Raw genomic sequence first — 57671 nt, 5'->3', positions numbered from 1 at the left:
CGATGATGATCGATTTTGGAAGAGCTTCAAGTGAAAGCGCTTCATCTGAGGATAATACGTATTCTCCATCAATATCAAGTCCCGGTAATGAACGAGGTCTGGAACCTGTAGCAACGATCACATTCTTAGGGATCAACATAGCATTATCTTCCCCATTGTTCATTTCAACCGAAATCGTCCCAGGCATCGGGGAGAAAATAGAAGGTCCTAAAATACGTCCAAGGCCTTCAAAGACATCGATCTTGCCTTGTTTCATCAAGTGTTGAACTCCTTTGTGAAGCTGTTCAACGATCCCGTCTTTTCTAGATTGAACTTTTGTGAAATCTAACTCCACTCCATTGATTTTCACACCAAAGTCTTCACTGTGTTTAGCTGTAGCATATACTTCAGCACTGCGAAGAAGGGCTTTACTGGGTATACATCCTTTGTGTAAGCATGTTCCCCCCAGTTTTCCCTTTTCAACGATTGCTGTTTTTAATCCAAGTTGAGAAGCACGAATGGCGGCTACATAGCCACCTGTGCCTCCCCCTAGAATGACTAAATCATATTCTTCTGCCAATCTTGAGTCCTCCTTGCTCTTATACTCTTGCTTCTTCTTTTACATTTCCAGGGTACACCTTATAGTCTTCTTCACTTCGCAAGACCCTCAATGCCCCTTCCGCAAGAGCTTGCAGTTCATTTTCTCCTGGTTGAATCACGACATCTGCTATCCAATTGATTCGATTGCTTATCGCTTTAACAAACTCTTTACCGTAAGCAAGGCCACCCGTTAACACTATGGCGTCTACTTTCCCATTAAGGACGGCACTTGCTGACCCGATCTCTTTTGCAATTTGATACGCCATCGCATCGTACACTGCTTTGGCATTTTCATCGCCATTTTCAATCATCTTCTCTACTTTTACTGCATCGTTAGTTCCAAGATAACCGACTAAGCCCCCTTGACCCACGAGTTTCTTCATGATTTCATCACGGTAATAATCACCTGAAAAGCATAGGTCAACTAAATCACCCGCTGGAACAGTACCTGCTCTTTCAGGACTGAATGGGCCATCGCCATGCAGACCATTATTCACATCCACCACTTTCCCATTGCGGTGGGCACCGACGGTAATTCCACCGCCCATATGAGTGATGATCAGGTTTAGGTCCTCATATTTCTTTCCGAGTTCCTTTGCGACTCTTCTTGCTACCGCTTTCTGATTTAACGCATGGAAAATACTCTTTCTTTCAATGAGTGAAAAACCTGAAACCCGGGCAAGTGATTGTAGCTCGTCCACTACGACAGGGTCGACAATATATGACGGAATGTTTAATCCAGAGGCAATTTCAAATGCTAAAATCCCACCAAGGTTTGAAGCATGCTGACCTGAGAATCCTTCTCTAAGGTCCTTCAGCATGTCATCATTCACTAAGTAGGTGCCGCCTTCTATCGGTCTAAGAAGGCCCCCACGGCCACAAACAGCACTTAGTTTTGAAATGTTGATCCCTTCTTCATCTAACGTTTGAAGAATGGTATCCTTTCTGAATTCATACTGATCAATAATAGTTGGGAATTCATTGATCTTTTCTGTATCATGACGAATCGTCTTTTCAAAGATAGATCGATCATCATCGAAAACACCAATTTTGGTTGATGTCGATCCAGGGTTAATGACTAATATTCGATGTTTGTTTTCTTGCACTGTTGTTACCTCCATTTGGGTAGCTATTATTGTAATGTTTGTACGTTGAATTTTTCCCCTATGATAGATAACCCCTTAATCTGTTCGATGTTCGCATTTACAGGGAAGAAACGCTCTACTCTTTATAGAAGTAAAGCGTTTTTTCTTCTAATTATCCACGTCTGCTTAAAATATGTTGACCGTTTTGTAAGAACTGGCTTCTTGAACGGCGCATTTTCTCGATTCTTTCTTCCGCCATACGATCAGCAGCTACGTAAGTTGGAACATTATCACGTTTAGCGATTTCAATAACCCGCTCAACGTTGTTGTACACTTGCTCCACTTTTTTCATCGCTCTTTCACTATTGTAGCCGTATAATTCATCCGCTACGTTGATAACTCCACCAGCATTGATGACATAGTCAGGTGCATAAACGATACCCATCTCATGAATTGCGTCACCATGACGAGTTTCTTTTAATTGGTTATTCGCAGCCCCTGCAATGACTTTTGCTTTTAGCTGAGGAATGGTTTCGTCATTGATGATCGCTCCTAGAGCACATGGTGCAAAGATGTCACAGTCAACTCCATAAATTTCGTTGATATCAACCGCTTTTGCCCCGAATTCATCAACAGCACGCTGAACAGCTTCTTTATTGATGTCTGTAACGATCAGATTTGCTCCTTCTTCGTGAAGATGGCGGCACATATTGTACGCAACGTTACCGATTCCTTGAACGGCAATTGTTTTTCCTTCCAGTGAATCTGTTCCAAAGGCTTCTTTCGCTGCAGCTTTAATTCCACGGTATACTCCATAAGCCGTAACAGGAGATGGGTTACCAGAAGAACCAAAGGCTGGTGAAATACCTGTAACATAGTCTGTTTCTTCATGAATCAAGTCCATATCAGCAACTGTAGTACCAACATCTTCAGCTGTAATATAACGACCGTTTAATCCCTGGATGTATCGACCAAACGCACGGAACATTTCTTCATTCTTATCTTTGCGAGGGTCACCGATGATAACCGTTTTCCCTCCACCTAAGTTAAGTCCGGCAGCTGCATTTTTGTACGTCATACCTTTTGCAAGACGCAGAGCATCTTCAATCGCTGCTTCTTCAGATTCGTATGTCCACATACGAGTTCCTCCAAGTGCAGGTCCAAGAGTTGTATCATGAATCGCGATGATCGCTTTCAACCCTGATGCTTCATCTTGACAGAATACCAATTGCTCATAATCATATTGTTCCATATAGCTGAAAATTTTCATTTTTATTTCCCCCTAAAGTCTAATTATGTTTGATGTATCTTTATTTATTTGAAGCAGAGCATATGGCCAGTGCCAATGAATATAATTTACTTTCTGCACTGTCTGCTCTGGATGTTAACACGATTGGTGCTTTTGCTCCCGCAATCACTGCCCCGACTTTCGCTTTCGCAAAATAAATCAGGGACTTGTAAAGGGCATTACCCGTTTCGATATTCGGAACGAGCAGGATATCTGCTTGTCCTGCGACGTCACTTTCAATCCCTTTATGTTCGGCAGCGTGATGAGAAACTGCATTATCAAGGGCTAATGGTCCATCGACGGCACAATGACGAATCTGACCTCTTTGATTCATCATTGTAAGGGAAGCGGCATCCACTGTTGCCTGCATGGCCGGATTCACTACTTCAACCGCGGCTATCGGGGCAACTTTCGGATGGTTGACACCGATTGATCGGGCAATTCCAACGGCATTTTCAATAATTTGCGCTTTTTGCTGCAGATCAGGTGCAATGTTCATCGCTGCATCCGTAATAAATGTCAATCTATCGAACCCAGCCACCTCAAAAGCTGCGACATGTGATAATACATTTCCTGTACGGAGTCCCCACTCTTTATTTAACACTGCCTTTAATATGACAGCAGTAGGAACATTCCCTTTCATTAAAGCACTTGCTTCATTTTCCTTTACAGCCTTCACAGCAAGTTCCGCAGCTTTCTGTGGAGAAAAAGCATGCTTGATTTTAATGTTGCCGTGTGATCGAAGCTGCGGCGCAACCTCTTCTAAAAGAGAGAGAATTTCTTCTTTATCACCAAATAATAAAAATTTGGCCATGTTTTTTTCAACTGCCATCGCGACAGCCCCAAGGACTTCTTTATCTTCTGCAGCTGCAACCGCTACAGTGGAATTTTCTATCTGGGTTGCTTTTTCCACCAAAGATTGTAGATTCATGTATGTCGTTTCAACCCCTTTTTTCTGTTATTATGTTCCCATTAATCTATATGCAAGAACCGTGCCAACTTTTAAAGTGTTGAAAACGCTTCATTTCCACATATTCAACCATGCAATTTTTTTCATACCACGCAAATTATTTCATGCTAGTTATTTCAATGTTATATTTTTCAATTTTATAATACAAATTTCGCACTGAAACACTTAACGCTTTGGCTGCTGCCGTTTTGTTACCATTATTCTGCTCCAAAACCTTCTGGATTATATTTTTTTCATATTGTTCTACTTGAGTGGCCAAATCCTTGATGTTTCCCGAGGCAACAGCAGCAACCTCTTTAACGTGGCTCTTAGATGTATTCTCCAGTTGAGGTAAATGGTTGCTATCTATCTTCACTTCGTTGTAGTTCATAAAGATAATCGCTCTTCCCAATACATTCTCTAGCTCTCTAACATTCCCCGGCCAATGGTAATTCATTAACTTGTTCATAGCTTCCTCTGTAACCCCTTCAACATTTCTACCGTAATCCTGGTTGATCTTGGTAATCAAGGTTTCAGAAATGAGCGGAATATCTGATTTACGATGTCTCAGAGGAGGTATTTGAATCGGCATTCGGTTGAGCCGGTAGTAAAGATCTTCTCTGAAAGAACCGTCGGCTATTCCTTTTTCCAAATTCACATTCGTCGCCGCGATGACCCGGACATTAATCTGGATGGATTTTGTCCCCCCTACCCGGACAATTTCGTTCTCCTGCAGGACCCTTAGTAACTTGGCTTGAGTGTTGGCGCTTAACTCTCCAATTTCATCCAGGAATATGCTGCCATTATTTGCTTCTTCAAATAATCCTCGTTTACCTCCTCGCTTTGCTCCGGAAAAGGCACCTTCTTCATATCCAAATAATTCACTTTCCAATAGATTCTCCGATAATGCAGCACAATTGACCCTCAGGAATTTGTTGAACTTTCGATCACTTGCATTATGTATCGCGTGTGCAAATAATTCTTTACCCGTACCGGATTCACCCCGCAGAAGAACAGTGGCAGGCGTTTTCGCCCCTAATTTAGCTTGTTCTACAGCAATCATCATTTCCTCTGAGTCCCCGATGATATCTTCAAACATATACTTTGCTTCAAGGGTCCGAATGATTCTTCTCGCGCGATCTAACTCCTGGGTGAGTGACTGAATCTCAGACATATCATGGATGACACCGACACTGCCCTTGAGCTTATTATTTACTATGATAGGAGCTACGTTAACGATTACTTCTTTACGTTTCGGGCCAACACGCATTCTTGTTCCCCTGATGGCTCTTCTTGTTTGCAGGACTTTCAAGTGAATACTCTCACCTTCGGAAATATCTGCTGTTGCCGGTTTTCCGATTACTTCTTCTTGGGTCAGTCCTGTGATTCGTGTATAGGCAGGGTTAATTAATATCCCTTTCCCCTCTTCGTCGACTACAGAAATTGCATCATCGCTGGAATGGATGATAGCTTCGAGCATGGTCTGAATTTCTTTGAGGTTCGTTATCTCCTCTGCAAGATTCACGACCTCCGTTATGTCTTTAAACACAGAAAAAGCACCAATGATTTCATCATTGTCGGTGATCATCGGAATACGATTGGAGATGATCTTCAGCCCATTATCTAACACCACTTCTTGATTGGTTTCAGTACGCCGTGTTTCCATCGTGGTGGTTAATTTACTTTCAGGTATCACTTCGGAGATATGCATCCCGATAACGTCATCCTGCTGCTTCCCGATCATCCGCTCTGCGCTTTTATTATAGAGCATCACACTTCCTTGATCATCAATACCGACCATACCATCATCAGTCGAGTTAAAGATAAGATCTCTTTTAAACGACTCACTTGTTAATTGATGGATGAGATCTTCCTTTTCTTCCAGAAGCTTTGAGATAAGGAAGGCAACACTGCCTGGAATAATGACTGTATTCTTCCCTCGTTTATCCCTTATATCTTCAAACACTTTTTGTTCACCGGTCACTTCAATGACGATATCAACAGTATCATTCAGGAATTGTCGCCAATCCGTACCAACTGGTATCCCCAGCTCTTTAGCCAACAAAATACCTGAAGCGTTTTCATTTAGGTCTACAACTGCAATCACTTTCATGACTGAAGCTTCGTGGAGGATCTTTAAGATCGCAGTTCCACCTTTACCCCCACCGACAATTAGAACTTCTTGCAACATTTTTCACCCCGACTATCAATACCTGCAATTTTTTTCACAAACATAATGTTACACTACTTTTCTAAACTTGACAATTTTCTAGTTGGAGTTAAAATTTTAGTATGGAAGCTAAAAAGGAGTTATGCACCTCATGGTCCGACTAATTGCCCTTATTATAATGTTGATTCCTGGCGCACTTGCCGCACTGGGGATTAAATTGATGAGAGATATGTTATTTGGTATTCTGCAGTCACCCATTCCTTTTTTATGGCTGCAATTCATTATCGGGTTGCTATTCTTTATTTGCGGTCTCGGTTTTATTGCGGGATTTGTTCTCCACCGTGACCGAAAAAGGAATAAAGTACAGTCCCGATTCACTAAAAAAAGCTAGCGTAATATTCTACGCTAGCTTTTTTTATGATCTCTTAATTTCAATGCTCTTTCAGGAAAGTCCGTCACGATTCCTGAACAGTCAATACTCAGAAGTCTCTCCATCTGGTCTATCTTATTTACCGTATAGGGTCTGACAGCTATACCGTTTTTCATGGCTTCCACAATGATCTCATCGGGTGCTGCCTTTAAATTGGGATGTATAGCTTTCGCCCTTATGGACCTGGCATAAATCCAGGGCATATATAGACCCGATGAATACAAAGGAGCAATTTCTACTGCTGGCTCCAATCGGTAACAGGCCACGATCGAATAGTGATTAAATGAAGAAATGATGATTCGATCCTCAAACCCAAACTCCCTGATCAACCCGATCACTTTTTCCTCCAAGCCCTGATAGTCCATAATGCTGTTTTTCAATTCAATATTACAAAGCATCTCATTGCCCTTTAACCATTCAAATACCTCTCTCAATGAAGGCACACGATTTTTTTTAAACAGCTTACTTTTAAATTTGAAGTTCGCCTGCAGCTTTTGAATTTCCTTAATCGTATAGTCTTTGACAAACCCTTTCCCATTGGTTGTGCGATCAACCGTTTCATCATGAATCACGACGATTTCGCCATCTTTTGTCAGCTGAACATCTAATTCAATACCGTCGGCCCCTACTCTTTCAGCTTCATAAAATGCGTCCATCGTATTTTCCGGGTGAGTCCCGGCTGAGCCACGGTGTGCAAAGATTAGCGTCATGAGTGCACTCCCTTTTCTTAAGATAATCTATTCCTGTATGTACATTCTATATCGAGCTTTATGAATGTTTGTCTCTCTCCTATTATATACTTATTTAAAATCTTCTCAAAGGATGAAACCTTTATAAAAAAATCCTGAGAATCTCAGGATTTTTTTGTTTCAATGCAACTAATTAAAACCAGCAGCATCTTCTTCTGCGGCGACGGTCTTCAATACCTCTTACATCGTCTCTGTCACAACGGCGTACAGCTCTGCAGAAATCCTCTCCTCTAATAAAAGCTCTCACAGGAACTCTAAAGTCGTCTCTGTCTCTGTCAAAAGCACCAGCAACATCATCTCTATCACGGAAGCATCCCATTGTCTCACCTCCCCTTAGTTGTTTTTGCATTACATTGTATCTTATGTAAGAATGGACAAGCCGTAAGGGCGTACTCCTACTATTGAAAAAAGAGGCGACTGTTACTGAGAAAAAAACCGAAAAATGATTCGACGATCTCACCCACAAACCAAAAAACCCCACGAATCCACCTGGGCTCATAGGGTCTTAAAATCGTACTATTCAGTTGGAAGATGACTGGACTAGTCCTTACCCTTTCATGAAGCCATATGCTCCAAACGAAGCTTATCAGCGACCATTGCGATGAATTCTGAATTTGTCGGCTTTGCCTTTGACATGCTCACTGTGTATCCGAAAAGAGAAGAGATGGAATCGATATTCCCTCTGCTCCATGCCACTTCAATTGCATGACGAATGGCCCGTTCTACTCTTGAAGCTGTAGTGTTGTATTTTTTGGCAATATCAGGATAAAGTACCTTTGTAATTGAACCAAGTAATTCAATATCGTTATAAACCATAGAAATCGCTTCTCTTAAATATAAGTAACCTTTAATATGTGCCGGAACACCAATTTCGTGGATGATGCTTGTAATACTTGCATCTAAATTTCTTGGTTTTTGTTCTGTATGCATTCTGGATGAGGAAGGTTTTTTGATGATTGGGTTTGATTTACCGCTTACTTGCCTAATGTGACTCACTAGATTTTCCATATCAAATGGCTTTAGGATAAAGTAAGAAGCTCCAAGGTCGACGGCTTTTTTCGTAACATCTTCTTGACCGAAAGCCGTCAGCATGATGACATTAGGAATGCTCTTCTTTTCACGAAGTCGTTCGAGCACAGCGAGCCCGTCCAAATGAGGCATGATAATATCCAATACCAGGACATCAGGATCCACTTCTTCTAACAAATCTAAACAATCTTGGCCATTATGAGCAATCCCTACTACTTCCATATCATTTTGTGAAGCAATGTAGTCCTCCAATAATGACGTAAGTTCACGGTTATCATCCACAACACATACTTTAATCGATTTCACTACAGGTTTCCTCCTCAATCCTAATTAATTCATCTCTGTAATTTTATTCTAAATTACTTTTTCGACAATGCAACCTAAATTCCTTTTATTTTTGAAAAAAACTTAAAAAATATTATATTTTCTTTGATTTTCTAAAGATTTCTTTATATTTCGACCCCATTCGATATCCACTCAACGATTTGTCGAATAATCTTTATTTTAACAAGTTTACCTTACTTTTGGCAAACCTTCCTTAATTTTTATACCCTTCTTTCTGAATCATACCTTAGAACGCTTGCAAATGTTAGAATAAAAAAAGAACCCTTATAAGCACCCACGATCGGGACTTTAGTAAGGGTTTACCACTATTAGCTTGCTCGGTCATGATTTTTCTTGTAAATATCGATTCCCGCTTCACTCAGCATCCATTCAATATGAACGCCATAGCCGCTTGTAGGATCATTTACAAACACATGTGTGACAGCTCCGATGACTTTGCCGTTTTGAATAATCGGGCTTCCACTCATGCCTTGGACGATTCCACCGGTTTTATCCAACAGCTTGGGATCTGTTACTTTCAAAACCATTCCTTTTGTTGCCGGATATTTCTGTGGAATGGTGCTGACAATTTCAATATCGTACATTTCTACATCTTTTCCATCCACCACAGTCAATATCTGGGCAGGTCCTTCTTTCACTTGGTGGGAAAGAGCGATGGGCATTGGCTTATCCATGAGATCGTTACCTATGGATTGATTTAATTCACCAAAAATCCCGAATGGACTGTTCCTGGTTATGTTTCCAATTACGTTGCGATCAGAAGAAAAGCGAGCTAATTTTTCACCAGGTTTTCCATCCGTCCCTTTTTGAATGGAGGTTACTTCTGAATGAACAATTTCACCGTTTTCAACGACAATGGGTTTTTTTGTATCCATATCAGAAATGACATGGCCAAGCGCCCCATACTTTTTGGACTTCGGGTCAAAGAACGTCATTGTGCCGATTCCCGCTGCAGAATCACGAATATACAACCCTAATTTATAGTTTTTTTCCCCTTTTTCTTTTAACGGGAGCAATTGAGTTTTTACGGTCTTCTGTTCACGCTTGATCACAACGTCTAAAGATCGGGATTCTTCTCCTGCTTTCTGAACAAAAGGAGCAACATCCGCAAGTTCTTCAATTTTGGTTCCGTTTATTTCTGTAATCATATCCCCTACCTGAATTCCTGCTTTTTCTCCTGGAGACATCTTACCTGCATCTGTTTCAACCAGATGATGACCTACGACTAACACCCCGACAGTATTTAATTTCACCCCGATGGATTGACCACCCGGGATCACCTTGAAATCTTTCAGTACTTCTACATCGACTTTTTTAATGGGTAACCCAGCTAACTCGAATACCACTTCATCCTTGCCTACAGAACTTCCTTGGATTGAGAGCTGACCTTCCTCTTCTTTCAATTGAACATGTTGATTATCAGACGAACCCATCGTCGTAATAGATGCAGCCTTAGGGAGAGCAACTTGATCCCCTTCCATTACCCTTACAGAGTTCGGAGTATCGATAAACTGTTGAACCGGTTTGTAGAAACCAATAAGACAAAGCGAAACAAGGAGAATTCCACCTATACATTTTCTTAACCAATCTAAACTCAATATATTCACTCTCCTCGCTTCTAATCCACACACACTAACTATTGGCTACAGTTTTAATTTTGCCTTTAAAAGCCACATTTATAACTGGTAATCATGAAAAAAAAGCTACCCGAATTGGATAGCTTTTCATGTTTCTTTAATGGAACCTGCTAACTGCAACAATTCCTTTGCATGTTCCAATGTTAAATCTGTAATTTCCACTCCTGAAATCATTCTGGAGATTTCTTTAATCTTTTCCTTCTCTTGAAGGCGTTTAACCATTGTGCTCGTTCTGCCGCCTGAAAGTTTTTTCGAAATAAACAAATGACAATCCGCCATCGCAGCTACTTGCGGCAAGTGAGATATACACATCACCTGGGAATGAATGGCCACTTGGTAAATTTTTTCAGCGATGGCTTGTGCCACTCTACCACTCACTCCCGTATCCACCTCATCAAAAATGATGGAGGTAATTCCCTGGTGCTTGGAAAAGATCGTCTTCATGGCTAACATAATCCGGGAGAGCTCTCCACCTGAAGCCACTTTGGATAGCGGCTTTAAAGGCTCACCTGGATTGGTAGATATGTAAAACTCCACTGTATCCCAGCCATCTTTTTTAAAATGATGGAAGGAAAACGATTCTTTTTCCCCACTTTTCACAAAACGAACTTCAAATTTCGTTTTATCCATGTATAGTTGCTTTAATTGCTCATGAATACTTGCAGTTAATTTTTTCGCCCATTGCTTTCTCGTTTGCGACAGATTTCTCGCCTCTAATGATAAATCTTTCTCAAGTGATTGTAATTTACTTTGTAAATGTTCGACATGAGAATCTTTGTTCATGATGGTTTCGATTTCTTCTTCAATCTTTGAACTGTATGCGAGAATTTCTTCCACAGAGGATCCATACTTTCTCTTTAAACCGTTAATCTCGTTCAGTCTCGTCTCGATGAGATCCAAACGATTCGGTTCAAATTCAAGTTGATCTAACTCCCCTCTTACTTGTTGAGCAGCATCTTCAAGCATATAAAAAGCATTCGAAACAGATTCCAGGGTCTTATCATATTGAGAATCCACCTCTGCAGCTGTCTCGAGATGACTCATGGCAAGGCCTGTCCAGTCCAGCCCTTTCCTCTCGCCTTGTATGCTGTCATAAGAAGTCTGCAGCGCTTCAAAAAGCTTTTCAAAGTTCATAAGCTTCCGCTTCTCTTCCATAAGCTCATCATCTTCGTTTAATTGCAGGTCCGCATCATGAATTTCTTTAAGCTGAAACTGAATGAGATCCAATCGATGCGCCATCTCCTGCTCGTTCTCATTAAGCCTGTTTAGCTGCTTATAAATGGATAGGTACTCTTTGTATACATCTCCGTAACTGGAGAGACCTGAAGCGATTTCTTTTCCACCGAATTGATCCAATAAGGATAGATGCAGGCTTTCGTTCATCAGCTCTTGATGCTCATGCTGTCCATGAATATCAATAAGTGAAGCCCCGATTTCCCTCATGATCGCAATCGTCACTAGCTTACCATTGATCCTGCAAACACTTTTCCCTGTACTCGAGATATCTCTTCGAAGGATGATCATGCCTTCTTCGATCTCTATCCCGAAGCTCGCCGCTTTCAGAAAGCAAGGATGCGTTTCATTATCAAGAATAAATAACCCTTCAATTTCAGCCTTCTTCTCCCCGTGCCGAACGTATTCCGAGGATCCTCTTCCGCCAACCAATAAGTGAATGGCATCAATGATAATCGACTTCCCAGCTCCAGTCTCCCCTGATAGAACGGTCAGACCTTCTTCAAAAGAAAGAGAGAGGGATTCAATTATGGCGAAATTTTTGATTGATAGTTCTTGTAGCAAAACATTCACCTCAAATAAAAAGGAACTTTTCCCTCAAACAATTTAAAAGAAAAGCTTCCTATTGGATTTTGTATGAAAGCTGCAAATACCCAGCCCATTAAATTAGAATTGATCCTACAATTTATAGCATGTCTAAAAAACGTTCTGAAACAATCTTCGTTTCTTCTTCAGTGCGGCATATGATCAAACATGTGTCATCCCCACAAATGGTTCCCAGTATCTCTTCCCAGTCCAGGTTATCAATTAAAGCACCGATAGCATTAGCATTACCAGGTAGAGTCTTCATGACCAGCATATGTCCGGCCTGGTCCACTTTGACAAACGCATCCGTCAGGGTACGCTTAAGTTTTTGCAGAGGATTAAAGCGCTGATCAGCAGGCAAACTATATTTGTATCTGCCATCCATCAACGGCACTTTAACTAAATGCAATTCTTTAATATCCCTCGACACGGTAGCCTGGGTCACATTAAAGCCAGCATTCTTAAGACTTTCCACCAGCTCATCCTGTGTTTCCACATCTCTATTCGTAATGATTTCTCTTATTTTTATATGTCTTTGCCCTTTGTTCATCATAGAACATACACCTCTTACATTTGATTAAAACCTGTATAAATATACCTCTACGCTTATGTTAGCCTATTTTGTATGGAAGTACAATAAAAAAGAAAAGCGGAAGGGGCTTTGCCCAGAGGCGACAAGCATAAGACGAACATGCCTGAAAGGCGCTTTTTGCCTTTTGGGCATGTTTGACTTATGACCTCGAGCCTCTAAGCTCTGTAGCTGGACAATAAGAAAAGCGGAAGGGGCTTGGGTTGGCCCGACAAGCATATGGAGAACTATTAGAAGCTTAGAATACGGAAGTTCAGGATTTATTATCGACTTTCAGTGATTATCGACATTTTAATTTTATTATCGACTTTCCTTTTATCCAATTGTCAACATTCATTTATGGCCCTTCAAAAATGGAAAAAAGCCACCCTTCAAAAAAAGAGCAGCTCACTTCTTATTGCGTATTCGCTTTTAACTGATTATGAGCTTCCTCAATAACCTCATCCGGTGTATTGCTTAAGAAAGATTCGCCACTATCTGAATCCCCGGACCATTTCAGATGGATCAGGAATTCAATATTCCCATCTCCTCCTGTAATAGGGGAATAGGACAAACCGGCAATATGATAGCCTTCTTTAGTAGCCAGGGTCATAATCTTCTCGATTACCATTTTGTGCACGGCTGGATCCCTTACAATTCCTTTTTTTCCGACTTGATTCTTACCTGCTTCGAACTGTGGCTTAATTAAAGCGATACAGTCCCCACCAGGCACCAATAGGGTTTTAAGGACGGGTAATATGAGTGAAAGGGAAATAAAGGACACATCAATGGATGCGAAACTCGGCATTTCACCTTGTAAATCCGCCGGCGTTACGTAGCGGAAGTTGGTTCTTTCCATCACGACGACCCTATCATCCTGTCTAAGCTTCCAGGCAAGCTGATTATACCCTACATCAAGTGCATAGGACATCTTTGCCCCGTTTTGCAGGGCACAATCCGTAAATCCTCCAGTGGAAGCACCAATATCGATCATCACTTTACCGGCCACATCCACATCGAAGACCTGGAGAGCTTTCTCAAGCTTCAAGCCTCCCCGGCTGACATAAGGAATCACTTTCCCTTTCATCGTCAGCGGGATATCTTCACTCACTTTTTCTCCAGGCTTGTCCAATCTCACTTCATTTGAGTAAACAAGTCCTGCCATAACAGCTCGTTTTGCTTTTTCTCTTGTATCGATTAATCCTCGTTCTACCAGGAGTACATCTACGCGTTGTTTTTTTACTTTCATCATTAAGCCCTTTTTTGTTTTTTTGGTGTTATGGTTAAAATACGGTCTACGACATTTTCTTTAGTCATACCGATTTCGTTCAGCAATTCCTTCACGCTTCCATGCTCGATGAAGTAATCAGGAATTCCTATGCGGTCGATCACGGCATTATGGTAACCCTGTTCTTGTGCGAACTCAAGGACACCGCTTCCGAATCCTCCTTGAAGAACCGCCTCTTCTATCGTTAAAATAGGCATTTCTTCTCCTAGGATACTCTTTAACATCGCTTCGTCCATTGGTTTAATGAATCTTGCATTCACGACCCGAACGGAAAGCCCTTGTTTCTCAAGCTCCGCCGCCGCTTCCATCGCCATTGGGATCGTGGTACCAAACGTCAGGATAGCCGCATCTTTCCCCTGCTTTAACACTTCCCATGTTCCGATTGGAATGTTTTTCAGCTCTGAATCCATAGGCACTCCATATCCGTTTCCACGAGGATAACGTAACGCAATTGGACCATCATTATACTGCAGAGCCGTATTGACAAGATGTTGACCTTCATTTTCGTCCTTAGGCATCATGATCACCATATTCGGTAAATGCCTTAAAAAGGCAATATCGAATACACCTTGATGCGTCTCACCATCGGCACCGACTAATCCCGCACGGTCAATCCCGATGAAGACATTTAAGTTTTGTCGGCATATATCGTGAACCACTTGATCGTACGCTCTTTGCAGGAATGTTGAATAAATGGCCAGGAATGGCTTCATATTCTGGGTAGCAAGACCCGCTGCAACAGTAGTTGCATGCTGCTCGGCGATTCCTACATCAAACATTCGATCGGGGAATTCTTCAGCAAATCCAAGCAGTTTGGACCCAACCGGCATGGCTGGAGTGATCGCAACAATTCGTTCATCCTCACGGGCAATCTTTCTGACGGTCTCACTTACAAGCCCACTCCAGGAAGGGGGGGCATTTATTGGTTTAATCAGGTCTCCTGTGTCAATCTTGTATGGACCCGTACCATGCCATGTGCCCTGCTTGTCTGATTCAGCAGGATGAAACCCTTTTCCTTTTTTCGTTATCACGTGTAAAAGGACAGGACCTTTTGTTTTCTTCGCATACTGGATGTTTTCAGATAAATCATTATAATCATGGCCATCGATTGGACCAAGATAGGTAAAACCTAATTCTTCAAAGAACATACCTGAAACGAATAGATATTTTAAACTGTCTTTTACCCGCTCAGCCGTACTTGCTAATTTTCCGCCGACAGCAGGGATTCGTTTAAGAATGTATTCCATTTCATCCTTCACCCAGTTGTACTTCCCAGCAGTGCGCAAACGGCCCAGAACACTGTGAAGGGCTCCAACGTTTGGGGCAATGGACATTTCATTATCATTTAAAACGACGATCATATCTTTCTTTTCATGACCGATGTGGTTAAGTGCCTCGAGTGCCATACCGCCCGTTAAGGCACCATCTCCGATCACAGGGATGATGAAAGAATCTTCTTTTTTGACATCCCTTGCGATTGCCATACCCATGGCTGCGGATAGTGAAGTAGAGCTATGTCCCGTTTCCCATACATCATGCTCGCTTTCATTGCGTTTTGGGAAACCACACAACCCTTTGTATTGTCGCAACGTATCAAACTGACAAGCACGGCCAGTCAAGATCTTATGTACATACGACTGATGACCAACATCCCAAAGGATTTTATCTTTTGGACTTGAGAAATGCTTATGAAGGGCAACGGTTAATTCGACCACCCCTAAGTTTGGACCAATATGACCGCCAGTCTTAGATAGATTCTTTATTAAGAAATGGCGAATCTCTTGACTGAGCTCTTCTAATTGTTCATTTGACATATTTTTAAGAAAAGAAGGCTCCTTTATTGATAATAAATCCATGGGGTCCACTCACTTTCATCACTAAATATTTTGTTTCGCACGCTTGTAACGTTTTTTCTTGTTTTTATCTTTTTTGTCTTTTTTATCTTTAATCACTACGATATGAAATCGATCTTCAAAAAATTGTAGAACTTTACCAACTCTAAATATTATATCCTTAGAATAGGTGATAGCAAACGTTTTTCCAAGCGCTTTGCCTCCAACGGTCAAGGAAGCTATGATACTTGTCAGTGTTACGCTTACAATATATTCCCTTAAAGAGCCGCCTTCAAGCTGAAAAGATACGGCTAATTGGATAATGACAATCGCTGACGCAGTACCACTTATAATCCCTGAAATATCGCCGATTACGTCGTTACAGAAGCTTGCGAACCGGTCTGCGTTCCGGACGATTTTGATTGAATAACGTGCACCGTACACTTTTTTGGCCGCCATGGCATGAAAAGGGGTTTCATCAGCAGCCGTTGCAGCAATCCCCAGCATATCAAAGAAGATTCCGATAAAAACGATGATCAATACAACAACCAGCCCTGTATACCACGCGACTCCATTTAAAACCATATTGGATGTAACTGAAAAAATAGCCGCTAACACAAATGTGATAACGGCAATGCTGACACTCCACTTTATTGAGTTTTTCATTGTTTCATTCATTATCGTTTAAACACACCGTTTCTATTGTGTAAATATTATCAATACTATGTAATTGGATGGTCATATAAAGAGTAAAAATTGCAGCTTAGGTCCAGTAGGTTTTCCCAATCAGATACCGGATGTTGCCATACCGGCGGTTTCCCTTTAAATCCGACTTAGCCGCGTCACCACAAGCTAGACTGGATTACCACTTAGTCCGCACTATAATCCTCTTTATATGTCCGAATATGAACAGTCTAGGAGTTTTCCTCAACAGTCCTTAACGCAATCCTTAGCCTCTTTTGCAAAGAGGATTTCATATGGGCGAAAAAGCACATATCAATGGCCAACTGATGTGTACCTTGTAACCATAATCCCCTCTCTCTTCACTCAAGGCAGGCTACGCTGCTAGTGAATCATCACATCGCAGGTTCATACTTTGTTCTTATTGCATATGCTTATGCCAGCATAAGAAACAAAGCCTCCGCGGCTTGCGGGTCAACGCCCACATGCCATTGTGGATCGCCCTCAAGCCTTACTCCCAGATATGACCCAAGGCTGGGCGCCTCAAGCCAATTCCAGGAACTTCATCGATGTGCCCTTTAGTGGATTTTTAGGCCCACCTTCAGGATTGGTGGACTGACTAGAATACTGCACCACCCAAATTTTCATTCTAGTGATATTATAACATATGTTAAATAATTTGCTCAAACATAGAATGGTTTTAATGATTCCGGGCAACGATTAATTGGGCAATTTCGGTAAGGAGACTGGAATCGATTGTCATTTGATCCAGTGAGGATAACGCTTCGTTCAAGTGGAAGTGAAGCTTTTCCTTAGCTCCTCCTATCGTCAAGAGACTTGGATATGTACTCTTATGTTTCGATTCGTCGCTCCCCACTGGCTTTCCAATAATTTCTTCGGAGCCTTCAATATCAAGGATGTCATCTTGAATTTGAAAGGCAAGGCCAATATGATAAGCAAATTGCTTTAGTAATTCAAGTTGCCCTTCCGACGCATCGGAGATAATTCCGCCTGCCAATACACTAAACGTCAGTAACTTACCTGTTTTATGCTCATGAATGCTTTCGAGTTCTTTTACATTAAGCTTCTTATTTTCCCCTTCAATATCCGCTACTTGTCCACCAACCATGCCTTCCGGTCCTGCACATTTTGCTAAAAGACCGATGAGCCTTACCTTGTGATCACTTGTAAGGCCCTTGTCCTCTGCAATCATTTGAAAACTGTAGGTTAGTAAAGCATCACCGGCTAAAATCGCCATCGCTTCACCAAACATTTTATGATTGGTCGGCTTCCCCCTTCTCAAATCGTCATCATCCATGGAAGGAAGGTCGTCATGTATCAAGGAATAGGTATGAATCATTTCAAGGGCAGACGCAGTATTTAACCCTCGTAACGGGTCTTTATTAAAGGCTTTGATCGTAGCTAAAAGGAGGATGGGACGAATTCTCTTTCCACCTGCTTGCAAAGAATAGATCATAGCTCTCTTCAAGTTAGAGGGCATAGAAAGGCTGTCTACAGTCTGGACCATATGGTTGGTAATCATTTCTCCATGCTTTACTTGAAATTCTTTCAAATCAACGTGAGGATTCACCCTTTATTCCTCCTCATCCAGATCGAAGGCTTTTTCCCCTTCATCTGTCATCATTTTTGTTAATTGGTTTTCTGCTTTTTGCAACGTATCATGACAGTATTTCGAAAGATCCATTCCTTTTTGATAGAACTCTAACGCTTTCTCCAAAGGAACTTCTCCCTCTTCTAATTTCTCAACAATCTCTTCCAGTTGTTCCATAGCTGTTTCAAATGATAATTCTTCTTTAGACTTTGCCATTATTTTCACGCTCCTCAACTGATTCAACTTCGCAATGTATTTTTCCATCCCTGACATTTATCTCTAGACGGTCACCAGCTTTGACTTGCTTGGATGATTTGATCAATGTATCATCATCCTGATAAACCAGGCTGTACCCCCTGTCCATGATTTTCAAAGGACTGAGGGCATGCAAGGTAGACAGGGAAGAACTGAAACGATTGTTCTTTTCTTTCAGTACCTGCTTAAATTGCTTATCTACCCTCGACTTCATAAATAAGACTCTTTCGCGTTGAATGGAAATGAGTTGCGAAGGATGCACACGTTGAAGTCTTGAGTGAAGCCGGGTTAATTGGTCACGGTTTTGTCTCACATGCAAACTTATGTTTTTCTGCAGCTGGTCGGTCAGCCGGTCGACAGTTTCAATTTTTTGTTGATACAGATTACGCGGATTTCTTAAAGCGTAAGACTTAGTTAAACTATTTAAGCGGCTGCGCTCACTTTGAAGCTTAGTCTTGAACGCTTTGATCAGTCGTAATTTTCGATTCATGATCCTTTCCAGTAAATCATCAATGTGGGGAACCGCTAATTCTCCCGCAGCTGTTGGTGTAGGAGCTCTTAAGTCGGCTACAAAGTCAGCGATCGTAAAGTCTGTTTCATGTCCGACAGCAGAAATGACGGGAACTTTTGACTCAACGATGGCTTTTGCCACAATTTCTTCGTTAAACGCCCATAATTCTTCAATCGAACCACCACCACGGCCGATAATCAACACGTCAATATCGCCTAGATCATTTACCTTTTTCATTGCCCCGGCAATCGATCCTGCCGCTTGTTCCCCTTGAACCAAAGCAGGGAAAATGAGGATTTCCCCAATAGGATATCTTCTTTTGATAGTTGTAATAATATCTCTGATTGCAGCACCTGTCGGAGATGTCACAACGGCAATTCGCTTCGGAAACTTAGGAATCACACGTTTTCGGCTTTGATCGAAATAACCTGCTTGCTCGAGCTTCTCTTTCAACTGCTCATAGGCCAAATACAGCTCACCGATTCCGTCAGGCTGCATTTCTTTTACATAGATCTGATATTGCCCGCCTGATTCGTAAACGGAAATATCTCCCCGGATCAACACATTCATTCCATTTTCAGGCCTGAATTTCAGTGATTGATTGTTACTTGAAAACATGACAGACAAGATACGGGCTTTTTCGTCTTTCAAGGTAAAGTACATATGGCCGCTTGAATGTCTTTTGAAATTAGAAATTTCTCCCCGTACGAATAGATTGGATAAATGGGGATCCCTATCGAATTTGCGCTTTATGTATTTTGTCAGAGCTTGTACCGTTAAATAACGTGATTGATCGAGTTCCATGCTCAAGTGACTCCTTTGTTTCTTGCAATTTGTAAAGGCTTTTATATGTAGGAATACGGAAAGGGACCAGCGTTTAGCTGTCCCTTTCCGTTTTATGTTACCTATAGTGTACTATTTTTTAACCGTTTTGGCGATTGGCAAGGGCCCATTCTGCAGATTTCACTGTATTGTACAGTAACATCTTGATGGTCATAGGACCGACACCACCAGGGACCGGTGTGATTTTTCCAGCCTTCTCCTTCACTTCTGAGAAATTCACATCTCCACAGAGCCCGCCGTTTTCATCACGGTTCATTCCGACGTCAATGACGACGGCTCCAGGCTTAATATCTTCTGATCCGATTAAATTCGCCTTTCCTACCGCAGATACGATAATATCAGCTTGCTTTGTGTAGGATGCCATATTCTTTGTCTTCGAATGACAATACGTAACCGTCGCATTTCGATTCAAGAATAAGTGTCCTGCCGGCTTTCCGACAATATTACTTCTTCCTAAAATCACGACGTGTTTACCTTCTACTGAAATGTTTTCATATTCAAGCATCTTCATGATTCCAAGCGGCGTACAGGAATAAAAGGTATCTTGATTAGTGACCATTTTTCCAATCGACACGGGATGAAACCCGTCCACATCTTTAGATGGAGAAATCGTTTCAATCACGGTTATTGGATTAATATGCTCAGGGAGAGGCAGTTGAACCAGAATGCCATGAATATGACTCTGATCATTTAATTCTTCAATTTTATTCAGCAGTTCATCTTGAGTCAAACTGGATTCATATTGATAAAGCTCTGAATGAATCCCCAGGTTACTGCACGCTTTTCTCTTCATTTTGACATATGAATGAGAAGCATGGTTATCTCCTACCAGGATAACAGCCAAGCCGGGAGTTACATCCTTTTCCTTAAGCTTCTCGATCTGACTTTTTAATAGTTCACGATAATGACCTGCAATGAGTTTGCCATCAATTATTGAAGCTGACATTCCACTCGACCCCTAACATTGTTAAGATTGACTTACCTTTGAAAGAACACCATTGATAAACTTGCTTGATTGATCATCTCCAAAGATCTTTGCAATTTCAACTGCTTCGTTTATGACTACCTTATTCGGAACGTCTTCCACAAACAGGAGTTCATATACTCCTAAACGCAAAATGTTACGATCGACTTTTGCCAGGCGGTCAAATGACCATTTCTCAAGGTTTTCACGAATGTGCCCATCGATACGTTCCTGATTATCGATAAACCCGAGAACCAGCTGTTGAAGATACGCATCCATCTTCTCCTCTTCTTCCAGCACATTGGTTAACGCAACTTCCGGCTCAATCCCACTCATATCTATTTGAAATAACGCTTGTAAGGCCTTTTCACGAGCAACTCTTCTCTTCATCTTATATTTACTCCTTTTAATCCATCAATTTTCATACCTTTGATAATAGCACAAACTAAGGGCAATACGCACGTCTATGTAAAAAAATCAATATTCTGAAAGAAAAGCGGAGGGGCTTTGAAAGAGGCGACAAGCATAAGACGAACCTGCCGGAAAGGCGTTCTTTGCCTTTTTGGCAGGTTTGACTTATGACCTCGAGCCTCTAAGCCCCGGAGCTGGACAATCAGAAAAGCGAAGGCGGGTTGGTCAGGCCCGACAAGCATTTCTTGAGAATCCCTGAAGGCGTTCTTTGCCTATGGGGATTCTCAAGAAATGACCTCGAGGGACTACCCGCCGGAGCTGGACAATCAGAAAAGCGGAGGGGCTTTGAAAGAGGCGACAAGCATAAGACGAACCTGCCGGAAAGGCGTTCTTTGCCTTTTTGGCAGGTTTGACTTATGACCTCGAGCCTCTAAGCACCGGAGCTGGACAAGTAGAAAAGCGGAGCCGACTGGGTTGGCCCGACAAGCATAAGATGAATGGACCGGGAAGGCGTTCTTTGCCTTCATGGACCATTTAGCTTATGACCTCGAGGGACAAGGAGGCGGCGCTGGACAAGCAGAAATGCGGAGGCGGGTTGGTCAGGCCCGACAAGCATTTCTTGAGAATCCCTGAAGGCGTTCTTTGCCTTTGGGGATTCTCAAGAAATGACCTCGAGGGACTACCCGCCGGAGCTGGACAATCAGAAAAGCGGAGGGGCTTTGAAAGAGGCGACAAGCATAAGACGAACCTGCCGGAAAGGCGTTCTTTGCCTTCATGGACCATTTAGCTTATGACCTCGAGGGACAAGGAGGCGGCGCTGGACAAGCAGAAATGCGGAGGCGGGTTGGTCAGGCCCGACAAGCATTTCTTGAGAATTGAAAAGCGCTTCTCAAGAGAATCCGGCCGGAATTCCGATAATTCCAGCCGTTTCGATGAAAAATCCAGCCGAAACCTTTAGGAATCCACCGTTCCAGGAAATAATCCGACCAATTCACGCAATAATCCAGACATTTTACAAAAAACACCAATTGTAACACAAACCCACACACAAAAAAAGAACGGCCCCCTAAAGGACCGTCCCTCTCTTACATTTCGTCTTCAATTTCAGCTTCAAATTTCTGATTCTCAAATTGAATGCCTACGATATGAACATTTACTTCATCCGCTTCAAGAGCAGTCATGTTAAGCAGGGCTTGACGAATGTTATCCTGGATTTTTTGAGCCACTGTCGGGATGGCTACACCGAATTTCATGATGCAGTATACATCCACGATGATTCCTTCCTCGGCAAGTTCCACTTTGACACCTTTACCGTGGTTTTTCTTTCCGAGACGCTCGACGACACCTGTTGCGAAGTTACCACGCATTTGTGATACACCTTCTACTTCTGAAGCAGCGATACCTGCAATTACTTCAATCACTTCAGGTGCGATTTCAATCTTCCCAAGGCCGTCTTTACCGTGAGACATTTGTAAAAGGTTTTGATTTTCCGCCATGTAAGGCACCTCCTGAATTAACACTAGGATTTCATTACTTCGTATTTCTCCAAGAACTTCGTATTGAATTCTCCACCAACAAAGGTTTCATGATCTAATAATTTCAAATGGAACGGAATGGTTGTGTGTATACCCTCAACCACAAATTCACTCAAGGCACGTTTCATTCTTGAGATCGCTTCTTCACGTGTCGCTCCATAGGTGATCACTTTGGCAATCATACTATCGTAGTATGGAGGGATCATATAACCAGGATATGCGGCTGAATCGATTCTTACGCCAATGCCGCCTGGTGGAAGATACATTTCTATCCGTCCTGCTGACGGCATGAAATTCTTCTCAGGATTCTCTGCATTAATACGACATTCAATTGCCCAACCAGTGAACGTTACTTCTTCCTGTGTAAGGGAAAGCTTTTCCCCTGATGCCACGAGAATTTGTTCTTTAATCAAATCGACTCCCGTTACCTGTTCTGTTACAGGGTGCTCTACCTGAATACGGGTATTCATTTCCATAAAGTAGAAGGATTGATTAACGTAGTCATATATAAATTCTACCGTGCCGGCACCAGTATAATCAACCGCTTTCGCTGCTTTTACCGCTGCTTCCCCCATTTTAACACGAATTTCTTCTGTTAAAGCGGGAGATGGGGTTTCTTCGATCAACTTTTGAAGGCGGCGCTGAATCGTACAGTCACGTTCCCCAAGATGGATCACATTCCCGAAATTATCAGCCAGCACCTGGATTTCCACATGTCTGAAGTCCTCGATGAACTTTTCAATGTAAACACCAGGGTTACCGAATGCTGTCATGGCTTCTTGCTGAGTGATCGTTACTCCTTTAACAAGCTCTTCCTGGCTTTTCGCAACACGGATCCCTTTTCCTCCACCACCTGCAGTGGCTTTGATGATGACAGGATAACCCATGGATTCTGCAAGCTTAACCGCGTCTTCTGCGTCTTTCACAATGCCTTTTGAACCCGGTACAATCGGAACGCCTGCTTCTCTCATGGTTTCACGAGCCACGTCTTTCGTACCCATCTTCGAGATCGCTTCTGGTGAAGGACCAATGAAGATGATATTGCAATCGCGGCACAGGTCTGCAAAATCTGAGTTCTCGGCTAAAAATCCGTAACCCGGGTGAATGGCATCACAATCTGTCAGTTTTGCCACGCTAATGATGTTAGTGAAATTCAGGTAGCTGTCTTTCGATGCAGTCGGTCCGATGCAATAAGCTTCATCCGCTAATTGAACATGGAGTGCTTCTTTATCTGCTTCAGAATAAACGGCTACACTTTCGATGCCTAAATCTCGGCATGCACGAATAATACGTACCGCAATTTCTCCTCGATTGGCGATTAATACCTTTTTTATCATATCTATTTTCGCTCCTTATTCAGGTTTGACCAAGAATAACGGCTGTCCATATTCAACCAATTGACCGTCTTTTACTAAGATTTCTGTAATTTCACCTTTTACTTCCGCTTCAATCTCATTAAATAGTTTCATCGCTTCTACGATACATACGACAGAGCTTTCATCGACTTTATCTCCAACTTTCACGTATGGACCTGATTCCGGGGAAGAAGATTGATAGAACGTCCCTACCATTGGAGACGTGATTTTATGTAAGTTTGAATCTTCAGCTTTTGCTTGTGGAGCTTCTTTTTCTTCTGTATTTACAGAAGGAGCTGTTTCCTGTACAGGCGCAGGAGCCTGCTGTACTGCTTGAGCTGCAGGTTTTACTTCCTCTACTGCCTGGACGAATTGTGGTTGCCCGGGAACTGTTACACCATTATTCTTTTTAAGTTTTATTTTCGACCCATCATGCTCGTATGTAAACTCATCAACACTAGAATGATCTACGAGTTTGATTATTTCACGAATTTCTTGAATTTTTAACACGGTTGACACCCCTCTTATAGTTTAAAAAAATTATGACTAGCTACTAATATCATACGATAATACCTCGTATAAATTCAATATGCGATTACTACCATTCTGTAAAGCGCATACAACCCTATTCTCTATTCTAGACCTTTTTAGGAAAAAAATAAAATAATAGAAGAATTTTTTTGATTTTTGTTGGGTGGTTTATGTGTGATGAAAGTCCATGCACTTCCTTTTTTAAACAAAAAAATAGCCACCTGAAGGTTCCCCTCCGGTGGCACTGGTTTACACGTTAATTTGTTGGCTGGAACTCTACCGCTACCGGTTTCATCTGCCCAACTTCACTCATCACAAGACGGATGATTTCATTCGCATCGGCTGTTGAGTGCTCCTTGTCGGATTTTACTGTAATACGGATATTTTCACCGTTAGCTCTGACTAACGCATCTTCATAACCCATTGTTTTAATCATTGTTTCCAATACTGATTCTGTCATGGCCAACTCTCTTAAGTTCTCCATCTCCTCATAGGCAGCGCTTTTTTCCTCTGCTGATACATCGGCGTTCGCTACTTTCGCTTCCAGTTCTTCACGAAGCTGTTCGCGTTGATCCAACACTTCAATTCTTAAGGCTTCGAACATTTCATTTCCAGCTGCGTCTGTTACGACTTCCATGTCAGACATGGTTTCCTTCCCATCTTCTTTCGCTTGCTCCTTTCCGTCCTTTTCTTCATATGCCATATCCGTCACTTGCTGTGTTGGAGAAGTAATGTAATAAACTGAAAGCACGATCACAAGACTTAACATCGTTAATAACCAAACTGTTTGTTTTTTAAGTAACATCTATCATTTCCCCCTTATTTTTTGGGCAGAACCGATACCCTGTGACTTGGTACGTCTAATCCTCGAGTAACAGCTTCTATGATCCATTTTTTGATTTGTATATTATCGGCCCCTTTTGCTACAACAAGGACACCGCTGACTTTAGGTTTTTTAGTTTCTTTTACAATGGGAACTTCTTTCTCTCCATCCCTCACGATTACCATTTCTTCATCTCTTGATTTATCCTCGATCGATCGTTTTCCACCTTGCTTATCTTCTTCTGAGGTGGTTTGTGACTGTGAGGATTCATTCTTTTCATATACTTTTGACTCAGTTGCCTCTACATTGACCACAACATGTACTTCGCTGACCCCGACAATTTGATCAAGTGCTTCTTTCAATTGGTTTTCGTATTGATCCTCGTACCCTCTCATGGAGCCATCCGATTCCTTATGTCCGGAGCCGAATGTCGCGACCTCTTCAGGTGCTCCTTCGTCTAATGATTTCGAGACCTCCAGGCTGCTATCACTGCTCCAAAGATCACTGATCAGCATAAAGGCGATACCTACCAACAGCACAATGAGGAAGTATTGAAACTTATTCCCTTTTTTATCCTTTGGCGGTGAATTGGAATTTTCTTTTGACAGCCATTCCTTCAATGCGTTAAGCGGACCTTTATTAAAGTTCATCGGCTTCCCCAGTCCCCCCTTCAACTGTAATGATTATTTTGTCTGGTGTAAGATTCCATTGCTCGGCAAGTAAGGAGGCCATTTGGGACGTACTTTCTTCAGGGGTTTTCTTTCTCGGCTCAGCTCCCGTATCGATCTCCACGCTTTGAACAGTTTCAATCGTAGTGTTTTCTTGCTTGTCTTTTACAACAACTGTCACTTCTGTGATACTATCCGGGACATTCTCCAAATCATCTGCTTTTACTTCAACCTTCTCAATGACCTTACCGTGTTCATCCATCATCTCCTTTTCAGCTTGTTGTTTCATTTGGACAGCCATCTGTTCTAAAATATATGCACGTTGTGAGGCTTGTATTTCTTTTTTCTTCATTTCTATTAAATTTTCTACTGAATTATTCTGAGAATCTCCATTTATATCAATTGATTCCATCACCGTATCAAAATCGGTTGCCATTAATTTAAACAAAGGTGTAAGGATTATGGTGATCAATAATAATCCAGTCACGATTTTCGCATATTTTTGCATATTGGAACTGGGAAGAAGCATGTCAATGACGGTGGCTAAGAGAACAAAGATAATAATATTTGTAATCCAATCGGTGAGAAATGACATGACGGTACTCCTTCCTCTTTATCGCATCATCATCGTGATATTTCCTGCCGCGATGATGACGGTAAGACTCAAAAAGAACATAAAGGACACAATGGCAAGGGCCGCAAAGACATAAATCACACTTTTGGCAATGATATCGAGACATTCTATCACCGGTCCTCCACCGAGGGGTTGCAGGAGAGCGGCTGCCAATTTATAAATAAATGCAATCATGAGGATCTTGATTGCCGGAAAGGCTGCAATGATAAGGACAATGGCCACACCAGCGATGCCCACCGTGTTCTTTAATAGAACGGAAGCGCTGATCACTGTATCCGTCGCATCCGTGAACATCCTTCCGATCACAGGTACAAAATTTCCTGTAACAAATTTCGCTGTTCGAATGGTGATTCCATCCGTGACTGCTGCAGTAGCTCCCTGCACGGATATAACACCAAGAAAAACGGTCATGAAGGCCCCTAACAACCCGATGCTCCATGTGCGCAATAACTGGGCAAGCTGAGTTACTTTATAATGACTGGAAAGGGTACTTACGATACTTAATAGTGCCGCCAGAAACAGCAGGGGCAGCACGACATTTTGGATCAACAAACCGCTTGTGTTCATTAAAAAGATAATCACAGGATGGAAAAATGCTGCGGATACAACTCCCCCCGAAGCGGCAATAAGGGCTAACATCAGAGGAATGAGGGCAATGATGAAGTGAACCATGGTGGAGATGGCATCCCGGGTGTAGTCGATCGCCACGTGAAAACTATTAAGGGCTATGATGATCAACACCATGAACACAATGCTGTATGCAACCTTGCTGACACTCCCTCCTTCAAATGCATTCTGCAGGGATTGAAGGAACATGCTGAAAATCGTTAGCATAATCAGTGTTCCTAATAGCTTCCCATTCATCACAAGCTCCTGGAAGGCGAACTTGAAGATTCCACTAAACCATGCTTTAAAGGAAAACTCTTTTTCTCCTTTGATAAAATCAACCAAACTGCCCTTTTGACTTTCAGGAAGGTAGCCACCGTATTGATCTACGATACTGTTCCAGAATCCTTTTAATTCTTCGATCCCTAATTGATCTAACTGCTGATCGATCATTTGCTGTTGAATTGTCGAATCGGGCGGATTCTGTTCCTCCCCTTCTTCAGCTTGTCCACTGGAGGCTCCTACGAAAATGATTACGAGTGCTATGACGAGTATTCGATATATTGGCAACAATTTTTTCCACCTCTTAACGTTTCGCTTATCCAGTTGGGATCATGTTGATAATCGTTTCGATAATCACTGTCAGAATAGGTACCGCCATTGCTAAAATCAAGATTTTCCCAGCCAGTTCCACTTTTGCCGCAAGCGCTCCCTGTCCGGCATCTTTTGTAATGTGAGAAGCGAATTCCGCTATGTAGGCGATGCCGATAATTTTGAGAATGGTCTCTACGTATACCATATTCACATTTGCATTCGCAGCAAGCTTCTCAATCATATGAATGATGGAGTAAATTTGATCGATCAGAAATAAAAAAATCGAACATCCAACAAACACAACAAGCAAAAAAGCAAAATTCGGTTTCTGTTCTTTCACAATCAAAGCCAGAAAGGTCGCAACAAGTGCTATACCAACAATTTGAATGATTTCAATCGCGGACGCCCCCTCTAACCTTGATATAAGAAGACCGATTTAATCTTTTGGAACAGATCATCGACAATCGAGGCCACCATGAACAGAATATAGATGAACCCAAACAATGTGACCCACTGTGCATATTCTTTCTTCCCGACCTGATCTAAAATCGTATGCAAAAAGGCCACTACAATCCCCACCCCTGCGATCTTGAAAATAATATCCACATCAATTCCCATATTCATTTCCCTCCCTGTTTCTAAAAGCTGTTCTCGCAAGCGATTGGCATGTATAAAAGTATTGACCTTTAATGCATCGTTAAAGTAATAGGATGATCAATAATAAACCTGATAAAAAACCCAAGCTCTTCGTCATCTTTTCATATTTTCTCTGCTTTTCTATTGCCTCTGATTCTTCTCTTTCCAAATGTTTTAACGCTAACTGTATATGCTTCTGCTGTGTCATCATGTCATGTTTGCCCAGGTTTTCTCCAAATTGTTTCAGGATCTCGTATTCACCTGTTTTAAAAGCCGTTAATTTCCAAATATCATTCAGGCTTTCTTCCCACGCTTTCTTCACTGAAATCTCCTGCTCCGTTAATTTCTTTGAGAACGTTTCAAAGAACCATGAAACAGGTTTTTGGAGCTGCTTGGAAATCTTTCTGGTCGCTTCATGCAAAGGGGTATGACTGTAAGTGATTTCTGCTTCCAATGACTGGAGTGCCACCTTCAACAACCGAAGCTGCCTCGGTCTTTCCGTTAAATATTTGGACGCTTCGAAACCAGCCCAGGAAGTTGAAAGCAGGATGAAAACAGCACCGATTAGTTTAATCATTTATGTCACACTCACTTTTTTCAGAAGAGATTGACCGTGTTCATTCCACACTTCATGAACCTTACCAGGCTCATCCCCTCTCCTTAGTTCAACAAACCGCTCAATGGTTTGGAGACTCACAATGTCCTTGATAACCGGTCTCTTCGCAACTTCATCAAATGTAGATCCATGAGTCGTCATCACAAGAGTAATACCGGCATTAACGGCTTCCTGGATGGCTTGACCATCTTCCGCGCGGCCAATCTCATCCACGATTAGGACGTCGGGACTCATGGAGCGGATCAGCATCATCATCCCTTCAGCCTTCGGACATGCATCCAGCACGTCCACTCTCGGTCCAAACAACAGCTGAGGGATTCCGTTTACACAGCCGGCAATTTCGGACCTTTCATCGACAATCCCTACTTTAAACGGGGGGATCTTTTTTTCCGGGATGCCCGTCGAAATCATGCGTGCAAGATCTCTAAGCAATGTCGTCTTTCCTGTTTGAGGCGAGCCGATAATCATCGTATGCTTCCAGCCACTATCATAAACATATGGAAAAATAGATTGTGCTATGCCAAGCTTCTGTCTCGCAATCCTGATGTTAAAGGAAGACAGGTTCCGAATCCCTTTCACCACACCACCCTCTAGAATGACCTTCCCAGCAAGACCGACTCGATGTCCGCCTTCAATCGTGATATATCCTCTCTTCAGTTCTTCTTCCAATGTATAAAATGAATGCCTGGATAGTTTGTTTATGAGCTGTTCGCTATCTTCCTCGGTAACGGTATAAGAGAGAAAATATGGCTTCCCCCTGGCCGTGACCTCCAACACACGGTTGGTACGAACCCTAATCTCTTCAATACGGTCAATAAGATCTTGTGGAAGGTTCAGGACTTTGTCAGAAATAGTGCTGGGGAGTAAGGCTAGAACTTCTTGCATATAGGTACCTCCTAATCTTGTTCCACTTCGGAATATATGAAGACGAAAAATGAACCTTCGTACATGCTTCCCGATAATACAATGTATTCTAGTGGCATGAGATTATGACAGTAGAGTTGGAAGATTTGAGGTAGGATTAAAAGATTTGGTTTGGAGCGAAGGGGATGAAGTTGGACAGGGGATGTCGAGTTTAGACCAATGGCAAATACAATTTGATAACGGCAGATAAAATGAATATACGGAGATAAAGCAATACACAACGCGACAAAGACCCAACTCGCCCTAAATAAAAAAGCCTGAACGGGAATAATCCCGTTCAGGCTTTTCACATTATTTATCCACGTGATACGTAAGATCCGTCCGTTGTATTAATGATCAATGTGTCTCCTTCGTTGACGAAGAACGGTACGTTAACCACTAATCCTGTCTCAACAGTAGCAGGCTTTGAACCACCGGAAGCTGTATCGCCTTTGATGCCCGGTTCCGTTTCAGTTACTTTTAATTCAACTGAGTTAGGAAGCTCTACTCCAAGAGTTTCTCCCCCGTACATCATGATGGACACTTCCATGTTTTCTTTCAGGTATTTCAATTCATATTCGATAGAAGAAGCAGGAAGTTCGATTTGATCGTAGCTCTCATTGTCCATGAATACATGCATGTCACCATTCGCATACAGGTATTGCATTTTACGGTTATCGATTTGGGCTTTTCCTACTTTTTCTCCTGCACGGAATGTTTTTTCCTGGATGGCACCTGTGCGCAGGTTACGAAGTTTGGAGCGGACGAATGCTGCCCCTTTACCCGGTTTAACATGTTGGAAGTCGATTACTCTCCAAATTCCGTTATCGACTTCAATCGTCAAACCTGTACGAAAATCATTTACTGAAATCATATTTATTTCCTCCTATTGTCTAGTAGACCTGTCTTTAGGACTACAATGGTAGAATGATTAGATCTTTTGTAGAATGTGTCAGTGTTTCATTGGAATCTTCTGTTATGAGTGTATCATCTTCAATACGAACACCGCCAACACCTGGAACATAGACGCCCGGTTCAACCGTTACGATCATTCCAGGCTCCAGTACCACATCGGAACGGGAAGACAATCCTGGTCCTTCATGGACTTCAAGGCCGATTCCGTGACCCAATGAATGTCCGAAATACTCTCCATAACCCTTTTCTGTTATGTAATCACGCGCAATAGCATCCGCATCTTTACCTGTCATACCAGGCTTGATTTTTTCCATAGCCAAAAGCTGTGATTGTAGAACGACGTCATAGATCTCTTTCAATTTCTCACTTGGTTCTCCCACAGATAAGGTACGTGTCATATCGGAGCAATATCCTTTATAGTATGCGCCATAATCCAACGTTACAAAATCACCTTTTTCAATGACTTTATCACTGGCAACCCCATGAGGAAGTGCAGAACGATTACCTGAAGCAACGATGATATCAAAAGATGAAGATGTCGCTCCCGCTTTTCTCATGAAGAATTCTAATTCATTGGAAACTTCTAACTCTGTCACACCCGGCTTAATAAAATCTAATATATGCTTAAATGCTGCATCGGCAATATCCGCCGCATCCTTAATTATCTTAAGCTCTTCAGGTGTCTTAATCAAGCGTAACTTTTCTACCAGCCCTGATACCGGTACAAGTTCTGCTTCAAGCACTTCACGATAGCTATCATAAGCACTGAATGTCATGTAGTTCTTCTCGAAGCCTAATTTCATAATCCCAAGGTTTTTCACTTGTTTGGCTACTTCCTCATGGATGGGGCCAGTGTGCTGGACGATTTCAAATCCGGCAGCCTGCTCGGTTGCTTGCTCGATGTATCGGAAATCTGTTATGAATAATGCTTTCTCTTTGGAAATCAGAACTACACCTGATGACCCAGTAAAGTTTGTCATGTACCGGCGATTGTAGGTACTAGTAAGTAAGATCCCGTCAAGTTCGTTTTCTGAAAAAGTCTCTCGTAATCGTTCAATTTTCATCGTTTTCCACTCCCTTAATGTTCTTTATGATCGCTTGTAAAGCCAATTCGTAACCAAACAGTCCAAATCCGACGATCTGGCCAACCGTTTCAGCTGCCACGACAGATTGATGCCTAAACGCTTCACGGGCATGTATATTTGATATATGCACTTCCACTACCGGTACTGATACCGAAGCCACTGCATCTCTTATCGCATAGCTGTAATGTGTGAAAGCACCGGGATTCAGAATGATTCCCCCATACCCTTCATCTTCTGCCCTGTGTATGTAATCAATCAGTTCCCCTTCATGGTTCGATTGAGCTGAAACGAGTTGAAAGCCTTCACCTTCTGCTTGTTTTGAAAGCTTTCCCTCAAGTTGCGGCAAGGTGACATGTCCATATATACCGGGTTCACGTTTCCCCAGCCTATTTAAGTTAGGACCATTTAAAAGCAAGATTTTCATCATATGTAAACCCCTAAAAAAATAGAATGTTCATCATGAACATTCTAACACAAACCTTATACCTATACCTACATAATTGTCTGATAATGAGGATTTGTTAATGTGAAACTTCCCCTGATTTTTCTTTCTCATTCTGATGTCTCAACTCATTTTCTTCATAGGAAATCGAATAGCCAATAAATACTCCATACAAAATATACAGGCAGAAGGTTGTGATCAAAGTGTGATAATCAATGGATGTAAAGGATTCAATGCTCGGGAAGAGCGGGTTGAGCAGTAAAAAGAACGCTAAGTATAACGCTACACCGTAGGCAACCCCTACCCACATAGACTTGAATTTTCGTAATAAACCATAATAAATGAGGGCCACACCTATAGAAATCACCCCGTAAGCCACAATGGAAAGAACGATACCGATCCATTTGTCCACCCAGTCACCAACCGCCCACGGCTCAAATATAATATTTGGCTCGATTTTCGTAAAGGAAAAAAAGTAACAAATATAGGCAATTGCACTCCATAATATCCCACCTATAAATCCCGTTACTACAACCATTGCCATGAAGGATAGTGGTTTTTCTCCCTGATTCTGCTCTAATCGTGGATTTTCCTTACTTTCTTCTGTTCCATCCTGAATCTTTTCATGTTGTCCCTTTTGTTCAGCCATCAGTAACACCTCCATTCGTAGTATGTCCCAATGATTTAAACATTTGCATGGTTTTACTTATTTTTCATCTGTGGATGATAAGGAAATATGGATGATAAAATCCTATCTCTAGTCCTTTGATTCATTTTTTAGTAAAATAGATAATATCTTTCCAGTTTCAGAAAATAACTCCAGCAATATTTTCAGAAATTCGATAACTAATATGGTTAAATAACAAGGAAATTGTCTAGAATAATAGTATAGATATGTATAATGGATTGTATTGCAAGGAGGTGGCTTTGTTGAACGCTCGTAATATCTTTGTTATCACCTTAATATTGTTAGCTATTGTAGGGCTCTTCACTTCCCTATTAGGAAATCCTTTAGGGCTAGTAAAACAAATACTTGTTACAGCAGCTGTGATCGGAATTATCTACTTTATTTACCGAAGATGGTTCAGCGGAAGGCGGGCTGGTAATAGTAATGAACAGAGAGCGTTTCTTAAAGCAGCCAAACAATCAAAGAGGCGGCATAAGAAAAAATCTCCAAGTAAGCCTCAAGTATCAAACGCCTCAAAGAAACGTTCGATACGAAAGAAATCCAATGCCAACCTTACTGTAATTGAAGGAAAAAAGAATAAGAAAAACAATCGAGCCTCATTTTAGGAGCTCGATTGTTTTATTAATACGGCCATTTTTGGAGAAATGCTTCCGCTTTTGATTTTCCGTATTGAAATAGTTCTGCTCTTTTTTCCGGCGTTAATCCGAATTCAGTCGTGAGCACACCTTCAGTTGGAATAAAGATGATGTTTTTTTCAAGTTTTCTGGAAATGTATCTTGAATCATGTGCATCTTTCATCGTAGTAAAGAGGGCTTCATACATATCAATCGCATTTTTGATTTGTTTTTTGGGCTTTCCGACTAAATCGTGACTTAACTTCACCCCGATGACCGGCCTTATCTTTTTCACATTTTCCCGATCGAACAGCCACATAGGAAAGTTACTGAGCACCCCGCCATCCACCATGAAACTTGTTCCTTCTAAAGAACGCAGCTTTACAGGTTCGAAGAAGTAAGGAAGACTCGCACTCATTCGTATCGCCCTGGCAACAGGAAAAGTTTCTTTCGCTATACCGTACTTCTCAAGGTCATCCGGGAGAACCAATAATCTGCCATTCGATAAATCTGAAGCAATGACCCGGAGTGAATGGGGTGGTAAATCGGCAAACGTATAAATCCCCCTTGCTTTCAGCTTCTCTTCCACCCAGCTTTCAAGAGCCGCACCTTTATATAAACCTAAACGATAGTAAACCCGAAACCATTTTATGATAGGGAGAGAGATCATCGCGTTTGAGTCCAGCAATTTATTAAAATCAATATCATCCATGATTTTGAGGAGCTCCCTGCTTGAATAACCGGCAGCAATAAATGCTGCAATCACCGCTCCGGCACTTGTTCCTGCGAGCCTCTTAAATCTGTAGCCCTTCTCCTCTAATGCTTGATATGCCCCAATCAACGCGAGTCCCTTTATGCCTCCGCCTGAAAAAACACCATCGATGTCCATAGGCCCACTCCTTCAATGTCTATTACTACATCTTTAATTCACAATGAAGGGTTTTAGACTAAAAAAATAGGAAGGGAACCAGTCCCCTCCTAACATTCTTCATTTATTATAGACCGCATTTCAGCTGAGCGCCGCAGTTTGTACAAGTATTGCAGCCACCCATATCTTTTACCGTCCCTTTACGGCAGACTGGACACGTATTCCCTACTTCAGAACCAATGGTTACGTCAGTTGAACGTACGTCCTGAATCGTATCAAGTAATACGATCGGCTTTTTCGATGTAGGAATGTCTTTTTGTTCCTGTTCGTCCTCGTCATCAAAGCTGTTTTCTTCTGCTTTGAGGGTAAGAACCTGTGAATCACGGCTTCCGTCAACGTAGACGGTTCCACCTTTTGCTCCACCTTTATACAGTCGCTCATACACTTTTTCTACTTGCTCGACCGTATAACCACGTGGGGCATTAACCGTTTTTGAAATTGAGCTGTCGATCCAATTCTGAATCACACATTGAACATCAGCATGTGCTTGCGGCGCCAGGCTCATGGAAGAAACAAACCATTCTGGAAGATTGTCAGCATCTGCATCTGGATTTCTATTCAAGTAATCCTCTACAATATCCGCTTTAACTTCAATGAACTTACCAAGACGCCCACTTCTGTAATATGTGAATGAGAAGTAAGGTTCAAGTCCGGTAGATACTCCAACCATCGTACCTGTTGAACCTGTTGGGGCAACGGTCAATAAATGAGAGTTTCGAATCCCGAACTGTTGAATGTCGTCACGTACATCCTCCGGCATTTTCTTCATAAAGCCTGTTTCCACAAATGCTTTTCGTAAGGCTTTCGTTTCTTCGTCGGTGCTTCCAGTCAGGAATGGGAAGCTTCCTTTTTCCTTGGATAATTCCACGGATGCACGATAAGCGGTTGTTGCGATGACTTCAAATACTTCATCGACAAGTCTGTTGCCTTCTTCAGAACCGTATTCTTTTTCACAGTAGATCAACAGGTCTGCAAGACCCATCACCCCAAGGCCAACACGGCGCTCACCAAGGGCCTGCTTTTTGTTTTCTTCTAGGAAGTACGGAGTCGCATCGATGACATTGTCCTGCATGCGCACACCCACTTCAACGGTACGCTTCAATTTTTCGAAATCAACGGTTTTCGTCTCTTTATCGGCAAACTGAGCAAGGTTGACAGCTGCCAGGTTACACACGGAATATGGAGCAAGAGGCTGTTCACCACATGGGTTCGTAGCAACTACCTTTTGACCATATGCCTTCGCATTTGTCATATCATTCGCGTTATCAATAAAGAAGATTCCAGGCTCCGCAGAGTAAGTTGCACAAACGTTGATAAGATTCCAAAGCTCTTTCGCTTTGATCTTACGATAAGTACGCACTTTGTAGCCAAGCTTTTCCCATTCACGGACATCACCTACGTTGTGCCATTCTTCATTATAGTATTTCATTTGCTCTTCGTTATAAGTTTCCACATCAGGGAAGCGCAGATCATATTCACGATCGTTTTCAACGGCTTCCATAAAGTCGCTTGTCAGGCAAACGGAAATATTCGCACCTGTCAGGAATTCTGAATTATGGACGCTGTAGGTTCCGCCTGTACGGAGCTTTTCTTCTGCATTCTTAAGAATTTTCGCATCAAATCCACCGTAGCCAGGGATTTGTCTATAATTAAGGATTCCTTGATACATCGCTTCCTCTTGTTCTGTCAGAGGGGTGAATTTCAACTTATCCTGTGCCGCCTTTTTGATGGTTTCATCTTCTGTATTTTCAAGAAGATAACGCAGAATACGCGGGTTTTGCATTTTAGAAATGATAAATTCGATAATATCGGGATGCCAATCTGAAAGCATGATCATTTGTGCTCCACGTCTTGATCCCCCCTGCTCAACCAAATGGGTTAATTTGGCGATGTCATCCAGCCAGGAAACCGACCCGGAAGATTTACCATTCACACCTTTAGCCAGAGTGTTTCGCGGACGAAGAGTCGATCCGTTCGTTCCGACACCCCCGCCCCGGCTCATGATCTCCATCACCTGCTTGCGATGTTCCGAAATCCCTTCACGAGAATCCTGTACGAAAGGCATCACGTAGCAGTTAAAGTACGTGACGTCCGTTCCGGCACCCGCTCCGTAAAGCACCCGGCCAGCAGGGACAAAATGCAAATTCACTAATTCATGATAGAACTTTTCAAACCAATCTTGTCTCTTTTCAGGAGTTTCTTCCACTTCTGCCAAGCCTGTTGCGTTACGCTTCGCAATTTGTTCATAGTAGACTTCCAGTGGCTTTTCGATTACATCGAGTGTTCTTGACACGATTCCGGTTTCCATTTCTTCCGGCTTGTCGATGGCACTTCTGTACTCTTCTTCGATCCAAACATCTGCTTTCTTTGTTTCCCAGTCGATGCTCGAAATGTAACCTAATCCTCTTGCAGGGAATTTAGGATCTTCTTTGATGGTGAGGACCACGAAATCCCCTTCTGAAAGAGTGATCTTTTCCGTGTCTTTGAAAGAATAGCGATCAATCATGACAAGACGGGATACACCCTTATGTGTAGTAGTCATATCCGGGGTTATGGGATGTACTTGAGGAAATAATCCGATATCCTGATTTAATCTTTCGATGTTTAATTTCATTGTGTTTTTCGACGCAACAGTCATAAAGACAACTCCTTCTATCTCAAATCTTTCATTTGTTTGTTGTTCACTTTGATGTGTAATATCAAATAATACGATATCATAGCTCAATTGGAAAAGCAATAAATAAACACAACATATAGTGTGTAAAAAAATATTCAACACACCACATATTGTGTTTCAGGTCAATAGGTCATTTGTTTGTCAAACGGATAATAAGCCAATAAAAATAGAAAACAGGAGGAAATAATAGAAAATCATATAATACTCCGACCTTTTCTATTAATTTAGAACTTGATATTAATCCAAGTCTCGCAACAGTTGGTAAAATAGGAAAAAAGCGACAAGCATCGCTTTTTTTCTACAAAAAAATTTTTATCGTTTAAAATTCCATTCATCTGATTCGTACCGGTTCACGGCAAGGTCCACAACATATTGTGTTTCCTCTTCAGAAAGTTCATATGGGTCCAGGTGGATATTCAATCCTTCTTCAAAACCTTTTTTGAACGCTTCCTTCGCCATTTCCATGGTGACCGTTTCCGAACTGATTTCGTTCATTGCGACGGCCTTGCTTTTAAATGCACGCTGCATTCGCTCTTTTACCCGGTCAGATGGATAGTTAAACAGGCTGAACAGCTTATCCTCATCAAGATCCAATAGAATGGAACCGTGTTGAAGGATGACGCCTTTTTGACGCGTCTGGGCGCTGCCCGCTACTTTCCTTCCTTCTACCACCAGTTCATACCAGCTCGGTGCATCGAAACAGACTGCCGAACGTGGATTTTTTAATCCTTCCCGCTCTTCTGTTGTTTTCGGAACAGCAAAGTAGGCTTCGAGTCCAAGTCCTTGAAATCCTTTTAAGACCCCTTCAGAAATCACTCGATATGCTTCCGTAACGGTCTTAGGCATCTCCGGGTGTTCTTCTGAAACAATGACACTGTACGTCAATTCATGTTCATGCAGAACCCCCCTGCCTCCCGTCGGTCTTCTGACAAAGCCAAGTCCGTGCTCTTTGACTGCATCAAGATTGATTTCCTTTTCAACCTTTTGGAAGTAACCGATCGAGAGAGTAGCTGGATCCCATCCGTAAAATCTGATCGTAGGAGGAATTTTCCCCTCGCTATGCCAATCCAATAGCGCCTCATCAAGTGCCATATTATAAGAAGGGGAACAATTCCCTGAGTCAATGAATCTCCATGTTTCTTTTTTCATGCATCATACCTCATTTGCGTCTTCTCTTTGATATTTTGTTATGTAAAAAATCAACTTCATTTAAGTCCGTTACTAGTCTATCAAATCCAATCGAAAAAACAAAGAAAAACAGATTGGAAAGTGTTTGCTGTAAATTAATAAATTTGTTTTGATTCTCGGAGCTTTCATGAATATAATAGAAGTTAGCGCATTTGTAGAAAGGAGCATGAATGATGGAAGGATTATATATTCTTTTAGTCGTACTTGGTGGAATCATTGTTTATTCACTCTTTACGTTCTTCTATCAAAAGAGAATCGTTAATACTTTGACTGAAGAAGAATTTAGAGCAGGATATCGGAAAGCTCAGTTGATAGATGTTCGTGAAGCGAATGAATTTGATAACGGTCACGTACTTGGCGCACGAAATATCCCCCTCTCTCAAATTAAAATGAGACAAAAGGAAATCCGTGCCGATCAGCCCGTTTACCTTTATTGCCAAAGCGGACTCCGCAGCGGAAGAGCAGCTCAAATGCTTCACCGCAAAGGGTACCGGGATCTTCACCAATTGCAGGGCGGCTTTAAAAAGTGGACAGGGAAAGTAAAACATAAAAAATAATGTGAAAGGATTGCCTTTAGGGCGATCCTTTTTTAATTGGTGGAAATAGCCGGGTGGATTGGCGTTGGTGGTTCTCCCCCCACCTCCTTGAAGGTCCGTCCCTCAAAAAAAACCCCGCAGCAATTGACTGCGGGGTTTTCCAATTTTACAATCTTTAGTTTTCTTTTGTATAACGCAGTACCGGTTTTCTTGCTGCCAGTGTTTCGTCCATACGTTTGACGATGGTTGTGTGTGGAGCTTCCTGGACGATTTCCGGTGTTTCCTCTGCTTCTTTGGCAATCTGGATCATGGCATCAATGAAGGAATCCAGTGTTTCTTTTGATTCTGTTTCCGTTGGCTCGATCATCATGCATTCTTCCACATTTAACGGGAAGTAAATCGTTGGTGGATGATATCCGAAGTCAAGTAATCGCTTCGCAATATCCAATGTACGGACGCCAAGCTTCTTCTGGCGTTTTCCGCTGATGACAAATTCATGCTTACAATGACGATCGAATGGAAGGTCAAAGTGAGGTGCCAGGCGGCGCATCATGTAATTTGCATTCAGGACCGCATTTTCCGTCACGGCTCTCAGCCCGTCTGGTCCCATCGTTCTGATGTACGTATAAGCACGAACGTTGATGCCAAAGTTTCCATAGTAAGGTTTTACACGTCCGATGGAGTCAGGTCTGTTGTAATCGAATTCGAATGTATCGCCATTTTTCACAAGGACCGGTTTTGGAAGATACTTAATCAAATCTCCCTTCACTCCGACAGGACCGCTTCCCGGACCACCGCCTCCATGAGGACCCGTAAAGGTCTTATGAAGATTTAAATGCACGACATCAAATCCCATATCTCCTGGTCTCGCTTTTGATAGTACGGCATTTAAATTGGCACCATCATAATACAGCTTTCCACCTGCTTCATGTATGATTGCAGCCATTTCCAGAATGTTTTCTTCAAATAATCCAAGAGTGTTCGGGTTGGTAAGCATCAGGGCTGCCGTATCATCCCCGACTACACGCTTAAGATCCTCTAAATCAACTAAACCATTTTCGTTTGATTTTACCGTTATCGTCTCGAAACCTGCTACAGTCGCACTGGCCGGGTTCGTTCCATGAGCTGAATCGGGTACGATGACCTTCGTGCGGTGGGTATCACCATTCGCTTCATGGTAAGCACGGATCATCATAAGACCCGTCCACTCCCCATGAGCACCGGCAGCAGGTTGAAGGGTCACTTCATCCATGCCCGTGATCTCTTTCAAATGCTCTTGAAGGTCATACATCAGTTCAAGGGCACCTTGAACGCTTTCCGCTTCTTGAAGAGGATTGATATGAGCAAATCCATTCAAGCGTGCCACGTTTTCATTCACCTTTGGATTGTACTTCATCGTACAAGATCCCAATGGATAGAAGCCGGAATCCACACCATGATTACGTTTTGATAATGCCGTGTAATGGCGCATGATATCCAGTTCAGATACTTCTGGAAGCTCCGGTGCTTCTGTACGGATATAATCGGATGGAATCAGATCAGACAGTTCTACCTGAGGAACATCCATTTCAGGTAAGCTATAGCCTGTGCGGCCTTCTTTAGATAATTCAAAAATAAGAGGTTGATCTTGCTTATTCATGACAATCCCCCAATTCTGCTACGAATGCGTCGATTTCTTCTTTGCTGCGAAGTTCAGTAACAGCCACTAGCATGTGCTGTGATAAGCCGTCATCCAATAATCCTAAATCGTATCCACCAATCATTTCTTTTCCTAAAAGCTTTTGATTGATTTCTTTAACCGGCATATTTACCTTTACGACAAACTCATTGAATGATGGTCCTTCAAATGCAATGGTGAATCCTTTTGCTTTAAAGGCTTCTTTTGCATAATGTGCTTTTTGGATATTTTGAAGTGCCATCTCTTTAACGCCTTGTTTTCCAAGCGCCGTCATGGCAACAGATGCAGCGAGTGCATTTAATGCTTGATTGGAACAAATATTAGACGTGGCTTTATCACGACGAATATGCTGCTCACGTGCTTGAAGTGTCAGTACGAATCCTCTGATTCCATCTTCATCGACGGTTTGACCTACAAGACGCCCTGGCACTTTACGCATAAGCTTCTTGTTCACTGCAAAGTATCCACAGTGAGGTCCACCGAAGGCACTTGGAATACCAAATGGTTGTGCATCACCAATGACGATATCGGCTCCTAATTGACCAGGAGGAGTAAGCGCCCCTAATGCAAGTGGGTTTGAAGAAACCACGAACATCGCTTTTTCAGCATGAGTAACTTCTTCAATGGCTTTTAGTTCTTCCACCCGACCGAAGAAGTTAGGATATTGAACGATTACCGCGGCAATTTCATTAGTCATTAATTTCTTAAGTTCTTCCACATCCGTAACACCATTTTTGTGCGGGATTTCTACTACATCTATATATTGGCCTTTTGCATAAGACCGCAGGACATCACGTGATTCCGGGTGCACAGTGCTTGAAACCAGGACCTTTTTCCGACGGGTCTGCCCCGCACTCAGCATAGCTGCCTCTGCAAGGGCCGTCCCACCATCGTACATGGAAGAATTGGCTACATCCATGCCAGTAAGCTCACAAATCATCGTTTGAAATTCAAAAATGGCTTGAAGTTCTCCTTGCGAAATTTCCGGCTGATAAGGTGTATAGGCTGTATAAAATTCAGAGCGTGATAATACATGATCCACGATGATCGGCATATAGTGATCGTATACCCCAGCCCCTAAAAAGGATGTATGACTTTTCAGGTCAGCATTCTTCGCTGCCATTTTTGTCAGTTCCTTCACCAATTCCGTTTCTGACTTCGCTTCTTTGATTTTGTAATCCCCTTTGAAACGAACCTTCTCGGGAATATCTTCAAATAGATCACTAACGTTGTCTACTCCTATGCTGTCTAACATTTCCCTTTGATCCTGCTCTGTCATCGGTAAATAACGATGCTTCATGACCGTCATTCCTCCCCTATTTCTTTGGTCTTTTATAGAATGGTGTGGCTACTACTTTCGCTTTTAACTTTTTCCCTCTGATTTCAACCAGTACTTCCGTATCTAAAGAAGTAAACTCGTTATGCAGTAATGCTAATCCTACATTTTTCTTTAATGTCGGCGATTGCGTACCGGTTGTGACTTCCCCTATTTCTTCTTCACCGGAAAACACTTTATAGCCATGACGGGGAATTCCGCGATCGATCATCTCAATCCCGACGATTTTTCTTGAATCGCCTTCTTCTTTTTGCTGTTTCAGCACTTCCTGACCGATAAATGGAACCTCTTTATTTACTTTTACGGCAAATCCGATTCCCGCTTCGATCGGTGTAATCGATTGAGATAATTCTTGTCCGTAAAGGGCAAGATTCGCTTCAAAACGCAATGTATCACGTGCACCCAGTCCGCATGGAAGTACTCCAAATTCCTTTCCTGCATCCAGGATGGCTCTCCATATCGCAGCCGCATCACCTGCATCACAATAAATCTCAAATCCGTCTTCCCCTGTGTAACCGGTACGGGAAACAAGTGCGAGTTTACCAGCGATATTCACATCGGTTTGAAATTTAAAAAATCCGATACCGCTTAATGAATGTTCGTTTGTAAGTACTTGTAAAACCTGTTCAGCAAGTGGACCTTGAAGTGCCAATTGTGCCATATGTTCAGAGATGTTGTTGATTTCAACGCCATCTGTCTCATGTTCTTTCAACCATTGAAAATCTTTATCTATATTTGCAGCATTGACAACGAGCAAATAATCATTGTCTTTTATTTTATACACTAATAAGTCATCGACCGTCCCACCATTTTCGTAGCACATAGCCGTATACTGTGCTCCACCATCTTTCACTTTGGAAACATCGTTTGTCATCATTTTTTGCAAGTAATCAAGGGCACCTTCACCCTTTACTTCAATTTCTCCCATATGAGAAACATCGAATAGCCCTGCCCGGGACCGTACCGCTTCATGTTCTTCCTTAATGCTTGAAAACTGCACTGGTAAAGCCCAGCCACCGAAGTCGATGGTCTTTCCTCCATACTCTTTGTACACTTCGTATAAAGGTGTTTGTTTTAACTCTGACATGACTTTTCCCCCTTATCTTCTTTACATGCATTCTTCCTTAACCAAGTTTTATCCCATGAAAAAAAGGACAGAAAAACCCCTTTTCATAAAGAAGTTTCTCTGTCCTTGCACCTGAAAGTTTACCGAAGAACGGCTTTCCCCTTTGGTGGTTTCCTGTAAGGAAACACTCTCCAGAGTTGCGTCCAACAAGAGTCTTTTTGCCTGAGAGATTCACACTTAAATGTGCTTGCTCCTTCGGCGCTGTATGCACAGTCTCTCCCCTTGTTATCATTCGCCAATATTCCTTGAAACATTTGGTCATACTAGAAATATACAGAAGAAATGTTGTAAATGTGAATGTTCGGATTTTCGAGTTTTTCTAACATTTGAAAATCTATTTTCATCCTACCATTAAATACGAGGATTGAGCAATCATTTTTATTAGAATTAAGGAGATGTTTTTCAGATGAATGTTGAGGTTTTATTTGATGAAGAATGGGGCGAGGGTCTCGAGAATTTAATTGATAACGATGGCCCATGGGGAAATTGGGAGCTTTATAAGCTGGCCATCGAATTTGAACATCATCTTGCAATTCCGAACTTTGAAGGCCTGCAAGCCCCAAAACATTTGGCAAATGTCACTCCGCTCCCCCATCAGTTGGAAGCAGCAAAGCAGGTTGTCGAAACGATGAACGGAAAAGCGATCCTTGCAGATGAGGTCGGATTAGGTAAAACCATTGAAGCCGGATTGATATTGAAAGAATACATGATTAGAGGATTGGTGAAGAAAGTATTAATATTGGTTCCCGCTTCCCTTGTCTCTCAATGGGCCTATGAATTAAATAGTAAGTTTTTCATTCCAGCTGTTCCGCAACGAAAAAGTTACGTATGGGATCAGTGCGATATTGTCGTTTCCTCCATGGATACTGCTAAGCGGAGTCCTCATCGGGAAAAAGTGTATGAACAAGACTATGATCTGGTTATTATCGATGAAGCTCACAAACTGAAAAATCATAAAACAAAAAACTATGAATTTGTCCAGAATCTAAAGAAGAAATTCTGCCTACTGCTGACAGCGACACCTATCCAAAATCGCGTCGAAGAGATCTTTCACCTGGTTTCTCTCCTTAAGCCTGGACATCTCGGAAATGAATCCGGTTTTTCTGACAGATATAAAAAAGGTGATCGCACTCTTCAAGAGGATGAACATTTAAAAAGTCTCATTAACAAAGTGATGATTCGTAATAGACGCAGCGATACGGGTATAGAATGGACAAAACGGCACGTAAAGACTGTCTTAATCGATTTTAACGAAGCTGAAAGAGATTTATATAACAGCATCGATTTGCTCAGAGGGAACTATGATGACTGGGCTAATTCAAGCTCCTTCTCTCTATTGACACTTCAAAGAGAAGCATGCAGCTCTCGTGAAGCAGTATTTTATACTCTCAAAAACATGCTTGAGAAGAAGGAAGCTCCGACTGCTGGTTTTGAGAATACCATTGGGACTCTGATGAAAAAAGTAGAAAACGTGACAATGAACTCCAAGGCTCAGAAAGCACTGGAAATCGTCCAATCGATCAATGATAAAGTGATTATATTTACAGAGTACCGGGCGACACAGCTATATCTGCAATGGTTTTTAAAACAGCATGGAATAAGCTCCGTACCTTTCCGAGGTGGATTTAAACGAGGGAAAAAAGATTGGATGCGTGAACTCTTCCAAAAGCATGCACAGGTGCTAATTGCTACTGAGGCCGGAGGGGAAGGAATCAACCTTCAATTCTGCCATCACGTGATCAACTTTGACCTGCCATGGAATCCTATGAGGTTAGAACAGCGAATCGGTCGTGTCCACCGTCTAGGACAGACAGAGGATGTTCATATCTACAATTTTGCTACCAGAAACACGGTCGAAGAACACATATTAAAGCTTCTTTATGAAAAGATCAATCTCTTTGAACGAGTAATCGGACAATTGGATGAAATCCTGACCCGTCTGGATTTCCGTGACTTTGAAGAGCATGTAACCGATATTCTTTCTTCATCCAGGACGGAAGGGGAAATGAAGATTAAAATGGAGAATCTAACGAGTATGATTCAATTTGCCGAACAATTAAAGGAGGAGAAATCAAATGCAGCAGCACGAAATTCATCAATTTCTTGAGAGATACTTTGTGGCTAATGGATGTGACCTGGTGGCGAACGGAGACGGACATATGACCGTCCAGCTCACGATTGATTTAGATAAAGAGCTGATGAACCGCCCATTCTACTGGCACTACCTTGAAAAGACGGGAGGTATTCCAAATCCGATGACATTATCCCTTATTACCAATCCGGATAAAGCACCTGAAGACTTAAAAGGAGAACCTATTCACTTTGGTTCTCCGCGGTTACACCAAATCTTCCATTCAACAAGAAATTTAGCAGGGTACATTCGCTTATACGAAAACCGGCTCACACCGAATGGTCAGCAAACCCCTCTTCATCCATGGCTCGGACTGAATATCAAAATTTCGTATCAATCCAACCGAAAGAAAGACAGTATTAGAAGCATCGGATTAAACCTGATCAATGGCGTCATTCAGGAAAACTTTCACACGTCATTGATGTCCAGAAACCTGACACCTAAGATTCCTGATTTCAGTTTCACATTGACACCGATCATTAAACCGAAAAGCGGAGTGAACCGCATTCAAACGTACCTATATGAAGAAATCAAAAAAGAACCTGTTGAATGGGCTGAGCAGGCACGAAAGACATGGGAAGAAGATTTACAATTATTGAATCACTTTTACGGAGATCAAGAGGAAAAGCCTGAATCTTATTTCCTGGAACAACAAGCATTGAAAGAGCAATATGAACCTAAGATATCCATTGATATCATCAATGGCGGGATTTTTTATTTACAGCATTCCAATTAATCATAACCGGAGTAAGTGGATCTGCCTTACTCCATTTTCCATACATAAAAAAACGACTGCCCATCAGGCAGCCGTTTTTTTATTTATTTTTCTTAAACATGATCATGAAAGCATATGGAATAATCCCGAACCAGCGAAATAGGAATGGTTCTCTTTCATTCTTCCGTTGCTTCTTTATACTTTTACGTTCATGAGGTGATTTTTCATAATGTTGGACAAATGTTTGTGTTATGAATTTAACATAATCATTCACTGACATAAAAGCACCACCTCCTGCTTTTATCAGTATGCCCGGCTATAAGTAATTTATTCAGCTTGCCCATCTAGATGAGGCAGTATTTCTTCAATAACCTCTTCTATGGATTTATTGTCTGTATGAATCGTTATGGAGCTTCCACTCTCATACAGTGGGAAGCGAAGGTTGTACAAACTCGATAAACGTTCCTTGGAGTTGTTTTGTACGAGTGGACGATTTTCATCGCCTTCTAAACGGGACCATAAGGAAGCAAAAGGACAAGTCAGGTGGACTACAAAGTCCTGTTGTCGTAAGATCTCCAGGTTCTCTTCCCTTTCAATCACTCCACCACCCGTAGTGATAATCGCTTGCTTGTTGACTAACTCAAGGAGCACTTTGTTTTCCAGGTCCCTGAAATGTTGTTCTCCCTGCTGATTAAAGATCTCATTAATAGACTTTTTCTCTTTGTTCTCAATGTAACTGTCCATATCAATGACCGGAAGATTCAGTAATTCCCCAAGATGTTTCCCAATCGTCGTTTTTCCTACCCCCATAAATCCAATAAAGAAAATCGGTTTCATATTCTACTCCCAACTTATTATGTGTTTTGTTTCCCTATTATACACAACCGTTGTTGGAAGAAAAAGCTTCTCATCCCGTTTGAATGTCACTTCCAATCTTATTTCATCCGGGTTGACCATTTCGCTGTGGGTCACGATTTCACCATAATCCCCTTTCAATTGTTTGGAAGTAAGCAACCCGCTCTCCATCTCCAACAGGACCGCATGGGACACACTCACGTTTCTTTCATAAATGTATTTTAAATTTGTTAAGTATAGATATTTACTAATAAAAAGATCCTTTGCAGCAAACCCTATAGATAAAACAATCATCAGCAGCAATAAAGTATATGGCAATATAAATCCCTTATTGTTAAGGGATCCCTGCTCCTTGTTCGGTTGAAAAGTAAAAGAATTCCCCCTCCACTTTTTCTCCACCCACAAACTCCAATTCCATATGCACTCCCTGGATAATGGAAGCAAAGCTAAATGAATCCACTGACTGCAGAACGACTTCATGCCCTCGATTATTTACCCTCCTTCGAATGGATTGATTATACTTTTCGTACGAAATGGATTCACCACTCACCAGAAAAGAGATGTTATCTGGCGTGATCACTACACTTTCCCCTCTCCATAGTTCATTTCTCAAACTTTCATTGAATAGATTCCATTCATAATAATGTGGAGGAACCATATCATTTTTAATCGTAGAAAAACCCTTCATGATGAGAGGGATGCATAGGGAAATCATGCAAAATACTGTGAAGCTTAACAGTGCCTCGATTAATGTATATCCTTTGTTATTCAGCCTTTGAGATACAGACTTCACGGGGATCCGCGTCTCTTTTATGATATTGGACACACGCTTCTTCATTGACTCCCCCTTTCCAATCGAGTTCATATCTGACTCCTTTATACATTCTTGAATGATTCACATACTCGTGACTGACGATTGCCTTCTCCACCCCTTCTTCAAGAAATTTCAAAGCCTCCACTTCATGCTGAAGTCGTTGAAGTTGAGATGCATATTGGATGAGAAAAGGTATAAATACACCTGCTATCATAAGGATGCAGCTGAAAGCAATTAGGGTTTCCGGAAGTGAGAAGCCTCTAGTATTCTTGTACATAAAACCTCCCTTGCCCAATTTGAAACATGAGCTGAATCATGGTATCTCCCATTTTTAAGTTCAGCTTGCCGAATCGATTTGTATTTCCATCCGGATAGAATGTAATGTCTGATATGCTGTTTACTGATGTAAACTGAATGGAGGATGATACCTCTCTTGAGACAATCATTTGTCTGGTAGCGGTTTTCGCAACGTATTTATTTGTTGTAGGGTAAAAGGTCAAGGTGATGGGGACTTGATGTCTAATGCTGTAGCTCTGGATCTGATAGAGGTCTGATTGGAGCTGGGAAAGAAATAAGCTCTTTTCATTCATTTCTTTCATAGGTAGGACAGAAAAGCTGACCCAAGACAGAAGGGTCGTGAAAATCAATAAGACGACAAGCATCTCAATAAGGGTATACCCCGCTTCTCCATTTCTCACTTCATTAATTAGAGGTTACCTTCCCTTCGGCATCAATGGTGATGGCACTTCCGTCGGGGCAGGCTTTATAATTCTCATTTAGATACCCATCTGTGACGAGGGTATCTATGGTGACCGGAAGCGCATTCCCATCCATTTTGTATGCCTCAACCTGTCCTTCCACCATATGAACAAATGCTTCGCAGCCTTTGGAATTAATTGAATTGCTTTGGTTGGTGACGTTGGGTATCGTAATAAAAAGCAATACAGATATGACTAATAGAACAATCATCATTTCAATTAGGGTGAAGCCTTTTTCGTTTTTGAGCATGGTGTTCCTCCTTGAGTTTTGTGTATTTGTTACTAATGTGAAGTCGGTGAGCGGGGAAACTCATTTAATGTTCTGCCGTTTAGAGGCATTGCTGGAATTGGCTATTTTTAGATTTTTTCTAAATACCCTGCATCATCTGAAATAACGGCATCATAATGGAGAAGTAAATCGCCATTATGAATAGACCTACGAAAGTAAAAATCATCGGCTGAATATATTTAAGTAATGCATTGGTATTCTCCTCTAATTCTTGAAAACATATCTCACTATAAAGCCCCAGTTCTTCTGCCAATCGTCCATTGGATTGACCGTGATGGACAACGAAGGGTAACTCTTTTTGAAAAAACGGAAGCGATGAGAAACATTCATGAAATGGTTTCCCTTCTTTTAATCCTTTGATCAATTTTTTTGAAACGTATTGTAACGTTGGTCGGAAGGATTGACTTTCGATGATGAGAAGGGACTCTGTGATGGATACTCCGCTTGTGAGAAGGAAGCTAAGTTCTCTCGCAAAAAAGTGTGAGTGACCAAGCCTTAAATAATTTGACAGATAAGGAATTTTGCATAGGGCGACTGAGATTTTAATAGAAGAAATTCTTTTTTTGAACAGGGAGAATACTATTGTGCAGATAATGAGTGATAGTAAAGATATACTGAAAATCATTGGAAACCTTTCGATGAAGTGGAGGAGGTGCAAAAGATTCGCTGAAGGTTCATATCCGATAGAAGTATACAGAGACTGAAATCTTGGAAATAGAACTTTTCGAAGTAAGACCATCATTAAAATCGAAACGATGATGAGCATGAATGGATATTGAATGACTTGTTGTATTTTTTGCTGGTTTTTCCTTCTTTTTATCAGATATTTTCCCGCCTCTGATAAAGTGTGGCCCATTTGACCATGATGCTCGGCGAAATAAATTTGTGCACTGACTTGACTCGGGAAATTTAGCTGATTGTTGATGACTGAAGAGACGGACTCTCCTTTTTGCAGCGAACCCATCATTTTCTTTTTTAATTTGAGCGTACTCTTTTCTTTAGGGAGCAAGAGAAAATCGATGGCTTCTGAAAAACTATAGCCCTTTTGGAGGAGGTCTCCAAGCCTTTTAAGAAACTTACCTTGATCATCGCTTTTCTTCATGAACCCATTTCCTATATTCAAGTTCTGAAACAAATCCTAGTGCCACCCCCTTATTGATCAAGGTTTGGAGTGTATGATACCGATACTGGACCGACTCCCCCTTCGCCTCCTTTATTACTTCTTTCAAAGCACTTCCTGTTACAATTTCATAGACAGAAGCTCTATTAACCTTTTTACCTCGAAGACAATTCCCTCCACACTCCGTTTTGCAAATCGGGCACACTAACTTTAGTAATCTCTGTGCCGATACGGCTAACAGTGTTTGTTGAATATCATGCCATTCGATTCCTAATTCCATTAAACGGTAAATCGCACCTTTTGCATCCCTCGTATGCATGGTCGTTATCACTAAATGACCTGTTAAAGCAGCCCTCACCGCAATTTCAGCTGTTTCCCGATCCCGTATTTCCCCCACCATAATAATATCGGGATCATGCCTCAATATCGCTTTTAATCCAGCGGAATACGTAATCCCCGCTTTTTCATTCACTTGGATTTGCACCATTTCTTCATGTTGCTTCTCAACTGGATCTTCTAGAGTGATCACATTTCGGTTCAGGGCAACAGTGCAGTGATGGACAAGGGAATACAAAGTTGTCGTTTTCCCACTGCCGGTCGGTCCTGTGAATATAATGAGACCATGAGAATACATAAGTAGAGCGAGTAATTTTTTTGCAGATGAAGGATACAGGGACATTTTATCGATTGGTATTTGATACTTTTGGGGGAGTATACGAATGACGAGACTTTCTTTTAAATGAGTAGTTGGTAAGGTAGATATTCTGAGAGATAGAGGTGTATTTCGAACGGTAAGGCTGAAGGAGCCACTTTGCGGCTTTCGTTTTTCTCCAATGTCCATGGAAGCCATGAACTTTAAATGGGCAATTAATCGTTCTGCCTGATTCGAATCAATGGTCTGGAACGGTACTAAAACCCCGAGTTTTCTAAACTGAATCAAGTAATCTTTCGTTCTCGGTATTACATGAACATCTGTCGCCTCACTGCTGAAAGCTTCTCCAATCATTACTTCTGATAGGGATTCTACTGAGTGAAATATACATAGGCACCACCTTTCTGTTTTCCTAACTTAAGATATACGACATTAATTTACAAAATCCTTCTTTTTCTTGAAATTTTTTCCCGCCAAATACATTTGGGAAAATTGAAATCACTTCTTCCATGCTCAACCCCGACCCCAGTCATTCACACATTCAATCCTCGCCCATATACATAAAAAGAATAAAAATCATAAAATCGAAAGTGGTGACAACCTCCCATGAGTAAATACATGGATTACACCTCTCCGGAAGCACAATTCTCTTTTGATGTGAATAAAAGTCCCTTATTTAAAAAAGACAATCAAAATTTAATAAATATCTTAGGTCTAAATCAGTTGAATACGTTGGATAACTCTTCCCTGCTTGATATCTATTTAAGTAAACATAATTTTGTGGAACCACACTACCATCAGAACGCAGCTGAACTGGTCTATTGTATTTCCGGTGAAGCTGTTGTTTCCATGCTCAACCCATATACTAAGGAAGTCTTGAATTTCCGTATCTCACCTGGACAGGTGGCAAACGTTCCACAAGGCTGGTGGCATTATGAGGAAGCAACTAAAGATCAAACCCACCTTTTAGCCATATTTAATGCATCTACCCCGGAAGTGATATTGGGTTCTGATATCTTAAAATTCACGCCTTCAAGCGTCATGGCTTACAATTATTGTATGAATGAATCTGAGTGGATCAAAACGACAGAAAATGTGAAACCAAGTACTTACATCGGTCCTGGCTGCTTAGAATCTCAAAGACATTTATCTCAACGACAGTCCCATTTCGCCTATTCCCCTTACCATTATCAATATCAGCCAAATCCTTGTTATTATCGTCAGTGCATTCCAAAAACCATTTAGAAACCGGGAGGGACTTTTTTTATAAACAAGTGAATAGAATGGCAAAATATAACCATACTATATTTTGTAAAGATGACTCAATGGGCTATAGCCAAGCGGTAAGGCATCGCACTTTGACTGCGACATGCGTTGGTTCGAATCCAGCTAGCCCAGTATTAAAAGCGGAGGCGGCTTGCTCAGCCCCACTACCACATTGAAAACGGCAGGCACTTTCACAAAGTGCCTGCCGTTTTCAATCCAACCTATTATTAATAATTATATTCAGCTGCTTTTCTTCAACGATCTGTCCTTGTTAGCAAGGCTTTGCAATCCCTCTGGGTTGTATCCGACCACCAGTTTTTTACCGTCTGTTAACAAGGGTCTGCGGAGAAGTTTTGGTTCTTTGATAATTAATTTAATCACTTCTGATAGAGGTAAATCGTTCACATCTTTACCTAATTCTTTGAAGGTTTGACTTCTTGTGGCCAATATTTCATCGAGTCCATCGGTGGTAAGGGATAGTAGCTCCATCAGCTCTCTATGGGTAGGCGTCTCTCTGAATAGATGTCTTTCATCAAAATCAACGGAATGGGCAGTTAACCATTTTTTGGCTTTTCGGCAAGAGGTACAGCTCGGATAAGTAAAAAATGTCAGGTTATTCACTTTCATGACCTCCTTAAATTTAAGCTTGCATGTTTAGGATTTGTTAAACATATTGTACATTAGTTGTATAACTTTTGTATAGTAATATCCCTTGGGAATTTGTGAACTTTTTATAAACAATGAATGAATCAAGCTCTAATAGGATTTTCATTCATATCCATTCTTTTACTCGAGGCTTATAATAGAGTTATTAACCACAAAATTGAGGTGTTTCATTAATGGATATGACACTGAAGGTTACAAGCGTACTTTCAGACCCGACCCGTTATTCCATTTACTTGTACATTAGTGAGAGAAAGCGTGAGCTCTCAGTTCAAGACATCGCCGAGAAGTTTCATATTCACCCGAATGTTGCCCGTCTACACCTATCAAAGCTTGAAGAAATACGAGTGTTGCAATCAGAATATGTTAAGACCGGCAAAGGTGGCAGGCCAGGCAAACGATATATTCCATCTGCAGAACTCGTCCAGTTATCATTTCCTCCTCGAGACTTCCGTTTGCTTAGCGACCTCGCCGTTGCCTCATTAGCCAAGCTGGGAGAAGAAGGTTTTAGGGTTCTGGTGGAGACAGGATATGAGTACGGTAAAAGTTTGGTGGACCACTACCTTGAAAGCCGTAACCTATCCTTAGTTGGGTTAACTCATGCTGAAAAGCTGCATGTATTATCAGAAATCGCCAAATCGATCGGCTTTACTTTAGATGAGGCAATCAGTGATTCAGATCAAATCAAGTTCCACTATGATCATTGCCCTTTTTTTGAGAATGCTCAGCTGGAACCGGTGTTCATATGTGGTTTACACAACGCATTATTAAAAGGAATGTTTGAAACTCTATACTCTGTGGAAGAATTTAAACAAGAAGAAAATATGATAAATGACTGTTCCACGTGTAGATATCACGTAATCGTCACAAACTAAAAGCAAACGGATATTTACTTTTATGGTAGTATTCATTTATAATATTGAATGATGGACTTAGGGTGCAAAGGAGGGTTACATATGGATCGTATGTTTAGAGTTCTTGGATTTTGGACTGGTATTTTTGCTGTAATGTTCTATCTTGGTGATATGACCACGACATCATTAATCTTTTTAGGCCAAACAGGATTCTTCATTATGCTTAGCTATTTAAAACTGTCCGAACGTATGTATATTTACATTTTCGGTGCTTACTTAACAGTGTTCTTTGCTGGATTTACTTATTGGACGACCTTTATGATGACTCCGGGTGCAGGAGGACACTAAAAAAATTCCCTTTAGCTTATGGCTAAAGGGAATTTTTTTGTGAATGTTAAAATCCATTTAAAAATGGATTTGAATCCATTTCTCCTTCGATCGATGTTTCCGGACCGTGACCAGGTAGAACCGTCGTGCTCTCAGGCAGCGTTAACAACTTTTCATGAATGCTTGCCAGGAGCTCTTTATGATTTCCTCCAGGTAAATCAGATCTTCCGATACTGCCCATAAATAACGTATCTCCTGCTAATACGATTCCACTTTCTTGTACATAATAAGAAATACTACCAGGTGAATGACCAGGCGTTTCAAATAGTTCTAGCTGAAAATCACCAATGCTCAGGTGTTTTTCATTTGTTAATATGTAATCAGCTGGCTTAAGTCGGATCAGGTCACCCATCATGAATAATTGAGATCCGTTTAAAGCAGGATCCAGTAACCACTTAGCTTCTTTCTCATGGATATATACCGGAATGCTATAGTTGTCACGTACTTGATCAACCGCTCCAATATGATCAAAATGAGCATGAGTAAGGAGAATGGCCAACGGAGTTAACGAATGATTCTCTAACCACTGAATCAGCTTCTCCCCCTCACCACCAGGATCCACTACCAGGCATTCATTTTTTGTGTTCCATAGAATATAGCAGTTGGTTTGTAAGGGACCTAACGGAATTTGTTTCCACTGCAACGTATCCACCTCCAAATGTGATACTATTATTGTAGCAGAACTTATCACATCATAAAAACATGGTGGAAAGAGTGCCATAGAAGTGTCAAATTTTTGACCTCGACAAACAGAGGAAAAAAATATAAAATGTTAATGAGTGCATTTATGTACATATAGTCATCATGTAGTAAAAACGCATTTTAATGAAAGGGGTCATATAAATGGGTCTTGTAATTATTACAGCATTGGTTACATTATTAGCATTGTTTGCGGTAGTAAGCACTTTCAAAAACAAGAACGCTATGGGAATTCTATTCTCCCTGGCAACATTAGGTGTTTTTGGTTGGTTTACAATTATGACTGTCCTTCACTCTGGTTACCCAGGTGGGCATTAATTAAACAAATGAATCATCATAAAAAAGCCATCCGTTTCATAACGGACGGCTTTTTTACTTTGGCTCTATTAGTAAACATTCGGTTTTATAAATAAGATCTGCAAGCGCTCTGTCAAACAGTGTGTGCTAAATGGTGAGGGGAACCGCTCCGCTTTCCGCGGACGTTCGGCCGAGCCTCCTCAGCTTCGCTTCCGGGGTCTCGGCACGCTCGTACTTCCGCAGGAGTCTACGCAGTTCCCCTCACCATTTATAAGTAATCTTCGTGACAGTACAAGAGGAAACCACTAAAAAACTTTCTACAATAGGAGCTTTTTTGTGAATGTCTATCCATCATAATAAAGTTAAAATATAGTAGCTCAGAGTGGATTGTAGCGGAAGGCACTTGACTCCTGCGGGAGATAGAGGAAAGCAAGTGCCTGAAGCGGAAAGGAACGGTCCATGTTTTCACACTACCACTGATGATAAATAAATTATTAGTTATGTAGGCACTAAAAAGTACCCTATAGACCTTTGCAACGGGTACGTTATAATGGAAATATATTTATGTCGACCAGGATAATAGCCTGTGTAGCAGTCTATCCTATATAGAAATGATCGTTCTGGAACGGAGGATTACTAGTGAAAAAATATAATATACCTGTAGAGGCTTCCTTAGAAGTCATCGGGGGCAAGTGGAAAGTTGTGATTCTTTGTCACTTGATTAAAAGCAAGCGGAGAACCAGTGAATTGAAGAAACTAATGCCTGGAATCACTCAGAAAATGCTGACGCAGCAGCTAAGAGAGCTCGAAGCAGATGGAGTCATCAATAGAATTATTTACAATCAAGTTCCCCCAAAAGTAGAATACGAATTAACTGAGTATGGATGGTCGTTAAAAGGACCTTTAGATATGCTATGTGAATGGGGAGAACAGCATATTGAGAAAACCTATCCTGACAAAAGCGAAGTGTTGGTGGATAGTGAGGAAGCATAGTTCATGAAGACAATGGGGTGAGTATCTTTAAGATACTCACCCCTTGTTAGCTGCTTATTGTTCAAGTTGACACTGTACAGAAGATAGCTTTCCTTCCATTGTAGTCTTCTTATCACGGCGATCATCAATCCGAATATTTGTTGCTACCCGTTTAATACCCTGTTGGAAAGGGGATTCATGAATGTCTTGTATGACCTGAAACAAAACTGGAAGATCCCCCTCGATGATTGTATTCATCGGAGTTAATTGAAAGCGGATTTCCCCTTTTTCCTCATACTCTTTAAGTATTCTATGTAAGTCCGCTACATAGGAACTTACACTAGGTGATTCCGTCCCGATTGGAATGACTGTAACATCAACGATTGCCATTATAGATCTGCTCCTTCTTCTTTCAGTAGTTGAATGATGGTTGAGTCTGTCAAATCGATTACTTTCTCAAGTTGATTTCCATATAAACAATAATCCCCATTTGGTGAACACTGAATAGGTTCTAAAGGAAGGTCCTCAAAAAGAACATTTCCTTTTCCAGAAACAGTATCCCATTTTTCTAATGAGAATGTACCGGAGTAAGTATCAAAGGCACCTGGTTCATTTGCCACGAAAGTAATCAACTGACCCTTCCCTTCTATCATATCATAGTGAGGAATTAACCAATCAGAATAACGACTCAACAGATCTACTTTAAATTCAGACTGAATCTCACCATTAGAAGTAATGAATTGATACGTAAACGGACCTACTTCTTCACGAGAAAAGATAGATAAAAGAGAATCGTTAAATTGATTGAAGTGGACGCTTGTATCCACAATCATTTCCTTCCCACCACCCTGAATGTTCTGGGATATGAGTGGAGCTGCAACGCTGATTTCTTCCGGATTCCAATCTTGATAAAGAATGGAGGATTTCGATTGCCATTGCACAAATGGCTGCTCAACTTCAATGGGATCCATTGATTTCGCTTCTACATCAATATGAAAGACTTGAAAGCTCCACTCTTCGCTGAAGCTGGTCATGAGTAAAGCATTGTCATTAAACTTGTTCCAAGAATGAGTCAGTTCATAGGATGGGATGTCTTCTTGAAATAACACCTCTCCTGCTCTGTCTATAATCGTCACCCTGGCTGAATATGATGCTGGTGCAGAATGGATGAGTATTTTTTTCTTATCGGGTGAAATGCTTGCACTCACAAAAGACGAAGAATTACTATAGATCTTCTTATTGCTTCCATCATAGAGATTATATATAAAAAATGAAGATAGACCATCATCATTTTGTACGGACAGAACCTCTGAATCTGAAAGCCAGCCAATGTTTTCTACAAAACTGTCTTGAGCAAGAATTCCTGAAACGACTTCCTTGTTTTCAGTCTTCTCTTTCCCGGGGGGAGAAGTTTGAGTATGTTCAGATTGACAAGCTGATAGCCACAGTATACTTAATAGCAAAAACAGCAAAACACTTACCTTTTTCTTATTCAAAATCCTTCTCCCTCCCTCAATTTATTCCATAATAATTAGTACGTTTTAAATCAGAAAATGTTTCAAAATTATTAAAAAAACATTACAAAAATTCAAAAAAGTGATGACCAGATGTTCACTCACACACCATTTGGGTCACCACGATCGGTTATTCTTTAAATAGGATGATGATTAATTTTACTCCTGATTTTCACTTTCTACAATAGTTATTTATGGAACCTGTCAAAAGATTTTTCGAGTCATTTTTTGTGATAAGTCGAAATTCATATTGTCTTGTCGGGGCTGTTCGAGCCGCCTGCGCTTTTGTTGTCGTCCAGCTCCGCCGGCTAGCCCCTCGAGGTCATAAGCTAAATTGGCCAAGAAGGCAAAGGACGCCTTCCCGGCCAATTCATCTTATGCTTGTCGGGGCTGATCAAGCCGCCTGCGCTTTTGTTGTCGTCCAGCTCCACCGGCTAGCCCCTCGAGGTCATAAGCTAAATTGGCCAAGAAGGCAAAGGACGCCTTCCCGGCCAATTCATCTTATGCTTGTCGGGGCTGATCAAGCC

The 57671-nt window shown here is 41.5% G+C and carries 62 protein-coding genes, 1 tRNA gene and 2 riboswitches (1 of these 65 only partly in view); of the genes, 11 read left to right on the top strand and 52 right to left on the bottom strand.

What is annotated here, in order from left to right; all coding sequences use genetic code 11:
- The 5 genes from lpdA to ACQKFO_RS01725 form a co-directional block, all read right to left on the bottom strand.
- A protein-coding gene (gene lpdA / locus ACQKFO_RS01745) for a dihydrolipoyl dehydrogenase (protein ID WP_427596590.1) crosses the window boundary here: on the bottom strand, window positions 1–559 show its start. Its footprint begins 866 nt before the window's first position; 559 of the gene's 1425 nt are visible here — the first part of the coding sequence; the start codon lies at window positions 557–559; its stop codon lies beyond the left edge, outside the window.
- A gap of 19 nt (window positions 560–578) precedes the next feature.
- The gene (gene buk / locus ACQKFO_RS01740; protein ID WP_427596589.1) at window positions 579–1700 is read right to left on the bottom strand and encodes a butyrate kinase; all 1122 of its coding nucleotides are present in this window, start codon (window positions 1698–1700) and stop codon (window positions 579–581) included.
- A 136-nt stretch (window positions 1701–1836) separates the two neighbouring features.
- A complete protein-coding gene (gene bcd / locus ACQKFO_RS01735; RefSeq protein ID WP_148969571.1) occupies window positions 1837–2934 on the bottom strand; it encodes a branched-chain amino acid dehydrogenase in 1098 nt (365 codons plus the stop codon).
- A 40-nt stretch (window positions 2935–2974) separates the two neighbouring features.
- The gene (gene yqiS / locus ACQKFO_RS01730; RefSeq protein WP_427596588.1) at window positions 2975–3883 is read right to left on the bottom strand and encodes a phosphate butyryltransferase; all 909 of its coding nucleotides are present in this window, start codon (window positions 3881–3883) and stop codon (window positions 2975–2977) included.
- A 136-nt stretch (window positions 3884–4019) separates the two neighbouring features.
- Window positions 4020–6089, bottom strand: coding sequence for a sigma 54-interacting transcriptional regulator (locus ACQKFO_RS01725; RefSeq protein ID WP_427597763.1), 2070 nt, complete (start codon window positions 6087–6089; stop codon window positions 4020–4022).
- A gap of 133 nt (window positions 6090–6222) precedes the next feature.
- On the opposite strand from ACQKFO_RS01725, the gene ACQKFO_RS01720 reads away from it, so the two are divergent.
- The gene (locus tag ACQKFO_RS01720; RefSeq protein ID WP_427596587.1) at window positions 6223–6462 is read left to right on the top strand and encodes a DUF2627 domain-containing protein; all 240 of its coding nucleotides are present in this window, start codon (window positions 6223–6225) and stop codon (window positions 6460–6462) included.
- Between the two features lie 14 nt (window positions 6463–6476).
- Here the strand turns inward: ACQKFO_RS01720 and ACQKFO_RS01715 are convergent, their stop codons facing one another.
- From ACQKFO_RS01715 to ACQKFO_RS01580, 28 genes are all read right to left on the bottom strand, one after another.
- Window positions 6477–7211: a glycerophosphodiester phosphodiesterase gene (locus ACQKFO_RS01715; RefSeq protein ID WP_427596586.1), complete on the bottom strand. Its 735-nt coding sequence runs from the start codon at window positions 7209–7211 to the stop codon at window positions 6477–6479.
- A 594-nt stretch (window positions 7212–7805) separates the two neighbouring features.
- The gene (gene spo0A, locus ACQKFO_RS01710; RefSeq protein WP_044340055.1) at window positions 7806–8585 is read right to left on the bottom strand and encodes a sporulation transcription factor Spo0A; all 780 of its coding nucleotides are present in this window, start codon (window positions 8583–8585) and stop codon (window positions 7806–7808) included.
- A gap of 347 nt (window positions 8586–8932) precedes the next feature.
- Complete coding sequence (gene spoIVB, locus ACQKFO_RS01705; protein ID WP_427596585.1) at window positions 8933–10222, bottom strand: SpoIVB peptidase; 1290 nt, start codon at window positions 10220–10222, stop codon at window positions 8933–8935.
- A 126-nt stretch (window positions 10223–10348) separates the two neighbouring features.
- The gene (gene recN, locus ACQKFO_RS01700) at window positions 10349–12058 is read right to left on the bottom strand and encodes a DNA repair protein RecN (RefSeq protein WP_427596584.1); all 1710 of its coding nucleotides are present in this window, start codon (window positions 12056–12058) and stop codon (window positions 10349–10351) included.
- Between the two features lie 121 nt (window positions 12059–12179).
- On the bottom strand, window positions 12180–12629 hold the full coding sequence (gene ahrC / locus ACQKFO_RS01695; RefSeq protein WP_044340153.1) for a transcriptional regulator AhrC/ArgR: 450 nt from the start codon (window positions 12627–12629) through the stop codon (window positions 12180–12182).
- Window positions 12630–13062: 433 nt separating this feature from the next.
- Window positions 13063–13896, bottom strand: a complete 834-nt coding sequence (locus ACQKFO_RS01690; protein ID WP_427597761.1) for a TlyA family RNA methyltransferase — start codon at window positions 13894–13896, stop codon at window positions 13063–13065.
- Between the two features lie 2 nt (window positions 13897–13898).
- On the bottom strand, window positions 13899–15791 hold the full coding sequence (dxs, locus tag ACQKFO_RS01685) for a 1-deoxy-D-xylulose-5-phosphate synthase (protein ID WP_427596583.1): 1893 nt from the start codon (window positions 15789–15791) through the stop codon (window positions 13899–13901).
- A 21-nt stretch (window positions 15792–15812) separates the two neighbouring features.
- Complete coding sequence (locus tag ACQKFO_RS01680) at window positions 15813–16445, bottom strand: hypothetical protein (RefSeq protein ID WP_113970455.1); 633 nt, start codon at window positions 16443–16445, stop codon at window positions 15813–15815.
- A 703-nt stretch (window positions 16446–17148) separates the two neighbouring features.
- Complete coding sequence (locus ACQKFO_RS01675) at window positions 17149–18021, bottom strand: polyprenyl synthetase family protein (RefSeq protein ID WP_427597760.1); 873 nt, start codon at window positions 18019–18021, stop codon at window positions 17149–17151.
- Between the two features lie 21 nt (window positions 18022–18042).
- Entirely contained in the window at window positions 18043–18276 is a 234-nt protein-coding gene (xseB, locus tag ACQKFO_RS01670; RefSeq protein ID WP_148969580.1) for an exodeoxyribonuclease VII small subunit, read from the bottom strand.
- Window positions 18263–19630, bottom strand: a complete 1368-nt coding sequence (gene xseA, locus ACQKFO_RS01665) for an exodeoxyribonuclease VII large subunit (protein WP_427596582.1) — start codon at window positions 19628–19630, stop codon at window positions 18263–18265. The genes xseB and xseA overlap by 14 nt, the downstream gene beginning before the upstream one ends.
- 118 nt (window positions 19631–19748) lie before the next feature.
- Window positions 19749–20615: a bifunctional methylenetetrahydrofolate dehydrogenase/methenyltetrahydrofolate cyclohydrolase FolD gene (folD, locus tag ACQKFO_RS01660; RefSeq protein ID WP_427596581.1), complete on the bottom strand. Its 867-nt coding sequence runs from the start codon at window positions 20613–20615 to the stop codon at window positions 19749–19751.
- A gap of 21 nt (window positions 20616–20636) precedes the next feature.
- The gene (nusB, locus tag ACQKFO_RS01655) at window positions 20637–21023 is read right to left on the bottom strand and encodes a transcription antitermination factor NusB (protein WP_427596580.1); all 387 of its coding nucleotides are present in this window, start codon (window positions 21021–21023) and stop codon (window positions 20637–20639) included.
- 1106 nt (window positions 21024–22129) lie between these two features.
- On the bottom strand, window positions 22130–22540 hold the full coding sequence (locus ACQKFO_RS01650; RefSeq protein WP_113970461.1) for an Asp23/Gls24 family envelope stress response protein: 411 nt from the start codon (window positions 22538–22540) through the stop codon (window positions 22130–22132).
- A gap of 23 nt (window positions 22541–22563) precedes the next feature.
- Complete coding sequence (gene accC, locus ACQKFO_RS01645) at window positions 22564–23916, bottom strand: acetyl-CoA carboxylase biotin carboxylase subunit (protein WP_427596579.1); 1353 nt, start codon at window positions 23914–23916, stop codon at window positions 22564–22566.
- Window positions 23917–23931: 15 nt separating this feature from the next.
- Window positions 23932–24444 carry an acetyl-CoA carboxylase biotin carboxyl carrier protein gene (accB, locus tag ACQKFO_RS01640; RefSeq protein ID WP_427596578.1) on the bottom strand — a complete coding sequence of 171 codons (513 nt, stop codon included), beginning with the start codon at window positions 24442–24444 and terminating at the stop codon, window positions 23932–23934.
- A gap of 277 nt (window positions 24445–24721) precedes the next feature.
- Entirely contained in the window at window positions 24722–25270 is a 549-nt protein-coding gene (locus tag ACQKFO_RS01635; RefSeq protein WP_044340042.1) for a SpoIIIAH-like family protein, read from the bottom strand.
- Window positions 25271–25284: 14 nt separating this feature from the next.
- On the bottom strand, window positions 25285–25938 hold the full coding sequence (spoIIIAG, locus tag ACQKFO_RS01630) for a stage III sporulation protein AG (RefSeq protein ID WP_427596577.1): 654 nt from the start codon (window positions 25936–25938) through the stop codon (window positions 25285–25287).
- Window positions 25928–26551 carry a stage III sporulation protein AF gene (gene spoIIIAF, locus ACQKFO_RS01625; RefSeq protein WP_427596576.1) on the bottom strand — a complete coding sequence of 208 codons (624 nt, stop codon included), beginning with the start codon at window positions 26549–26551 and terminating at the stop codon, window positions 25928–25930. The genes spoIIIAG and spoIIIAF overlap by 11 nt, the downstream gene beginning before the upstream one ends.
- Before the next feature lie 18 nt (window positions 26552–26569).
- Complete coding sequence (gene spoIIIAE, locus ACQKFO_RS01620) at window positions 26570–27766, bottom strand: stage III sporulation protein AE (RefSeq protein WP_427596575.1); 1197 nt, start codon at window positions 27764–27766, stop codon at window positions 26570–26572.
- 28 nt (window positions 27767–27794) lie between these two features.
- Entirely contained in the window at window positions 27795–28187 is a 393-nt protein-coding gene (spoIIIAD, locus tag ACQKFO_RS01615) for a stage III sporulation protein AD (RefSeq protein WP_427597759.1), read from the bottom strand.
- A 14-nt stretch (window positions 28188–28201) separates the two neighbouring features.
- The gene (gene spoIIIAC / locus ACQKFO_RS01610) at window positions 28202–28408 is read right to left on the bottom strand and encodes a stage III sporulation protein AC (RefSeq protein ID WP_034758004.1); all 207 of its coding nucleotides are present in this window, start codon (window positions 28406–28408) and stop codon (window positions 28202–28204) included.
- 79 nt (window positions 28409–28487) lie between these two features.
- A complete protein-coding gene (gene spoIIIAB, locus ACQKFO_RS01605) occupies window positions 28488–29003 on the bottom strand; it encodes a stage III sporulation protein SpoIIIAB (protein ID WP_148969590.1) in 516 nt (171 codons plus the stop codon).
- Window positions 29004–29927, bottom strand: coding sequence for a stage III sporulation protein AA (spoIIIAA, locus tag ACQKFO_RS01600; protein ID WP_427596574.1), 924 nt, complete (start codon window positions 29925–29927; stop codon window positions 29004–29006).
- A gap of 334 nt (window positions 29928–30261) precedes the next feature.
- Window positions 30262–30819, bottom strand: coding sequence for an elongation factor P (gene efp / locus ACQKFO_RS01595; protein ID WP_034757996.1), 558 nt, complete (start codon window positions 30817–30819; stop codon window positions 30262–30264).
- Window positions 30820–30859: 40 nt separating this feature from the next.
- Window positions 30860–31924, bottom strand: a complete 1065-nt coding sequence (locus ACQKFO_RS01590) for a M24 family metallopeptidase (RefSeq protein WP_427596573.1) — start codon at window positions 31922–31924, stop codon at window positions 30860–30862.
- Window positions 31914–32372, bottom strand: coding sequence for a type II 3-dehydroquinate dehydratase (gene aroQ, locus ACQKFO_RS01585; RefSeq protein WP_427596572.1), 459 nt, complete (start codon window positions 32370–32372; stop codon window positions 31914–31916). The genes ACQKFO_RS01590 and aroQ overlap by 11 nt, the downstream gene beginning before the upstream one ends.
- Before the next feature lie 94 nt (window positions 32373–32466).
- Window positions 32467–33036 carry a YqhR family membrane protein gene (locus ACQKFO_RS01580; RefSeq protein WP_427596571.1) on the bottom strand — a complete coding sequence of 190 codons (570 nt, stop codon included), beginning with the start codon at window positions 33034–33036 and terminating at the stop codon, window positions 32467–32469.
- 281 nt (window positions 33037–33317) lie between these two features.
- On the opposite strand from ACQKFO_RS01580, the gene ACQKFO_RS01575 reads away from it, so the two are divergent.
- The gene (locus tag ACQKFO_RS01575) at window positions 33318–33680 is read left to right on the top strand and encodes an SA1362 family protein (RefSeq protein ID WP_427596570.1); all 363 of its coding nucleotides are present in this window, start codon (window positions 33318–33320) and stop codon (window positions 33678–33680) included.
- Window positions 33681–33696: 16 nt separating this feature from the next.
- Here the strand turns inward: ACQKFO_RS01575 and ACQKFO_RS01570 are convergent, their stop codons facing one another.
- The 3 genes from ACQKFO_RS01570 to ACQKFO_RS01560 all read right to left on the bottom strand — a co-directional run bounded on the left by ACQKFO_RS01570 (window position 33697) and on the right by ACQKFO_RS01560 (window position 38443).
- A complete protein-coding gene (locus tag ACQKFO_RS01570; protein WP_427596569.1) occupies window positions 33697–34578 on the bottom strand; it encodes a patatin-like phospholipase family protein in 882 nt (293 codons plus the stop codon).
- Window positions 34579–34684: 106 nt separating this feature from the next.
- A complete protein-coding gene (locus ACQKFO_RS01565; protein ID WP_427596568.1) occupies window positions 34685–37255 on the bottom strand; it encodes a vitamin B12-dependent ribonucleotide reductase in 2571 nt (856 codons plus the stop codon).
- A gap of 351 nt (window positions 37256–37606) precedes the next feature.
- Window positions 37607–38443, bottom strand: a complete 837-nt coding sequence (locus tag ACQKFO_RS01560) for a lipoate--protein ligase family protein (protein WP_427596567.1) — start codon at window positions 38441–38443, stop codon at window positions 37607–37609.
- A gap of 212 nt (window positions 38444–38655) precedes the next feature.
- On the opposite strand from ACQKFO_RS01560, the gene ACQKFO_RS01555 reads away from it, so the two are divergent.
- The gene (locus ACQKFO_RS01555; RefSeq protein ID WP_113970477.1) at window positions 38656–39039 is read left to right on the top strand and encodes a rhodanese-like domain-containing protein; all 384 of its coding nucleotides are present in this window, start codon (window positions 38656–38658) and stop codon (window positions 39037–39039) included.
- Window positions 39040–39193: 154 nt separating this feature from the next.
- Here ACQKFO_RS01555 and gcvPB read toward each other — a convergent pair whose 3' ends face one another.
- Genes gcvPB through gcvT form a run of 3 tightly spaced genes read right to left on the bottom strand, consistent with a single transcriptional unit; the run spans window position 39194 to window position 43119 of the window.
- Entirely contained in the window at window positions 39194–40657 is a 1464-nt protein-coding gene (gene gcvPB / locus ACQKFO_RS01550; protein WP_427596566.1) for an aminomethyl-transferring glycine dehydrogenase subunit GcvPB, read from the bottom strand.
- Window positions 40650–41996 (bottom strand): aminomethyl-transferring glycine dehydrogenase subunit GcvPA, encoded by a 1347-nt coding sequence (gene gcvPA, locus ACQKFO_RS01545; protein ID WP_427596565.1) that lies wholly within the window; start codon window positions 41994–41996, stop codon window positions 40650–40652. Before gcvPA ends, gcvPB begins: the two co-directional genes overlap by 8 nt.
- Window positions 41997–42012: 16 nt before the next feature.
- Complete coding sequence (gcvT, locus tag ACQKFO_RS01540; RefSeq protein WP_427596564.1) at window positions 42013–43119, bottom strand: glycine cleavage system aminomethyltransferase GcvT; 1107 nt, start codon at window positions 43117–43119, stop codon at window positions 42013–42015.
- Between the two features lie 97 nt (window positions 43120–43216).
- A riboswitch (glycine riboswitch) is annotated at window positions 43217–43295 on the bottom strand.
- Between the two features lie 3 nt (window positions 43296–43298).
- Window positions 43299–43390, bottom strand: a riboswitch (glycine riboswitch).
- Window positions 43391–43564: 174 nt separating this feature from the next.
- Between gcvT and ACQKFO_RS01535 the strand changes: the two genes are divergently transcribed.
- Window positions 43565–45265 carry a DEAD/DEAH box helicase gene (locus tag ACQKFO_RS01535; protein WP_427596563.1) on the top strand — a complete coding sequence of 567 codons (1701 nt, stop codon included), beginning with the start codon at window positions 43565–43567 and terminating at the stop codon, window positions 45263–45265.
- Window positions 45234–46025, top strand: a complete 792-nt coding sequence (locus ACQKFO_RS01530; protein ID WP_427596562.1) for a YqhG family protein — start codon at window positions 45234–45236, stop codon at window positions 46023–46025. Before ACQKFO_RS01535 ends, ACQKFO_RS01530 begins: the two co-directional genes overlap by 32 nt.
- 79 nt (window positions 46026–46104) lie before the next feature.
- On the opposite strand, the gene ACQKFO_RS01525 is transcribed toward ACQKFO_RS01530, so the two are convergent.
- The 9 genes from ACQKFO_RS01525 to comGA form a co-directional block, all read right to left on the bottom strand.
- A complete protein-coding gene (locus tag ACQKFO_RS01525) occupies window positions 46105–46284 on the bottom strand; it encodes a YqzE family protein (protein ID WP_044340022.1) in 180 nt (59 codons plus the stop codon).
- Window positions 46285–46331: 47 nt separating this feature from the next.
- On the bottom strand, window positions 46332–46841 hold the full coding sequence (locus tag ACQKFO_RS01520; RefSeq protein ID WP_427596561.1) for a shikimate kinase: 510 nt from the start codon (window positions 46839–46841) through the stop codon (window positions 46332–46334).
- A 3-nt stretch (window positions 46842–46844) separates the two neighbouring features.
- Window positions 46845–47177, bottom strand: coding sequence for a hypothetical protein (locus ACQKFO_RS01515; RefSeq protein ID WP_427596560.1), 333 nt, complete (start codon window positions 47175–47177; stop codon window positions 46845–46847).
- A 16-nt stretch (window positions 47178–47193) separates the two neighbouring features.
- Window positions 47194–47697 (bottom strand): competence type IV pilus minor pilin ComGF, encoded by a 504-nt coding sequence (gene comGF, locus ACQKFO_RS01510; protein ID WP_427596559.1) that lies wholly within the window; start codon window positions 47695–47697, stop codon window positions 47194–47196.
- The gene (locus tag ACQKFO_RS01505) at window positions 47624–47950 is read right to left on the bottom strand and encodes a hypothetical protein (RefSeq protein ID WP_427596558.1); all 327 of its coding nucleotides are present in this window, start codon (window positions 47948–47950) and stop codon (window positions 47624–47626) included. Before ACQKFO_RS01505 ends, comGF begins: the two co-directional genes overlap by 74 nt.
- On the bottom strand, window positions 47934–48371 hold the full coding sequence (gene comGD / locus ACQKFO_RS01500; RefSeq protein WP_427596557.1) for a competence type IV pilus minor pilin ComGD: 438 nt from the start codon (window positions 48369–48371) through the stop codon (window positions 47934–47936). The genes ACQKFO_RS01505 and comGD overlap by 17 nt, the downstream gene beginning before the upstream one ends.
- 4 nt (window positions 48372–48375) lie before the next feature.
- The gene (gene comGC / locus ACQKFO_RS01495; RefSeq protein WP_148969609.1) at window positions 48376–48681 is read right to left on the bottom strand and encodes a competence type IV pilus major pilin ComGC; all 306 of its coding nucleotides are present in this window, start codon (window positions 48679–48681) and stop codon (window positions 48376–48378) included.
- A gap of 118 nt (window positions 48682–48799) precedes the next feature.
- Window positions 48800–49822: a competence type IV pilus assembly protein ComGB gene (gene comGB / locus ACQKFO_RS01490; RefSeq protein WP_427596556.1), complete on the bottom strand. Its 1023-nt coding sequence runs from the start codon at window positions 49820–49822 to the stop codon at window positions 48800–48802.
- Window positions 49806–50846 (bottom strand): competence type IV pilus ATPase ComGA, encoded by a 1041-nt coding sequence (comGA, locus tag ACQKFO_RS01485; protein WP_427596555.1) that lies wholly within the window; start codon window positions 50844–50846, stop codon window positions 49806–49808. The genes comGB and comGA overlap by 17 nt, the downstream gene beginning before the upstream one ends.
- Window positions 50847–51098: 252 nt before the next feature.
- Between comGA and ACQKFO_RS01480 the strand changes: the two genes are divergently transcribed.
- Together ACQKFO_RS01480 and ACQKFO_RS01475 are read left to right on the top strand one after the other, a co-directional pair.
- Window positions 51099–51737: a cupin domain-containing protein gene (locus ACQKFO_RS01480; protein ID WP_427596554.1), complete on the top strand. Its 639-nt coding sequence runs from the start codon at window positions 51099–51101 to the stop codon at window positions 51735–51737.
- Between the two features lie 81 nt (window positions 51738–51818).
- Window positions 51819–51890: transfer RNA gene (locus ACQKFO_RS01475), tRNA-Gln, on the top strand.
- A 108-nt stretch (window positions 51891–51998) separates the two neighbouring features.
- On the opposite strand, the gene ACQKFO_RS01470 is transcribed toward ACQKFO_RS01475, so the two are convergent.
- Complete coding sequence (locus tag ACQKFO_RS01470) at window positions 51999–52379, bottom strand: Spx/MgsR family RNA polymerase-binding regulatory protein (protein WP_427596553.1); 381 nt, start codon at window positions 52377–52379, stop codon at window positions 51999–52001.
- A 218-nt stretch (window positions 52380–52597) separates the two neighbouring features.
- On the opposite strand from ACQKFO_RS01470, the gene ACQKFO_RS01465 reads away from it, so the two are divergent.
- Window positions 52598–53296, top strand: coding sequence for a helix-turn-helix transcriptional regulator (locus tag ACQKFO_RS01465; protein WP_427596552.1), 699 nt, complete (start codon window positions 52598–52600; stop codon window positions 53294–53296).
- An 81-nt stretch (window positions 53297–53377) separates the two neighbouring features.
- On the top strand, window positions 53378–53623 hold the full coding sequence (locus tag ACQKFO_RS01460) for a DUF2626 domain-containing protein (protein ID WP_113970494.1): 246 nt from the start codon (window positions 53378–53380) through the stop codon (window positions 53621–53623).
- A gap of 46 nt (window positions 53624–53669) precedes the next feature.
- Here ACQKFO_RS01460 and ACQKFO_RS01455 read toward each other — a convergent pair whose 3' ends face one another.
- Window positions 53670–54305, bottom strand: coding sequence for an MBL fold metallo-hydrolase (locus ACQKFO_RS01455; RefSeq protein WP_427596551.1), 636 nt, complete (start codon window positions 54303–54305; stop codon window positions 53670–53672).
- A 200-nt stretch (window positions 54306–54505) separates the two neighbouring features.
- Between ACQKFO_RS01455 and ACQKFO_RS01450 the strand changes: the two genes are divergently transcribed.
- Window positions 54506–54679, top strand: coding sequence for a DUF2759 domain-containing protein (locus tag ACQKFO_RS01450; protein ID WP_148969664.1), 174 nt, complete (start codon window positions 54506–54508; stop codon window positions 54677–54679).
- Window positions 54680–55297: 618 nt separating this feature from the next.
- Window positions 55298–55651 carry a winged helix-turn-helix transcriptional regulator gene (locus tag ACQKFO_RS01445; RefSeq protein ID WP_148969665.1) on the top strand — a complete coding sequence of 118 codons (354 nt, stop codon included), beginning with the start codon at window positions 55298–55300 and terminating at the stop codon, window positions 55649–55651.
- A 54-nt stretch (window positions 55652–55705) separates the two neighbouring features.
- Here ACQKFO_RS01445 and ACQKFO_RS01440 read toward each other — a convergent pair whose 3' ends face one another.
- Both ACQKFO_RS01440 and ACQKFO_RS01435 read right to left on the bottom strand, forming a co-directional pair.
- Entirely contained in the window at window positions 55706–56020 is a 315-nt protein-coding gene (locus tag ACQKFO_RS01440; RefSeq protein ID WP_427596550.1) for an MTH1187 family thiamine-binding protein, read from the bottom strand.
- Window positions 56020–57126, bottom strand: coding sequence for a hypothetical protein (locus tag ACQKFO_RS01435; protein ID WP_427596549.1), 1107 nt, complete (start codon window positions 57124–57126; stop codon window positions 56020–56022). Before ACQKFO_RS01435 ends, ACQKFO_RS01440 begins: the two co-directional genes overlap by 1 nt.
- Window positions 57127–57671: the final 545 nt, after the last annotated feature.

Origin of the sequence: Rossellomorea sp. NPDC071047 (assembly GCF_050270195.1) — a bacterium.
Taxonomy (GTDB): Bacteria; Bacillota; Bacilli; order Bacillales; family Bacillaceae_B; genus Rossellomorea.
This window is presented reverse-complemented; position numbering and strand designations above follow the sequence as displayed.

Bases quoted from the DNA above. Each gene is read 5' to 3' on its own strand.
- buk (WP_427596589.1), bottom strand. From the start codon at position 1,700: ATGGAGGTAACAACAGTGCAAGAAAACAAACATCGAATATTAGTCATT.
- bcd (WP_148969571.1), bottom strand. From the start codon at position 2,934: ATGAAAATTTTCAGCTATATGGAACAATATGATTATGAGCAATTGGTA.
- yqiS (WP_427596588.1), bottom strand. From the start codon at position 3,883: ATGAATCTACAATCTTTGGTGGAAAAAGCAACCCAGATAGAAAATTCC.
- ACQKFO_RS01720 (WP_427596587.1), top strand. From the start codon at position 6,223: ATGGTCCGACTAATTGCCCTTATTATAATGTTGATTCCTGGCGCACTT.
- ACQKFO_RS01715 (WP_427596586.1), bottom strand. From the start codon at position 7,211: ATGACGCTAATCTTTGCACACCGTGGCTCAGCCGGGACTCACCCGGAA.
- ahrC (WP_044340153.1), bottom strand. From the start codon at position 12,629: ATGAACAAAGGGCAAAGACATATAAAAATAAGAGAAATCATTACGAAT.
- ACQKFO_RS01690 (WP_427597761.1), bottom strand. From the start codon at position 13,896: ATGAAAGTAAAAAAACAACGCGTAGATGTACTCCTGGTAGAACGAGGA.
- dxs (WP_427596583.1), bottom strand. From the start codon at position 15,791: ATGGATTTATTATCAATAAAGGAGCCTTCTTTTCTTAAAAATATGTCA.
- ACQKFO_RS01680 (WP_113970455.1), bottom strand. From the start codon at position 16,445: ATGAATGAAACAATGAAAAACTCAATAAAGTGGAGTGTCAGCATTGCC.
- xseB (WP_148969580.1), bottom strand. From the start codon at position 18,276: ATGGCAAAGTCTAAAGAAGAATTATCATTTGAAACAGCTATGGAACAA.
- xseA (WP_427596582.1), bottom strand. From the start codon at position 19,630: ATGGAACTCGATCAATCACGTTATTTAACGGTACAAGCTCTGACAAAA.
- folD (WP_427596581.1), bottom strand. From the start codon at position 20,615: ATGTCAGCTTCAATAATTGATGGCAAACTCATTGCAGGTCATTATCGT.
- nusB (WP_427596580.1), bottom strand. From the start codon at position 21,023: ATGAAGAGAAGAGTTGCTCGTGAAAAGGCCTTACAAGCGTTATTTCAA.
- ACQKFO_RS01650 (WP_113970461.1), bottom strand. From the start codon at position 22,540: ATGGCGGAAAATCAAAACCTTTTACAAATGTCTCACGGTAAAGACGGC.
- accC (WP_427596579.1), bottom strand. From the start codon at position 23,916: ATGATAAAAAAGGTATTAATCGCCAATCGAGGAGAAATTGCGGTACGT.
- ACQKFO_RS01635 (WP_044340042.1), bottom strand. From the start codon at position 25,270: ATGTTACTTAAAAAACAAACAGTTTGGTTATTAACGATGTTAAGTCTT.
- spoIIIAG (WP_427596577.1), bottom strand. From the start codon at position 25,938: ATGAACTTTAATAAAGGTCCGCTTAACGCATTGAAGGAATGGCTGTCA.
- spoIIIAF (WP_427596576.1), bottom strand. From the start codon at position 26,551: ATGTCATTTCTCACCGATTGGATTACAAATATTATTATCTTTGTTCTC.
- spoIIIAC (WP_034758004.1), bottom strand. From the start codon at position 28,408: ATGGGAATTGATGTGGATATTATTTTCAAGATCGCAGGGGTGGGGATT.
- spoIIIAB (WP_148969590.1), bottom strand. From the start codon at position 29,003: ATGATTAAACTAATCGGTGCTGTTTTCATCCTGCTTTCAACTTCCTGG.
- spoIIIAA (WP_427596574.1), bottom strand. From the start codon at position 29,927: ATGCAAGAAGTTCTAGCCTTACTCCCCAGCACTATTTCTGACAAAGTC.
- efp (WP_034757996.1), bottom strand. From the start codon at position 30,819: ATGATTTCAGTAAATGATTTTCGTACAGGTTTGACGATTGAAGTCGAT.
- ACQKFO_RS01590 (WP_427596573.1), bottom strand. From the start codon at position 31,924: ATGAAAATTGAACGATTACGAGAGACTTTTTCAGAAAACGAACTTGAC.
- aroQ (WP_427596572.1), bottom strand. From the start codon at position 32,372: ATGATGAAAATCTTGCTTTTAAATGGTCCTAACTTAAATAGGCTGGGG.
- ACQKFO_RS01580 (WP_427596571.1), bottom strand. From the start codon at position 33,036: ATGGCTGAACAAAAGGGACAACATGAAAAGATTCAGGATGGAACAGAA.
- ACQKFO_RS01570 (WP_427596569.1), bottom strand. From the start codon at position 34,578: ATGGACATCGATGGTGTTTTTTCAGGCGGAGGCATAAAGGGACTCGCG.
- ACQKFO_RS01565 (WP_427596568.1), bottom strand. From the start codon at position 37,255: ATGACTGTTGCGTCGAAAAACACAATGAAATTAAACATCGAAAGATTA.
- ACQKFO_RS01560 (WP_427596567.1), bottom strand. From the start codon at position 38,443: ATGAAAAAAGAAACATGGAGATTCATTGACTCAGGGAATTGTTCCCCT.
- ACQKFO_RS01555 (WP_113970477.1), top strand. From the start codon at position 38,656: ATGGAAGGATTATATATTCTTTTAGTCGTACTTGGTGGAATCATTGTT.
- gcvPB (WP_427596566.1), bottom strand. From the start codon at position 40,657: ATGAATAAGCAAGATCAACCTCTTATTTTTGAATTATCTAAAGAAGGC.
- gcvPA (WP_427596565.1), bottom strand. From the start codon at position 41,996: ATGAAGCATCGTTATTTACCGATGACAGAGCAGGATCAAAGGGAAATG.
- gcvT (WP_427596564.1), bottom strand. From the start codon at position 43,119: ATGTCAGAGTTAAAACAAACACCTTTATACGAAGTGTACAAAGAGTAT.
- ACQKFO_RS01535 (WP_427596563.1), top strand. From the start codon at position 43,565: ATGAATGTTGAGGTTTTATTTGATGAAGAATGGGGCGAGGGTCTCGAG.
- ACQKFO_RS01530 (WP_427596562.1), top strand. From the start codon at position 45,234: ATGCAGCAGCACGAAATTCATCAATTTCTTGAGAGATACTTTGTGGCT.
- ACQKFO_RS01525 (WP_044340022.1), bottom strand. From the start codon at position 46,284: ATGTCAGTGAATGATTATGTTAAATTCATAACACAAACATTTGTCCAA.
- ACQKFO_RS01520 (WP_427596561.1), bottom strand. From the start codon at position 46,841: ATGAAACCGATTTTCTTTATTGGATTTATGGGGGTAGGAAAAACGACG.
- comGF (WP_427596559.1), bottom strand. From the start codon at position 47,697: ATGAAGAAGCGTGTGTCCAATATCATAAAAGAGACGCGGATCCCCGTG.
- ACQKFO_RS01505 (WP_427596558.1), bottom strand. From the start codon at position 47,950: ATGTACAAGAATACTAGAGGCTTCTCACTTCCGGAAACCCTAATTGCT.
- comGC (WP_148969609.1), bottom strand. From the start codon at position 48,681: ATGCTCAAAAACGAAAAAGGCTTCACCCTAATTGAAATGATGATTGTT.
- comGB (WP_427596556.1), bottom strand. From the start codon at position 49,822: ATGAAGAAAAGCGATGATCAAGGTAAGTTTCTTAAAAGGCTTGGAGAC.
- comGA (WP_427596555.1), bottom strand. From the start codon at position 50,846: ATGATTGGAGAAGCTTTCAGCAGTGAGGCGACAGATGTTCATGTAATA.
- ACQKFO_RS01480 (WP_427596554.1), top strand. From the start codon at position 51,099: ATGAGTAAATACATGGATTACACCTCTCCGGAAGCACAATTCTCTTTT.
- ACQKFO_RS01465 (WP_427596552.1), top strand. From the start codon at position 52,598: ATGGATATGACACTGAAGGTTACAAGCGTACTTTCAGACCCGACCCGT.
- ACQKFO_RS01460 (WP_113970494.1), top strand. From the start codon at position 53,378: ATGGATCGTATGTTTAGAGTTCTTGGATTTTGGACTGGTATTTTTGCT.
- ACQKFO_RS01450 (WP_148969664.1), top strand. From the start codon at position 54,506: ATGGGTCTTGTAATTATTACAGCATTGGTTACATTATTAGCATTGTTT.
- ACQKFO_RS01440 (WP_427596550.1), bottom strand. From the start codon at position 56,020: ATGGCAATCGTTGATGTTACAGTCATTCCAATCGGGACGGAATCACCT.